This is a genomic window from Halorhodospira abdelmalekii (assembly GCF_016583625.1).
In the GTDB taxonomy this organism is placed as follows: domain Bacteria; phylum Pseudomonadota; class Gammaproteobacteria; order Nitrococcales; family Halorhodospiraceae; genus Halorhodospira; species Halorhodospira abdelmalekii.
Genome location: NZ_NRRN01000022.1, coordinates 1 through 57,263 on the forward strand (window position 1 = coordinate 1; position 57,263 = coordinate 57,263).

General features: G+C 63.8%; 49 protein-coding genes, 1 tRNA gene and 2 pseudogenes (1 of these 52 running past the window's edge). 19 read left to right on the forward strand and 33 right to left on the reverse strand.

Features of this window, described 5'->3' with window-relative positions; translation table 11 throughout:
* The 3 genes and pseudogenes from CKO15_RS06915 to CKO15_RS06925 all read right to left on the reverse strand — a co-directional run.
* Positions 1-253 (reverse strand): annotated as a pseudogene (locus CKO15_RS06915) (molybdate ABC transporter permease subunit); the annotation flags it as partial.
* 24 nt (positions 254-277) lie between these two features.
* Positions 278-1,045, reverse strand: coding sequence for a molybdate ABC transporter substrate-binding protein (gene modA / locus CKO15_RS06920; protein WP_200193908.1), 768 nt, complete (start codon positions 1,043-1,045; stop codon positions 278-280).
* 26 nt (positions 1,046-1,071) lie between these two features.
* A complete protein-coding gene (locus CKO15_RS06925) occupies positions 1,072-1,347 on the reverse strand; it encodes a winged helix-turn-helix domain-containing protein (protein ID WP_338036013.1) in 276 nt (91 codons plus the stop codon).
* A 495-nt stretch (positions 1,348-1,842) separates the two neighbouring features.
* Between CKO15_RS06925 and CKO15_RS14670 the strand changes: the two genes are divergently transcribed.
* From CKO15_RS14670 to CKO15_RS06940, 3 genes are all read left to right on the forward strand, one after another.
* Complete coding sequence (locus CKO15_RS14670) at positions 1,843-2,028, forward strand: type II toxin-antitoxin system RelE family toxin (protein ID WP_420842123.1); 186 nt, start codon at positions 1,843-1,845, stop codon at positions 2,026-2,028.
* Complete coding sequence (locus tag CKO15_RS06935; protein ID WP_200193912.1) at positions 2,028-2,381, forward strand: helix-turn-helix domain-containing protein; 354 nt, start codon at positions 2,028-2,030, stop codon at positions 2,379-2,381. The genes CKO15_RS14670 and CKO15_RS06935 overlap by 1 nt, the downstream gene beginning before the upstream one ends.
* Positions 2,382-2,572: 191 nt before the next feature.
* Positions 2,573-3,292: a sulfite exporter TauE/SafE family protein gene (locus tag CKO15_RS06940; RefSeq protein ID WP_200193914.1), complete on the forward strand. Its 720-nt coding sequence runs from the start codon at positions 2,573-2,575 to the stop codon at positions 3,290-3,292.
* 264 nt (positions 3,293-3,556) lie between these two features.
* On the opposite strand, the gene CKO15_RS06945 is transcribed toward CKO15_RS06940, so the two are convergent.
* From CKO15_RS06945 to CKO15_RS06960, 4 genes are all read right to left on the reverse strand, one after another.
* Positions 3,557-3,632, reverse strand: a tRNA-Ala gene (locus tag CKO15_RS06945).
* Positions 3,633-3,737: 105 nt separating this feature from the next.
* Positions 3,738-4,649 (reverse strand): ornithine carbamoyltransferase, encoded by a 912-nt coding sequence (gene argF, locus CKO15_RS06950; protein WP_200193916.1) that lies wholly within the window; start codon positions 4,647-4,649, stop codon positions 3,738-3,740.
* Between the two features lie 33 nt (positions 4,650-4,682).
* A complete protein-coding gene (locus CKO15_RS06955) occupies positions 4,683-5,933 on the reverse strand; it encodes an aspartate aminotransferase family protein (protein ID WP_200193918.1) in 1,251 nt (416 codons plus the stop codon).
* Positions 5,934-5,948: 15 nt separating this feature from the next.
* Positions 5,949-7,166: an argininosuccinate synthase gene (locus CKO15_RS06960; protein ID WP_200193920.1), complete on the reverse strand. Its 1,218-nt coding sequence runs from the start codon at positions 7,164-7,166 to the stop codon at positions 5,949-5,951.
* Between the two features lie 283 nt (positions 7,167-7,449).
* On the opposite strand from CKO15_RS06960, the gene rnt reads away from it, so the two are divergent.
* A complete protein-coding gene (gene rnt, locus CKO15_RS06965; RefSeq protein WP_200193922.1) occupies positions 7,450-8,160 on the forward strand; it encodes a ribonuclease T in 711 nt (236 codons plus the stop codon).
* Positions 8,161-8,400: 240 nt separating this feature from the next.
* Here rnt and pyrC read toward each other — a convergent pair whose 3' ends face one another.
* The 8 genes and pseudogenes from pyrC to rsxA all read right to left on the reverse strand — a co-directional run.
* The gene (gene pyrC, locus CKO15_RS06970; RefSeq protein WP_200193924.1) at positions 8,401-9,453 is read right to left on the reverse strand and encodes a dihydroorotase; all 1,053 of its coding nucleotides are present in this window, start codon (positions 9,451-9,453) and stop codon (positions 8,401-8,403) included.
* A gap of 18 nt (positions 9,454-9,471) precedes the next feature.
* The gene (gene nth, locus CKO15_RS06975; protein ID WP_200193926.1) at positions 9,472-10,227 is read right to left on the reverse strand and encodes an endonuclease III; all 756 of its coding nucleotides are present in this window, start codon (positions 10,225-10,227) and stop codon (positions 9,472-9,474) included.
* Positions 10,228-10,277: 50 nt separating this feature from the next.
* The gene (locus CKO15_RS06980) at positions 10,278-10,919 is read right to left on the reverse strand and encodes an electron transport complex subunit E (protein WP_200193928.1); all 642 of its coding nucleotides are present in this window, start codon (positions 10,917-10,919) and stop codon (positions 10,278-10,280) included.
* The gene (locus tag CKO15_RS06985; protein ID WP_200193930.1) at positions 10,916-11,575 is read right to left on the reverse strand and encodes an RnfABCDGE type electron transport complex subunit G; all 660 of its coding nucleotides are present in this window, start codon (positions 11,573-11,575) and stop codon (positions 10,916-10,918) included. The genes CKO15_RS06980 and CKO15_RS06985 overlap by 4 nt, the downstream gene beginning before the upstream one ends.
* A gap of 138 nt (positions 11,576-11,713) precedes the next feature.
* Positions 11,714-12,694, reverse strand: a complete 981-nt coding sequence (locus tag CKO15_RS06990; protein ID WP_200193932.1) for an RnfABCDGE type electron transport complex subunit D — start codon at positions 12,692-12,694, stop codon at positions 11,714-11,716.
* 3 nt (positions 12,695-12,697) lie between these two features.
* Positions 12,698-14,719 carry an electron transport complex subunit RsxC gene (rsxC, locus tag CKO15_RS06995; protein ID WP_200193934.1) on the reverse strand — a complete coding sequence of 674 codons (2,022 nt, stop codon included), beginning with the start codon at positions 14,717-14,719 and terminating at the stop codon, positions 12,698-12,700.
* A gap of 49 nt (positions 14,720-14,768) precedes the next feature.
* A complete protein-coding gene (locus tag CKO15_RS14090) occupies positions 14,769-15,293 on the reverse strand; it encodes a bifunctional nuclease family protein (RefSeq protein WP_338036014.1) in 525 nt (174 codons plus the stop codon).
* Positions 15,267-15,833: pseudogene (gene rsxA, locus CKO15_RS14095) on the reverse strand (electron transport complex subunit RsxA); the annotation flags it as partial. The gene CKO15_RS14090 and the pseudogene rsxA, both read right to left, overlap by 27 nt.
* Before the next feature lie 149 nt (positions 15,834-15,982).
* On the opposite strand from rsxA, the gene CKO15_RS07005 reads away from it, so the two are divergent.
* Positions 15,983-17,296: a S1C family serine protease gene (locus tag CKO15_RS07005; RefSeq protein WP_200193938.1), complete on the forward strand. Its 1,314-nt coding sequence runs from the start codon at positions 15,983-15,985 to the stop codon at positions 17,294-17,296.
* Positions 17,297-17,375: 79 nt separating this feature from the next.
* Here CKO15_RS07005 and CKO15_RS07010 read toward each other — a convergent pair whose 3' ends face one another.
* Genes CKO15_RS07010 through metG form a run of 3 tightly spaced genes read right to left on the reverse strand, consistent with a single transcriptional unit; the run spans position 17,376 to position 19,933 of the window.
* Entirely contained in the window at positions 17,376-17,615 is a 240-nt protein-coding gene (locus tag CKO15_RS07010; protein WP_200193940.1) for a DUF2442 domain-containing protein, read from the reverse strand.
* The gene (locus tag CKO15_RS14675; RefSeq protein ID WP_200193942.1) at positions 17,581-17,826 is read right to left on the reverse strand and encodes a DUF4160 domain-containing protein; all 246 of its coding nucleotides are present in this window, start codon (positions 17,824-17,826) and stop codon (positions 17,581-17,583) included. The genes CKO15_RS07010 and CKO15_RS14675 overlap by 35 nt, the downstream gene beginning before the upstream one ends.
* A 1-nt stretch (position 17,827) precedes the next feature.
* A complete protein-coding gene (gene metG / locus CKO15_RS07020) occupies positions 17,828-19,933 on the reverse strand; it encodes a methionine--tRNA ligase (protein WP_200193944.1) in 2,106 nt (701 codons plus the stop codon).
* A 179-nt stretch (positions 19,934-20,112) separates the two neighbouring features.
* On the opposite strand from metG, the gene CKO15_RS07025 reads away from it, so the two are divergent.
* The 5 genes from CKO15_RS07025 (at position 20,113) to dcd (ending at position 24,929) form a co-directional block, all read left to right on the forward strand.
* The gene (locus CKO15_RS07025) at positions 20,113-20,889 is read left to right on the forward strand and encodes a hypothetical protein (protein ID WP_200193946.1); all 777 of its coding nucleotides are present in this window, start codon (positions 20,113-20,115) and stop codon (positions 20,887-20,889) included.
* A gap of 100 nt (positions 20,890-20,989) precedes the next feature.
* On the forward strand, positions 20,990-21,892 hold the full coding sequence (locus CKO15_RS07030; RefSeq protein ID WP_200193948.1) for an undecaprenyl-diphosphate phosphatase: 903 nt from the start codon (positions 20,990-20,992) through the stop codon (positions 21,890-21,892).
* A gap of 11 nt (positions 21,893-21,903) precedes the next feature.
* Positions 21,904-23,253: a magnesium transporter gene (gene mgtE / locus CKO15_RS07035; RefSeq protein ID WP_200193950.1), complete on the forward strand. Its 1,350-nt coding sequence runs from the start codon at positions 21,904-21,906 to the stop codon at positions 23,251-23,253.
* Positions 23,254-23,640: 387 nt separating this feature from the next.
* Positions 23,641-24,342, forward strand: a complete 702-nt coding sequence (locus tag CKO15_RS07040) for a DUF1640 domain-containing protein (RefSeq protein ID WP_200193951.1) — start codon at positions 23,641-23,643, stop codon at positions 24,340-24,342.
* 20 nt (positions 24,343-24,362) lie between these two features.
* Entirely contained in the window at positions 24,363-24,929 is a 567-nt protein-coding gene (dcd, locus tag CKO15_RS07045) for a dCTP deaminase (RefSeq protein ID WP_200193953.1), read from the forward strand.
* A 53-nt stretch (positions 24,930-24,982) separates the two neighbouring features.
* On the opposite strand, the gene CKO15_RS07050 is transcribed toward dcd, so the two are convergent.
* From CKO15_RS07050 to CKO15_RS07070, 5 genes are all read right to left on the reverse strand, one after another.
* Positions 24,983-25,678 (reverse strand): DUF3108 domain-containing protein, encoded by a 696-nt coding sequence (locus CKO15_RS07050; protein WP_200193955.1) that lies wholly within the window; start codon positions 25,676-25,678, stop codon positions 24,983-24,985.
* A 100-nt stretch (positions 25,679-25,778) separates the two neighbouring features.
* Positions 25,779-26,525: a phosphoribosylglycinamide formyltransferase gene (purN, locus tag CKO15_RS07055; RefSeq protein ID WP_420842126.1), complete on the reverse strand. Its 747-nt coding sequence runs from the start codon at positions 26,523-26,525 to the stop codon at positions 25,779-25,781.
* Positions 26,526-26,641: 116 nt separating this feature from the next.
* A complete protein-coding gene (gene purM, locus CKO15_RS07060; RefSeq protein ID WP_200193959.1) occupies positions 26,642-27,742 on the reverse strand; it encodes a phosphoribosylformylglycinamidine cyclo-ligase in 1,101 nt (366 codons plus the stop codon).
* Between the two features lie 143 nt (positions 27,743-27,885).
* Positions 27,886-29,070, reverse strand: a complete 1,185-nt coding sequence (locus tag CKO15_RS07065) for a DUF2066 domain-containing protein (RefSeq protein WP_200193961.1) — start codon at positions 29,068-29,070, stop codon at positions 27,886-27,888.
* Complete coding sequence (locus CKO15_RS07070; RefSeq protein WP_200193963.1) at positions 29,057-29,824, reverse strand: DUF481 domain-containing protein; 768 nt, start codon at positions 29,822-29,824, stop codon at positions 29,057-29,059. The genes CKO15_RS07065 and CKO15_RS07070 overlap by 14 nt, the downstream gene beginning before the upstream one ends.
* Positions 29,825-29,990: 166 nt before the next feature.
* Here CKO15_RS07070 and hda point away from each other — a divergent pair, with 166 nt between their 5' ends.
* Genes hda through CKO15_RS07085 form a run of 3 tightly spaced genes read left to right on the forward strand, consistent with a single transcriptional unit; the run spans position 29,991 to position 32,399 of the window.
* Positions 29,991-30,731, forward strand: a complete 741-nt coding sequence (gene hda / locus CKO15_RS07075; RefSeq protein ID WP_200193965.1) for a DnaA regulatory inactivator Hda — start codon at positions 29,991-29,993, stop codon at positions 30,729-30,731.
* Positions 30,732-30,738: 7 nt separating this feature from the next.
* Positions 30,739-32,118 carry a YihY family inner membrane protein gene (locus CKO15_RS07080; protein ID WP_200193967.1) on the forward strand — a complete coding sequence of 460 codons (1,380 nt, stop codon included), beginning with the start codon at positions 30,739-30,741 and terminating at the stop codon, positions 32,116-32,118.
* A complete protein-coding gene (locus CKO15_RS07085) occupies positions 32,115-32,399 on the forward strand; it encodes an acylphosphatase (protein ID WP_200193969.1) in 285 nt (94 codons plus the stop codon). Before CKO15_RS07080 ends, CKO15_RS07085 begins: the two co-directional genes overlap by 4 nt.
* Here CKO15_RS07085 and CKO15_RS07090 read toward each other — a convergent pair.
* The 6 genes from CKO15_RS07090 to CKO15_RS07115 form a co-directional block, all read right to left on the reverse strand.
* Complete coding sequence (locus CKO15_RS07090) at positions 32,364-33,290, reverse strand: NAD-dependent epimerase/dehydratase family protein (protein WP_420842124.1); 927 nt, start codon at positions 33,288-33,290, stop codon at positions 32,364-32,366. The genes CKO15_RS07085 and CKO15_RS07090 overlap by 36 nt on opposite strands.
* Positions 33,272-34,978, reverse strand: a complete 1,707-nt coding sequence (locus tag CKO15_RS07095; protein WP_200193971.1) for a proline--tRNA ligase — start codon at positions 34,976-34,978, stop codon at positions 33,272-33,274. Before CKO15_RS07095 ends, CKO15_RS07090 begins: the two co-directional genes overlap by 19 nt.
* 448 nt (positions 34,979-35,426) lie before the next feature.
* Positions 35,427-36,173, reverse strand: a complete 747-nt coding sequence (pssA, locus tag CKO15_RS07100; RefSeq protein WP_200193973.1) for a CDP-diacylglycerol--serine O-phosphatidyltransferase — start codon at positions 36,171-36,173, stop codon at positions 35,427-35,429.
* Between the two features lie 372 nt (positions 36,174-36,545).
* Positions 36,546-37,556, reverse strand: coding sequence for a ketol-acid reductoisomerase (gene ilvC / locus CKO15_RS07105; RefSeq protein WP_200193975.1), 1,011 nt, complete (start codon positions 37,554-37,556; stop codon positions 36,546-36,548).
* Between the two features lie 146 nt (positions 37,557-37,702).
* Positions 37,703-38,197, reverse strand: coding sequence for an acetolactate synthase small subunit (gene ilvN, locus CKO15_RS07110; RefSeq protein ID WP_200193977.1), 495 nt, complete (start codon positions 38,195-38,197; stop codon positions 37,703-37,705).
* Positions 38,198-38,299: 102 nt separating this feature from the next.
* Complete coding sequence (locus CKO15_RS07115) at positions 38,300-40,057, reverse strand: hypothetical protein (RefSeq protein WP_200193979.1); 1,758 nt, start codon at positions 40,055-40,057, stop codon at positions 38,300-38,302.
* 486 nt (positions 40,058-40,543) lie between these two features.
* Between CKO15_RS07115 and CKO15_RS07120 the strand changes: the two genes are divergently transcribed.
* The 5 genes from CKO15_RS07120 to CKO15_RS07140 all read left to right on the forward strand — a co-directional run bounded on the left by CKO15_RS07120 (position 40,544) and on the right by CKO15_RS07140 (position 47,247).
* On the forward strand, positions 40,544-42,193 hold the full coding sequence (locus CKO15_RS07120; protein WP_200193981.1) for a type I secretion system permease/ATPase: 1,650 nt from the start codon (positions 40,544-40,546) through the stop codon (positions 42,191-42,193).
* 14 nt (positions 42,194-42,207) lie between these two features.
* Positions 42,208-43,635 carry an HlyD family type I secretion periplasmic adaptor subunit gene (locus tag CKO15_RS07125; RefSeq protein ID WP_200193983.1) on the forward strand — a complete coding sequence of 476 codons (1,428 nt, stop codon included), beginning with the start codon at positions 42,208-42,210 and terminating at the stop codon, positions 43,633-43,635.
* 212 nt (positions 43,636-43,847) lie between these two features.
* Positions 43,848-45,269, forward strand: a complete 1,422-nt coding sequence (locus CKO15_RS07130) for a TolC family outer membrane protein (RefSeq protein WP_200193986.1) — start codon at positions 43,848-43,850, stop codon at positions 45,267-45,269.
* A 64-nt stretch (positions 45,270-45,333) separates the two neighbouring features.
* Positions 45,334-45,591, forward strand: a complete 258-nt coding sequence (locus tag CKO15_RS07135) for a hypothetical protein (RefSeq protein WP_200193988.1) — start codon at positions 45,334-45,336, stop codon at positions 45,589-45,591.
* 159 nt (positions 45,592-45,750) lie between these two features.
* Positions 45,751-47,247, forward strand: coding sequence for a CAP domain-containing protein (locus CKO15_RS07140; protein WP_200193990.1), 1,497 nt, complete (start codon positions 45,751-45,753; stop codon positions 47,245-47,247).
* A gap of 3,492 nt (positions 47,248-50,739) precedes the next feature.
* Here the strand turns inward: CKO15_RS07140 and CKO15_RS07150 are convergent.
* From CKO15_RS07150 to CKO15_RS07165, 4 genes are all read right to left on the reverse strand, one after another.
* Positions 50,740-51,189 (reverse strand): hypothetical protein, encoded by a 450-nt coding sequence (locus CKO15_RS07150; protein WP_200193994.1) that lies wholly within the window; start codon positions 51,187-51,189, stop codon positions 50,740-50,742.
* Positions 51,190-51,368: 179 nt separating this feature from the next.
* Entirely contained in the window at positions 51,369-53,375 is a 2,007-nt protein-coding gene (locus CKO15_RS07155; protein WP_200193996.1) for a glycosyltransferase family 2 protein, read from the reverse strand.
* On the reverse strand, positions 53,372-54,004 hold the full coding sequence (locus tag CKO15_RS07160; protein WP_200193998.1) for a DUF120 domain-containing protein: 633 nt from the start codon (positions 54,002-54,004) through the stop codon (positions 53,372-53,374). Before CKO15_RS07160 ends, CKO15_RS07155 begins: the two co-directional genes overlap by 4 nt.
* A gap of 117 nt (positions 54,005-54,121) precedes the next feature.
* The gene (locus CKO15_RS07165) at positions 54,122-56,092 is read right to left on the reverse strand and encodes an EAL domain-containing protein (RefSeq protein WP_200194000.1); all 1,971 of its coding nucleotides are present in this window, start codon (positions 56,090-56,092) and stop codon (positions 54,122-54,124) included.
* A gap of 950 nt (positions 56,093-57,042) precedes the next feature.
* Between CKO15_RS07165 and CKO15_RS07170 the strand changes: the two genes are divergently transcribed.
* Positions 57,043-57,263, forward strand: the 5' end (the start) of a protein-coding gene (locus tag CKO15_RS07170) for a hypothetical protein (RefSeq protein ID WP_200194002.1). 4,552 nt of this gene lie beyond the right edge of the window; only the first 221 of its 4,773 coding nucleotides appear in the window; it begins with the start codon at positions 57,043-57,045; its stop codon lies off the right edge, out of view.

The window sequence follows — 57,263 nt, forward strand, 5'->3', positions numbered from 1 at the left end:
CGATATTCTCCAGAAAGCCCCCCACGGCGCCCCGCGGCCCCAGCAGAACCAGCAGGTAGAACCCCATCACCGTGGGCGGCAGCACCAGCGGCATGGCCACCAGCGCCTCGATCATCACCTTGCCCCGCCACTGCGTATGGGCCAACCACCAAGCCAGCGGGGCGCACAGCACCATGAGGATACTGGTGCTGATCACCGCCAGCTTGAGAGTGATCCACAGGGCGGTCAGGTCACTGTCGCTGATGCCGAACATGCCGTTGCGCTCCCTCTGGCCGAATCACTGGACCGCGTAGCCGGCGGCTTTGATGATCCGGGCGGCATCCTCGCCCCGCATCCAGGCCATGAAGTCCCGGGCCACCTCCAGATCGCCCACCCGCTTCAGGATGACGGCCTGCTGTTCAATGGGATCGAACAGTTCCGCCGGTGGAATCCAGTGGGAACCGGGGATGTTCCCCGAGGCATCCTTGACCTGCGAAAGCGCTACAAAGCCCAACTCGGCGGCGCCGGATGCGGCCTGCGCATAGGCCTGTGTGATGTTTTGTGCGCGAACCAGGCGGCCCTCCTGGTTCAACCGGCCCCAGACTCCCAGGGACTCCAGGATCTGCTGCGCAGCCACCCCATAAGGTGCATTGCGGGGGTCGGCGGTGGACAGGAAGCGATACGACCCCTCCGTCAGGATGGTCTCAGGGTCTTCCAGCCAACCCTCCCGGCTGGACCACAGCACCGGTACGCCCACCGCATAGGTGAACCGGGAGTCTTCATGGGCCAAGCCATCGCTCACCAGGGTCTCGGCACGTAACCTATCCGCGGAAAAGAACAGATCGAAGGGGGCGCCATTGGTAATTTGCGCATACAGCGCGCCGGATGATCCACTGCTGATGGCAAAGCGATGTCCGGTCTGTTCCTCATAGCGGGCGGTGAGCTCCTGGAGCGTACCCAGGAAGTTGGCCGCCGTGGCAATCCTCATTTCCGTGGCGGTGGCCAGTGGAGGGAGGAAAAGCAGCAGCAGCGCCGTGACAAGAAGGTAGCGAAATCGGGTTTTCATGGTCGTATCCTTTTGAGTGACTGGGATCAGTCAGTGACGGCCAGCAGTACATGGGAGGCTTTGATCAGGGCGCAGGCCTCGGCCCCCTGGGTGAGCCGCCAGCCCTCGTCCGGCTGATCAGATAGGTTGTTCATGGCGTCGATGGCATCCCGGGCCGCCTTGTAGCTCATGCCGATGGCACGCGCGGCCGCCGAGATGGAGCCGGTGGCCGCCACCTGCTCAAGCAGCTGAATCCGGGCGCCGCCCAGAAAGGGCTTGCCTTGCAGCTTGAACCAGAACTGGCCTTCGATTTCCGGTTGCATGGGGGACCTTGTGGGTTGTCGTTATGTCTTTCTGTATATAACGCATGACATGCGGCAATGAATAATGCGTTGCGTGTCGAGTGCTTATAAAGCAGGTTTCGTGCCAAACCAGCGCGGGGAGGTGTGAGACAGGCACTCATGGGTGATGCACCTAGCGGCGGATCGCTGGTGAGGGGGGAGAGGGGGAAGAGCGGGCACTCCTTTGCCCACAGCACGGTTCAGTGGGAAGCAAGCTCGTTGAAGAAGGCTAGGTTGTCCTGGATCGGGGCACGGGGGGCAGGCAGAGGGACAGGCAGGGCGTCTTATTGGGGGGGTGTTGCCTCTCCTTGTTTACTGGAGCCACCGTAAATCGCTCGAAAAACGAGATCTTTTGTTTGCTTACCCCGGCAGCCTGCTTGGCGTTCTCCTTGCTGCTACAATAGTGGGAATGCTTTCGCAGTCAGCCTGGCAGATGCTTTTCTCTGTAATGATCCTGCTGGCAGTGCTGCTGAGTCTTTGCGGCTTCTCTTTCCAGCCCCGGGGCGGGGTTATTTTTTTGGGCAGTTGGGGGTCCGGGCTGATTGCTCCTATCATCCCGGCTACCGGCTACGTATTGGCGATTGGCGCGTGGTCTATACCGTCAGCGACGAAACCGTCACCGTCCATGTCATCCGGATCGCCCCGCGCGGAGGTGCCTACTAATGAGCGTGCAGATCATCGAGAAGGACGGCAGGCCCGAGTGGGCTCTAGTGCCTTATGACGAGTATCTCCGCATGGTCGAGGCCCTGGAGGACCGCAAGGACATCCAGGCCATTGAGGCGGCTCAGGGCGAAGAGACGATTCCGCACACGATCGTCAAGCGGCTGCTCGATGAAAACCCCATCCGCGTTTGGCGCGAGTACCGGGGTTTGACCATGGCTGCCCTGGCCAAGCGCTGCGGCGTGAGCGTGTCCGCCATCTCCCAGATCGAGGGCGGGCAGCGCAAGCCCTCGGTGCGCCTGCTCAAGGCGGTGGCCGAGGCCCTAGAGGTCGATATAGACGACTTGGTGCCGTAGTAGGCAGGCAGAGGGGGCAGGCCAGGGCGCCAGCGGCGCTCTCGCGTCAAACGGCTCAGATCATCGAGCCACTCGGCCAGTGTACGGCGGGTGGTTGGACGGGTGGTTGGCGGTGGTTGGAGACAGGCACTCTTGGATGGAGAAAAGGGCCAGCAGAGCCACGCCCGGGAGATGGCCAGCAATTTCATCTGATGGAGACTGAATTTTTTCTTCTCGCACTTCTGGTGGTACTGATTGGTAGCTTCATCCAAGGAGTTCTTGGATACGGTGTCACACTCTTCAGTGCACCACTGCTGTTCCTGATCAACCCGGTCTGGGTGCCGGTGCCGCTGATCATCATTGGGGGGGTGTTGCCTCTCCTTGTTTACTGGAGCCACCGTAAATCGCTCGAAAAACGAGATCTTTTGTTTGCTTACCCCGGCAGCCTGCTTGGCGTTCTCCTTGCTGCTACAATAGTGGGAATGCTTTCGCAGTCAGCCTGGCAGATGCTTTTCTCTGTAATGATCCTGCTGGCAGTGCTGCTGAGTCTTTGCGGCTTCTCTTTCCAGCCCCGGGGCGGGGTTATTTTTTTGGGCAGTTGGGGGTCCGGGCTGATGGGGACATTAACTAGTGTCGGAGGGCCGCCATTGGGATTGGCATATCAGAATGCACGACCGGACCGAGTGCGTGCCAGCCTCTCGGCCATCTTTATTCCGACCAGTGTGTTCTCCTTGTTGGCCCTCTATGCCGCCGGACGAGTGCGGTTAGATGACTGGTTGCTTGCCATATCACTTTTTCCCGCCGTGATCCTGGGTTTTTACCTTTCCCGCAGGTGGGGCAACAGGGTCTCCCCTGCTCTTTTTCGTCACCTTGTTCTGGGTATGGCAACTTTGTCGGCAGGATATTCGCTGATTTTCAATTTGATCAGGTAGCTGGATGGGGCGTCATGGGTGGCATTCACTCTCGGTGTTGCCCAGGCGCTGGGCAACACCCTGGAATTGCTTGGCGGGGCAGGGCGCGATGCCGAACATGCCGCTGGACTCTTGCGTGTCGTTCACTCCGTATCATTTTTCGCTCGAGCAGGTCAAACAGGCGACTGCCTGGCTCAAGAAAGAGAGTCAAGGCTGCGAGGAGGAGGGGAAAGAGGTTAAGACTTGCCGCGCACCGAGTGTAGTCGGGTGCTTTGGAAGGGGAAATGGTGGAGCCGAGGGGAGTCGAACCCCTGACCTCGACAATGCGAATGTCGCGCTCTCCCAACTGAGCTACGGCCCCTACATGAACTCCCAGGTTACCACGTTCATCGCTCTACGCCAAGAGGGCGCCCGGCAACGGTTGCGTGCTTTTGACCAAGAGCTCGCCCCTCCGGCTGGCCGCCGGTCACCCATCGGCCGCCCCCACCAGCAGCCACTCCAGCAGTGCCTTCTGCGCGTGCAGCCGGTTCTCGGCCTCATCCCAGACCACACTCTGCGGCCCCTCAAAGACCTCCGCGCTGACCTCCTCGCCGCGATGCGCCGGCAGGCAGTGCATAAAGAGGGCATCCGGCGCGGCTGCAGCCATCACCGTTGCATCGACGCAGAAGCCGGTAAAGGCTGCCTCCCGCTGCGCCTGCTCCTCCTCTTGCCCCATGCTCGCCCAGACATCGGTAGTGACCAGATCGGCCCCGGCGGCTGCTTCACGCGGCGTATCGAAGAGCGTGACCCGACCGCGCCCTTGCTCTAATACCGCCTCTGGCGGCCGGTAGCCCGGCGGCGTGGCAATCTGCAGCTCGAAATCGAGCAGCCCAGCCGCCTCGATCCAGCTCGTGCACATATTGTTGCCATCGCCAATCCATGCCACCCGGCGTCCGCTGATCGGACCGCGGTGCTCGATAAAGGTCTGCAGGTCGGCCAGCAGCTGACACGGGTGGTTGTAGTCCGACAGCCCATTGATGACCGGAACCGAGGCGTAGGCAGCGAAGCGCTCCAGCCCGGCGTGGGCGAAGGTGCGGATCATCACCGCATCGACCATGCGCGAGAGCACCCGCGCGGTATCCTCGATCGGCTCGCCGCGGCCGAGCTGCGCGTGCTCCGGGGCGAGAAAGATCGCATGTCCACCGAGCTGCGCCATGCCGCTCTCAAACGAGACGCGGGTGCGCGTCGAGGCCTTCTCGAAGATCATCCCGAGCACCCGCCCGGTCAAGGGTTGATGCAGTTCGCCGCGGCGCTGGATCGCCTTGAGTTCGGCGGCACGGCGGAGCAGGGCATCGATCTCATCGGCGCTACAATCGCACAGCGAGAGGAAGTGGCGCATAGCACGCCCTCCATCGGTTAACGTGTTAGGGAATCAGGCCCGGGGTTTTGCCGAGGAACTGGCTGAGGAGTGGGCCAGGGATGGGTCCGAAGATTGAGACGCCGCCGCAGCCGTCTGCTCAGCGATGAGAGTCGCCACCCCATCGGCCAGGTGCATCCACTCTTGATCGCGGATGGTCAGCGGCGGCAGCAGGCGGACCACCGAGCCGGCGGTGACGTTGATCAGCAGGCCGTGATCCAGTCCGCGCTGGGGCAGGCTGGAGAGATCGCCAGTCAAGGCCGTATCGAGCTCAATGCCGATCATCAGCCCCTGGCCACGGATCTCGCGCACGGCCGGGTGGCCGTCGAGCTGTTCGCGCAGGCACTCGCGCAGCGCCGTACCGGCCTCCGCGGCGTTCGCCACCCAGCCCTCCTGCTCCAGCACATCGAGCACCGCCAGTGCTGCACGCGCCGCGAGCGGGTTGCCGCCGAAGGTCGTGCCGTGGCTCCCCGGCCCAAAGCTCGGGGCGACGGCGGCCGTCGTCAAACAGGCCCCGATCGGCATGCCGTTGCCGAGCGCCTTAGCAATTGTGACCACATCGGGGCGGATCTCAGCGTGCTCGTAGGCAAACATTCGGCCCGTTCGGCCGATCCCGGTCTGGATCTCATCAAGCAGCAGCAGCCAGCCGCGGGCATCGCAGAGTTCGCGTACAGCGGCTAGATAGCCCTCCGGCGGGATACGCACACCGCCTTCCCCTTGGATCGGCTCGAGCAGCACCGCGCAGATACGCTCATCGTCGAGGGCACGCAGTGATTCGATATCGGCGTAGGGGGTGCGCACAAAGCCGCCGGGCAGTGGGGCAAAGCCGTGCTGCGCGCTCGGGTTGCCGGTCGCGGCCAGCGCCCCCAGGGTGCGGCCGTGGAAAGCGCCGTCGGCGACGACGATCTGCGGCTCGTCGATGCCGCGCTCATCATGGGCGTAGCGACGCGCGAGCTTAATCGCCGCTTCGTTCGCCTCAGCGCCGGAGTTGCAGAAGAAGACCGCATCGAGGCCACTGAGTTGGCAGAGGCGTTCGGCGAGCTGCTCCTGCAGCGGGATGCGGTAGAGGTTCGAGGTGTGCATCAGCGTCTGCGCCTGCTCGGCGATGGCCGCGGCGACCCGCGGATGGCTGTGCCCGAGCAGACAGACGGCGATCCCGGCGATGCCGTCGAGGTAGGCTCGCCCCTGCTCATCGAAGAGCCAGCTCCCCTCACCGCGGGTGAAGGCCACCGGGAGACGCTTATAGGTCGGCATCAGCGCACTCATCTTAATCGGCGCCCGCTACTTGCGCCCAGCACCGAGGCGCAGCCGCAGGGCGTTGAGGCGAATAAAGCCCTCGGCGTCCTTTTGGTTGTAGGCGCCGGCATCGTCCTCGAAGGTAGCGACCGAGGCATCAAAGAGACTCTGCGGCGATTGCCGCCCAACGACGGTGACGTTGCCCTTATAGAGCTGCAGCCGCACCGTACCGTTGACGTGGCGCTGAGTGTGGTCGATCAGCGCCTGCAGCGCTTCGCGCTCGGGGCTGAACCAGTAGCCGTTGTAGATCAGCTCGGCGTAGCGCGGCATGAGCTCATCTTTCAAATGCGCCGCGTTGCGATCGAGGGTGATCGACTCGATCGCCCGGTGGGCACGCAGCAGGATCGTCCCGCCGGGGGTCTCGTAGCAGCCGCGCGACTTCATGCCGACGTAGCGATTCTCAACGATATCGATGCGACCGATGCCGTGTTCACCGCCGAGCTCGTTCAGGCGGGCCAGCAGGGCGGCCGGTGAGAGCGCTTCGCCGTCGATGGCGACTGGGTCGCCGCCGGCGAACTCGATATCGATGGTCTGTGGCCGATCCGGCGCCTCCTCGGGGCTGCGGGTCCAGCGCCACATGTGCGCCTCGGCCGGCGTCCAGGTGTCCTCCAGCACGCCGCCTTCGTAGGAGATATGAAGCAGATTGGCGTCCATGGAGTAGGGCGAGCCGCCGTCCGCCGTCTTGCCCTCAATATCGATACCGTGGCGCTCAGCGTACTCCAGCAGCCGCTCACGCGAGTTCAGGTCCCACTCACGCCACGGTGCGATGACGCGGATGCCGGGCTCAAGGCCGTAGTAGCCGAGCTCAAAACGGACCTGGTCGTTGCCCTTGCCGGTGGCGCCGTGAGCGACAGCGTCGGCGCCGGTCTCGCGCGCAATCTCGACCTGCCGCTTGGCGATCAGCGGCCTAGCGATCGAAGTGCCGAGCAGGTACTCGCCTTCGTAGAGGGCGTTGGCGCGGAACATCGGGAAGACGAAATCGCGCGCGAACTCTTCGCGCAGATCGTCGATGTAGATCTCGCGCACGCCGAACGCCTCGGCCTTACGCCGCGCCGGTTCGAGCTCCTCGCCCTGACCGAGATCGGCCGTGAAGGTGACGACCTCGCAGCCGTAGGTCTCTTCGAGCCATTTGAGAATAACCGAAGTATCGAGGCCGCCGGAGTAGGCCAGGACGACTTTCTTGACGTTGCTGAGGTCGGACATGAAGACGCGGCTCCGCTTGTTTGAGAAAATCACTCTGTTCTGTTCTGTTCTGTTCTGTTCTGTTCTGTTCTGTTCTGTTCTGTTCTGTTCTGAATCGGGAAAAGGGGCAGCCCCCATTTTTCTTGCCCACCGTCCGGATCCGAGACTAGAGCAAAGCGCCCAGTATAACAATGTTCCGCAGCGAGGCGGTATGCACCTTCGTAAAATGCCACCCCTGGTGTACAATCGGCCGCACGCAAACAGACCCGGTCTGCGCCGGAAAACCGACGAGCACACTGAAGCGATGGCCGAAGAGCGATCCGACCCCCCCGGCTCCGCGCCGACGACAAACCCTGCCGACCTTCCTGCCGAGGGGCCGCTGATCCGTACCCGGTTTCGCGGCTTTCTGCCCGTTGTCGTGGACGTCGAGACCGGTGGCCTCCAGGCCGAGACCGATGCCTTGCTGCAGATCGCGGCGGTCATCGTCCGCTTCGACCCAGAGAGCGGCCAACTTACACCGACCGAGACCCACACCTGCCACGTCGAGCCCTTCGAGGGGGCGCGCATCGACCCGAAGGCCCTCGAACTCAACGGCATCATCCCCGATCACCCGCTGCGCATGGCGCTGTCAGAACGCGAGGCACTGCGCAAGGTCTTTAACCCAATCCGCGAAGAGCTGCGCCAGACCGGCTGCAACCGGGCCGTCTTAGTCGGGCATAACGCCTTCTTCGATCTTGGCTTTTTGAATGCGGCAGTGGCCCGAACGCAGTTTAAACGCAACCCCTTCCACCCCTTCTCCAGTTTCGATACGGCTACCCTCGGCGGCCTCGCTTTCGGCCAGACCGTCCTAGCCAAAGCGGCCCACGCCGCCGGCATCGGCTGGGACACGCGGGAGGCACACTCAGCCATCTACGACGCTGAGAAGACCGCCGAGCTCTTCTGCGCCATCGTCAACCAGTGGGACAACGCCGTCGGCCGCCCCTCCAGCTTCGCCAAGCAAGTGTCGGGTCGCTAGAGACCGTCTGGTGTTGCCGCAGACGGGGCGGGAGCCCCGCTTAGATAGTGTCTGCAAGCGTGACGAGCCAATGCGTAGGGGCTGACAGCGCCCCCAGGCGAGGTCTCGGCCGCAGGGATGCGGCCGCGAAGCCTCCAGGGATGGATTCACGGCGTCCTCGCATGGGGGGCCTGTCACGCCCCCGCGCTGCAAACTATAGGCACTAACCCCCGAGCCCCGAACTGACAAAACCGAACCAGCCTATTGCCGCGTAACCACCGACCAAGCGACCTCCCCCCCAGCCCGGAGCGGCACGATACACGCATCCCCCGACTCATCCCCCGCACCGTAAAACTCCGGAACCGACTCCACCTGCCGACGCAAAGTCAGCGTCTGCCCACTCACCGGCAACCCGTAAAACTCCGGGCCATTGCGGCTGGCAAACGCCTCAAAATGCCCCAGCGCCCCAACCGAATCGAACGCCTCAGCGTAGAGCGCCAACGCCCAAGGTGCCGAAAAACAGCCCGCACAGCCGCACGCCGACTCCTTCGCCCCACGCGGATGCGGTGCCGAGTCAGTACCGAGAAAGACCCGCGGATGGCCCGAAGTCGCCGCCTCAAGCAGAGCAACCCGATCCGCCTCGCGCTTTAAAATCGGCATACAGTAAAGATGCGGCCGCAGCCCCCCGCTGAGCAGCGCATTGCGATTGTAGAGTAGATGCTGCGGCGTAAAAGTACCGGCCAGGTTCGCCTCGTTGCCCGTGACCAGCCGTGCCCCCTCGGCCGAGGTGACGTGCTCCAGTACCACCTTCAACCGCCGATGCCGCGCCATAGCCGGCAGCAGCGTACGCTCGATAAAGACCTGCTCACGCTCAAAGATATCGAGTTCTGCGGCGTTCTCCTCACCGTGGACCAGCAACGGGAGCCCGAGCTCGGCCATCGCCGCCAGCGTCTCATCACACGCCCGCAGATCGTGCACCCCCGCCTCCGAGTGCGTCGTCGCCCCCGCCGGATAGAGCTTCACCGCCTGAACAAAGCCGCTCGCTGCCGCCTGCTCAATCTCTTGCGGTGTCGTCTGCGCCGTCAAGTAAAGCGTCATCAGCGGCGTAAAATCACTCCCCGGAGGCAGCGCAGCAAGAATCCGCTCCCGATAGGCCGCCGCCTGCTCGACCGTCGTCACCGGCGGGCGCAAGTTCGGCATAATGATCGCGCGACCAAAGTGGGCGGCACTGTAGCCGACGACCGCCTGCAGCAGCGGACCGTCGCGCAAGTGCAGATGCCAGTCGTCGGGGCGCGGAATCGTCAATTCGTCCATTAATGCTCTCCTCGATGATCAGGTTCCACCGTGCTCCCCCGCGTCCCCCGTATGTTGCGCAGTGTGTTGCGCAGTGTTTTTCGCACCGCTGCCGGCTGCACTTGGAGCCGAACCAGCCTCACGCCCAGCGTCGACATGCCCAGAACGCTCAGCACGCGCCCAATCACACAGATCCGCAACGATACAGTCGGCACACCGCGGCTTGCGCGCCGTACAAGTGTAACGCCCATGGAGAATCAGCCAGTGATGGGCATGCAAACGAAAGGGCTCCGGCGTGACCGCCTCCAGCTGCGTCTCGACCGTAAGCACATCGCGCCCCGGCGCCAGCCCACTGCGGTTAGCGACCCGGAAGACGTGCGTATCGACCGCGATGGTCGGCTCCCCAAAGGCGGTGTTCAAGATCACATTCGCCGTCTTGCGCCCGACCCCCGGCAGCGCTTCGAGCTCCGCGCGCGTGCGCGGCACCGCCCCATCGTGTCGCTCCAGCAGTAGCTGCGAGGCGGCCACGATATGGCGCGCCTTGCTGTTGTAGAGTCCAATGGTGCGGATATACGACTTTAACCCGGCCTCGCCGAGAGCCACCATGCGCGCTGGGGTAGCGGCGACGGCGAAGAGCGCCGCTGTGGCGGCATTGACACTGCGATCCGTGCTCTGCGCCGAGAGGATCACGGCGACTAAGAGCTCGAAGGGGGAGCGGTAGTTAAGCTCAGTGCGCGGCTCGGGGAGGGCGGCACAGAGCCGGCGGTAAAACTCGTAGCAGCGATCGGGCTCCATTCACCACTCCCGCACCCCAGGCTGTGCCGCGAAGCCTGTCTCAGCCCCTATTACGAGCGATCATCCAGGCGATTCTTCAGCGCCAGCAGCAAGGCCAGACCGATAAAGGCCCCCGGCGGCAGAATCGCCAACAAGAAGAGATCGCCCTCGACCAGTTCGATCGTCCAGCCGGCAGCCACCGGCCCGAAGAGCTGTTCAGCCCCTGCCAACAGCGTCCCCCGGCCGATCAACTCACGCAGAGCGCCGAGCACCACCAGCACGGCGGCAAAGCCACACCCCATGGCCACGCCATCGATTGCCGCCGGTCCGACCGGATGGCGCGAGGCGAAAGCCTCGGCGCGTCCGAGGATCGCACAGTTGGTGACGATCAGCGGCAGGAAGAGCCCCAGCGTGCGATAGAGATCGTGCAGCCAGGCGGCGACCAGCAGCTCGACGATCGTCACGAACGAGGCGATGACCAAGATAAAGACCGGAATGCGCACATCTTGCGGCACCCAGTTGCGAATCAGCGAGACCACCACACTCGAGGCCGTCAGCACCAGCAGGGTCGCAATCCCCAGCCCCAGACCGGCGACTGCCGTACTCGTCACCGCCAACAGCGGACAGAGGCCGAGCAGCTGAACCAGGGCGGCGTTGTTGCGCCATAGCCCCTCGCGCCAGATCGTCCTGCTCTGCGGTGCCGGTGTCGTCATGCCTCTCCGCTTGCCTCCCCGTTATCCTCACCGCCTGCGGCGGTTTCCGGCGGCTCACCACGAAACGCCTCCGGGTCGGCGGCGACCGCCTCCAGGACCTGACGCACCGCAGCGACGACCGCGCGCGCTGAGACCGTCGCTCCGGTGATGCCGTCGAACGCCCCGCCATCGCCGCGCAGCTTCCACTCTGCTGCCTCCGGATCGCCGAGGGTGCGCCCGGCAAAGGCCTCGATCCAGTCGCTGCGGCTCGCCTCAATGCCATCACCGAGGCCCGGCGTCTCGCGGTGACTGATCACGCGCACGGCGACAACCTGCTGCTCGGCATCGATACCGACCAGCAACCGGATCGGCCCGGCGTAGCCCTCCGGGGTCTCCGCCTCAATGGCCGCGCCGAGATAGCGCTCACCGGCGTAGGCCGGATAGACCCGCGCCGGGGGGCCGCCGGCGATCGGTGATGGGCGCTCGAAGTGGGCATCGGCCGGTTCGTTGTCGTAGCCCGTAGGCAGCACCGCCTCCAGTCGATCGAGCACCACCTGCTGCTCGGCGGCGAGGATCCGATCACGCGTCAGCTCATAGACGCCGGCGACCAAGGTCAGTCCGAGGCCGACGAAGATCGCCAGCACCGTGCCAGAACGCATTGCCGTAGGCCAAGCCATAGTGCGACCGCTCCTTCACTGTCCAAAACTGTTCAGAGCGGGTCGGGCCGCTCGCCGATTACTTCTAACTGCTTATCGCGTATCACCGCTTACCGCTTACCGCTTACCGCTTACCGCTTACCGCTTACCGCTTACCGCTCACGAATCCGCCGTCCCGCGCCACGAGCGGCGAACCCAATAGTCGAGCAGCGGGGCGGTGGCATTCATCATCAGGATAGCAAAGGCAAAGCCGTCGGGATGACCGCCGAGTTCACGAATGACCATCGCCACCACACCGATGCCGGCGGCGTAGAGCCAGCGGGCGCGGCTCTCCACCGGTGCGGTCACCGGGTCGGTGGCGATAAAAAAGGCGACCATCAGGGTCGCGCCGGCTAGCAAGTGGAAGCCGACCGCAGCGCCGTCAGTGACCACCGCGAACAGCGCCGCTGTCGCCGCCGTCCCGATGAGCACCCCGCTCGGCAGCCGCCAATCGATCGTGCGGCGGGCCACCAGACCGATGCCGCCGAGCAAAAAGGCCAGCCCCAACCACGTCCACGCCCCCGTCGCTGCCAGCCCCGGCACCGCCGCCTCATGAGCGAGCAGCGCCGCCAGGCCGTCGGTCGCTAGCCGATCGAGGGGGGTGGCGTGGGTGAGGGCGTCGGCGAGCGGGGTGAGCTCACCGCTAAGAAAGTAGCGCCACGCCTCGCCGTTGCTGATCACCGCGCCGAGGGTCGGATCGGGTGCCGGCCACATCCCGGTCGCTTGCGGAAAGGCCAGCACCACCGCCACATAGCCGACGATCGCCGGGTTAAAGACGTTCTGCCCCAGACCACCGTAGACCTGCTTACCAAGCAGTACCGCCAGCGCCCCGGCCAGCGCCGGAATCCACCACGGCAGCAGCGGCGGTAGACAGAGGCCGATGATCAACGCGGTGACCAGGACGCTGCCATCGCCGAGGGCGGCGCGCACCGAGCCGCCCCGCGCGCGCACCGCTACCGCCTCGACCAACGTGGCCGCCACCAGAACCGTCGCGATGTTGAGCGCAACCCCGACCCCGAAGAGCCAAATCGAGACCGCTGCAGCCGGCGTCAGCGCAAGCAGGACCTCTCCCATGATCCTGGGCGTTGTCAGTGCTGCCAATCCTTAAGCTCCCTTGTTTGCAATCGCCTCGCGCTTGCGTTGCCGTGCCGCCTCCTTCTCGCGCTTACGGCGGGACGCGCGCAGCTGTCGCGCCTCAAAGCGCTCGCGGGCGCGTTCGGCGCGCTCACGCTCACAGAGACGGACGCGGGTGGCATCGCGGGCGTGCCCGAGCACCCCGGCGAGCGGAATCGAGCTCGGGCAGACCAACTCGCAGCTGGCACAACCGGTGCAGCGCAGCGGGTCGAGGTCGATACTCGGGGCCGGCTCACCGACCCCAACCCCAGCGCGGATGCGACTGACCATCTCGTGCGGGCGCAGCCCCTCGGGGCAGACTAGGGTACAGCGGGTGCAGCGAATACACGGCTGCTCCGGCAGCGGCGTCTCGGCAACACTCTCAAGGATGACGCCGCTCATGCCGTGGGTGACCGGCGCCGAGCGATCGCGCAGCGGCAGTCCCATGATGCCGCCGCCGACCAGTATCCGCCCCTGTGGTTCGCCGGCTGCAGCGATCACCGCTGCCAACGGCGTGCCGACCGCCACCCAGTAGTTCCCCGGGTGCTCGGCCGCGCCACCGCTGATGGTCAGCAGCCGCGCCATCGACGGCTCGCCGTGCACCACCGCACGCTCGATCGCGTAGAGGGTCGAGACGTTCTGACAGACCACACCGACCGTCGGCGGCCGCGCCCCCGGCGGGACCACCCGCCCCGTCGCCGGGTAGACGATGTGGCGCTCGTTGCCCGCCGGATAGAGCGCATCGACGGTCACCACGCGAATCCCGCCGCCGGCCGCAGCAATGGCCCGGCGGGCGGCCTCGGCAGCGTAGCGCGATCCGGCCTTCACCGCGACCAAGATCTGCTCCGCGCCGCACGCCCGTGCTGCGATTCGTGCCCCGGCGATCACCTCATCGGCGTGTTGGCAGAGTAGCGTCTCATCGCAGGTCAAATAGGTGTCGCACTCGACGCCGTTGACCACCAGCACATCGACCCCGCACTCGGCGGCATCGGCCAGCTTCAGTGCCGAGGGGAAGGCGCCGCCACCCATGCCACGAATCCCGGCCTGCCGGATGCGTTCCAGCAACACCTGTGGCGGCTGAGCAAGCGGCGGATCGAGCGGCGGCATCGGCAGCACCGCGCTCTGCTCATCGTCGGGGCGGAGGATCAGGCAGCGGACGCGCGCCGCGCTCGGATGGACGATCGGATGGTGCTCAAAGCCTTCCACGACACCGGCAGCCGGGGCGTGCAGCGGGACCGTGGCATCCGGCATCGTCAACGGGGTGCCGCGACGCACCCGCTCCCCCGGTTGCTGTGCCGGCGTCAGTGGGGTGCCGGTGTGATCGAGCAGCGGCAAGATCAGCCGCTCGGGTAGGGCTAAGGTCGTCGGTGTGCTGCCGCGCGAGGTCTGCTTGGCATCGCGGACCCAGACCTCGCCGAGGCGCGGCTCGCTGTGCGGATGGCGCACTGGACCGGGGCGCAGCAGCGGCTCGGCGCGCGTGCTCTGCGGCGTTGGCAGCGGGCGGATGCGGCTGCTCAGCGGTACTTCGACCGCCTCCATGGTGATGCAGTCGACCGGGCAGGTGGCGACACAGAGCTGACAGCCGGTGCACTCACTGCGCAGCACCGTGTGCAGCTGTTTCGGGGCGCCGACGATGGCATCGACCGGACAGGCCGGCAAGCAGCGGGTGCAGCCGATGCACTGCGCCTCATCGATGCGGGCGACGAGCGGGCCGTTCCCCTCCGCCTCATCAATCGGCTCCGGATCGACCTGCAGCAACTCGGCGAGCGCCTGCACCGTAGCGCTGCCGCCGGGGGCGCAGAGATTGATCGGCGCACTGCCAGCAGCAATCGCCTCAGCGTAGGGACGACAGCCGGGATAGCCGCACTGCCCGCACTGGGTCTGCGGCAGCAGGGCATCAATGCGCTCGACGACCGGATCGCGCTGCCCCGCGAGGCGGCGTCCGGCGAGTCCGAGACCGATCCCGCACAGCCCGGCCAGCAGGGTAAGTGTGATGACAGCGTTTAACACCATGCACCTAGTCTCTCACGTCGGTGTCTCAATGCAAATCGTTAGCATTCGGCTAAATTTCGTGTCGCTCCAGTCGCGGCGGCTCCTCAATCCTCTCGAACTCCTCGAACTCAGTCGCCCGCTCCATCACCTCCGGTGAGACGTAGATGCTCGCCTCGGTGCGCAAGGCCAGTGCAATGGCGTCACTGGCCCGGCTGTCGACATAGACGAGCGCCTCGCGTCCAACAACCCGCAGCTCAAGCACGGCGATAAAGGCGCTATCGAGCAGCCCGTCGATGATCACCGCCTGCAGCTCGCTCTCCGTGCTCTCAATCAGAGCGGCGAGCAGGTCGTGGGTCATCGGCCGCGGTGGTCGCAGCCCGTGCAGCGCGCTGTGGATGGCGCGCGCCTCGTTCTCGCCGATAAAGATCGGCACGATTCGCTCCGATTCGAGCTCACGCAGCAGCACCACTGGCACCGGGCCGGCCTGCTCACTGACCGCCAAGGTCGTGACCTCGGCCTCCAGCATCGCCTCGCGCTCACCGATCAATTCGCGCTCGGTCGCGTGCGCCAGTCCGGCAAAGCCCATAAAGCCCATCGCCAAGATCCCAGCGGAGACGAGCGCAATCGGTGCGCCGCGAAACGACTTCGGGATCTGCGCGCTCTCTAAGCGCTCGCGCAGGGCGGCGAAGATCACCAGCACCAGGCCGAAGCCGGCCGCCGCCGCCGCCCCGTAGACGGTCGCTGTGATCAGTTCGTGCTCACTGCGCACACTCAGCAGGGCCACCCCGAGCACCGCGCAGTTGGTGGTGATCAGCGGTAGGTAAAGACCGAGCACCTGCTGGAGCATCGGGCTGGTGAAGCGGACGGCCATCTCGGTCAACTGCACCGCCACTGCGATGATCAGGATAAAGGCCGGTGTGCGCAGGTACTCCGCCCCCAGCGGGACCAGGATGTAGACGAAGGTCAGATGGCTGAGCAGCGAAGCTAACGTCAGCACAAAGGCGGTGGCCATCGCCATCCCAGCGGCCGTCTCAATACGCCGCGAGACCCCAAGAAAGGGGCAGAGGCCGAGAAACTGGGTCAGTACGAAATTATTGACCAGGACCGCCGCTACGGCGAGCAGTAGGAGCTCCATCGTGGTCCTCGTTGACGTCGCAACTCGTGGTTAAATCATTATCGGCGATAATCGCCGAGGTTGAAAGCGGTGCTCACGGCCACCATCTTCCTAGCAGCTTTTTACAAGCCGTTACCATTCCTCCACCAGTGTTAAGGGGGCAGTATCCTATGGCGTATCGCAAGCAGCGCTCGTGGGCTCAGCGGCTCGGTGCCGCCGCCCTGATCCTCGCCGTTCCGGCCTTTGCCGTACCGGTCTTTGCCTTCTCTGCGGTGGTCACCGCCAACGACGAGGAGCCAACGGCCGATCTGAGCCACCTGCAGCCGGATGAGCGCAACACCGTCGAGCTCTTCCAGCGCTTCGGTCCTTCCGTCGTCGCCATCGAGGTCTCGATGCGTGGCCAGCGGGTCGATCCCTTCGAGGGCATCCCCGATGAGATGATCCCGCCGCCCTTCCGTGAGTTTTTCGAGCGCCACCGCCCGCAGCAGCCGCAGCGGCGGGGCGAAGCCCCGCGTCGACAGGGGGCCGGCAGCGGCTTTGTCATCGACGAGCAGGGCCACATCGTCACCAACTACCACGTCGTGCGTCCGGCGCTGCAAGAGGAGGGCACCGAACTGCGCGAGGGGGCGCAACTGAAGATCAGCTTCCCCGGCCAAGAGGCGGTCAAGGCGCGGGTCGTCGGCGCTAACGCCCTCTACGACCTAGCCCTGCTCAAGCCCGAGGAGGGCAGTGCGGTACCGAGTGAGGTCGAGCCGCTGCCGCTCGGCGACTCCGATCGCGTGCTCGTCGGTCAAAAGACGATCGCCATCGGCAACCCCTTCGGCCTCAGCTCGACCGTCACGAGCGGTATCGTCTCCGGGGTCGGCCGCGATCTGCCCGGTGTCGGACAGCTTGAGATCCCCATGATTCAGACCGATGCCGCGATCAACCCCGGCAACTCCGGTGGCCCGCTGCTCAACTCCGCCGGTGAGCTGATCGGCGTCAACACAGCGATCGTCCCTGGGGGAGGGGGCTTCGGCGGCCCGCGCGGCTTCATCGGCGTCGGCTTCGCAGTGCCGAGCAACCTGCTGCGCGAGAGCCTGGATGAACTGCGCGAAGGCGGTTTGACCGACCTCAGTTCACGGGCGCGGCTCGGCGTGACCATCGCCGGACTCGACGGCTACCCCGAGGCGATCCGCGAGCGTCTCAATCTTCCCGACCGGGGCGTGATGATCGTCGATGTCGAAGAGGGCAGTCCGGCCGACGAAGCCGGCCTGCGCGGGGCGAGCTTCGAGGTCAGCGTTCAAGGCCGCGCCATGCCGGCCGACGGTGACATCGTCATCGCCTTCGAGGGCGAGCCGATCAGCGAGCCGCGGCAACTGCAACGCCGCGTCTTCAGCGAGGCCCGCCGCCCCGGCGATCGCGTCACACTGACTATCCTGCGCGACGCCGAAGAGCAGGAGATCGAGGTCGAGCTGCGGCAGGCCGAGCGCCGCGGCGGTTGAGTCTAAAAGGGGACAGACCTAGCCTAAAAGGGGACAGACCTCAGGTCTGTCCCCTTTTAGGCCGGCCTGCCCGGCCGCGTCATGCAACGCGCTGGGCAGGAACTTGCAGCATTGCCTCGATACTCAGGTGGTAGTCGATATCAGGCCACTCGATGCCGGTAGCGTCGCAGATCAAGCGGTAATGACGCAGCGCTTTGACAGAGGCTTGCTCCAGTTCAGGGTACCAGCGCAGCGGCGTCGAGATGCGGCGCCCATCACTCAGCTCGACATGGAGATAGGCGTCATCAAAGTGAACCTCTTTGCCTGCTAAACCAGTCATGCCAAGCCTCCAAGAAGTCCTCTCTGTGCTCCCTCAATAGCTCGAGACATTCTCTGAGCTCCTGTCGTTTCAGTGATGAGGATACGACTTCGACCGTGCTGATCTCGACTTTAGCCCAACGTTCCGCTTTCATCACGTGTACGTGGGCTGGTGGATGTTCGTTCGCATAGAAGAAGAACTTGTAGCCTCGCTCATTGAGCAGCGTAGGCATCTCACTTCACCGCCATCCCCGGTTCAGCCCCGGCCGCCGGGCTGATCACCCACAGCTGATCACCACCCGGGCCGGCGCATAAGACCATCCCCTCCGAGACCCCAAAGCGCATCTTGCGCGGCTTGAGATTGGCCACACAGACCACCAGCAGCCCCTGCACCTGCTCCGGAGTGTACGCCTGGCGGATGCCGGCAAAGACCTGACGGCGCTCGCCGCCGAGATCGAGCTCAAGGCGCAGCAGCTTGTCGGCCCCCTCGACCGTCTCGGCGTGCTCAACACGCGCCACCCGCAGATCGAGCTTGGCAAAGTCGTCGATCGTAATCTGTGCCTGTCTCTTAGCCCCCGCCTGTCCCTGCGTCTCCTGCGTCTCTCCCTCTCCCTTGCCTTCTCCCGTGCCTTCTCCCTTACGCACCGTCTTATCCGTCTCATCACCAGCCAGGCTCGGCGCCATCCCCAAGGTATCGCGTGATGCTTCCACAATCGCCTCCACTTGCGTGCGTTCTACTCGCGTCTTTAACGGCTTAAAGCGCTCAATCGGATGATCGAGCAGCGGCGTCTGGAGATCGGCCCAGCGCTGCTCGGGCAGCTTCATGAAGCGTTCAGCAGCGGCAGCCAGTTCCGGCATCACCGGCTTGATAAAGACGACCAAGATTCGAAAGAGATTCAGCCCGACGGTGCAAATACCCTGCACCTCTTCACGCTGCTGCGGGTCCTTGATCCGCTCCCACGGCCGCTCGGCGTCGATGTACTGATTGGCCTGATCGGCCAGTGCCATGATCTCGCGCATCGCGCGGGCGTAGTCACGCCTCTCGTAGTGCTTAGCGATCCGCTCAGCCTGCGCGGCGAACTCGCGATAGAGCTCCGGCTGCGGCAGCCGCGCGGCCAGTCGCCCGTCGAAGTGCTTAGTGATAAAGCCGGCGCAGCGACTGGCGATATTGACCAGCTTGCCGACGATGTCGGAGTTGACCCGCTGGGTGAAATCGTCGAACGAGAGATCGATATCGTCGACACTGGGGCCGAGCTTCGCCGCGAAGTAGTAGCGCAGATACTCCGGATCGAGGTGTTCAAGATAAGTCCGCGCGGTGATAAACGTCCCCCGCGACTTCGACATCTTCTGTCCGTTGACCGTCAAAAAACCGTGGCAGTAGACGGCGTTCGGCGTGCGAAAACCGGCCCCGTGGAGCATCGCCGGCCAAAAGAGGGTGTGGAAGTAGGCGATATCCTTGCCGATAAAGTGGTAGAGCTCGGTCTGGGCAGCCGCCGCCGGTTCCGCCTCCCAAAAGGCGCCAAAATCGAGCCCCTGCGCTTCGGCCAAGTGGCGAAAGCTGGCGATATAGCCGATCGGCGCATCGAGCCAGACGTAGAAAAACTTCGCCTCGGTACCGGGGATCTGAAACCCGAAGTAGGGGGCATCGCGCGAGATGTCCCAATCGCGCAGCCCGGCCTCGAACCACTCGTTCAGCTTATTGACGATCTCTGCCTGCAAGTGATCGGGGCTCGCCCACTGGCGCAGCATCTCGGTAAAATCGCCGAGTCGAAAGAAGAAGTGCTCACTCTGACGAACCTCCGGGCGCTCCCCGGAGATCGCCGAGACCGGGTCACGCAGCTCGATCGGCGTATAGGTGGCACCGCACGCCTCGCACGAGTCGCCGTACTGATCGGGCGCAGCGCAGCGCGGACACGTCCCCTTGATGTAGCGATCCGGCAAAAACATCTGCTCGCGCGGGTCGAAGAGCTGTTCGATGGTGCGCCGCTCGATATGGCCGCTCTCCGCTAAGCGCGTATAGATCAGCTCAGCGAGGGCGCGGTTCTCGTCCGAGTGGGTCGAGTGGTAGTGGTCGAAGGCGATCAAAAAGTCGGCAAAATCGCGCTGATGGCTCGCCGCCATCTCCTCGATCAGCTGCTCGGGGGGGATGCCGCGCTCCCGCGCCTTGAGCATGACCGGGGTGCCGTGGGCATCGTCGGCGCAAACGTAGTAGCATTCGTGGCCGCGTAAGCGCTGAAAGCGCGCCCAGATATCGGTCTGGATGTACTCGACGAGGTGGCCGAGGTGGATCGGGCCGTTGGCGTAGGGCAGTGCGCTGGTAACAAGAATGCGTCGTGCCATGGGCTCTCTACAGGCTTCTCCGTGCGGTTGTGGTGAGATCGGTTCGGAGCGGTGTGTTGCCGGTCGGCGCGGACGCGCCGCACTTACTATTGGCGGCAATGAGCAAGGCGGGCATTATGCCAGATTCTTCGCCCCTTAGGGGTCCTGTAGGCGAGAGAACGGAGCAGAATGGAGGAGACATGCAGCGTATAGCGGGATGGTGGGTCGCGGTGTGGCTCGGTGCGGCCGGCGCAGCGCTCCTAAGCAGTGGCACGGCAGCGGCCGGTGGGGGCAGTGGCCACCTCGGCGGGTTCGGCGGTGCCGGCTACCCACTGCCGGCCGACGGCTACCGGCTGGTCGAGGCCGAACTCATCGACCGGCGCAGTGGCCGCGTCGAACTGCGCCATCAGCACTTCGATGAACGCGGTGTGGCCGATCGCATCGCCACCCTCGGCACGCTCACCCTGCGGCGCACTGGGGCGTGGCAGAGCAGCATCGGTGTTGGCACCTACGGCGCGGAAGAGACCGATGCCGCCGGTTTTATCAACCTGCACAGCCGGGCGCTGTTGCGCGAGGTCGACCGCGACGGCTATGGCCTCGGCATCGCCGGTGGGGTGCACTACAACGTCAACGACGAGCGGCGCGACGATCACTACCTGGTGATCCCGCTCACCGTCGAGTGGGGTCGACGCACCACGCTACACGCCAACATCGGCGGCATCCACTACCGGCAGGCCGATGAGACGGCCGGCCTGTGGGCGCTGGCACTCGACTGGCAGCTGGCGCGGCGCTGGGAGGTGCTCTTCCAGTTCAGCTCCGACACCTTAAGCGAGAGCAAGGTCCACGGCGTTACCGGGCTGCGCTACACCGTGCTCGATGAACTGGTGCAGATCGATGTCGGCTACGGCCGGGAGCTGACCTCCGGCGGCGGCGATCAGTACCACTTCGGCCTGCAGTTCGACGCCATCCGCTTTTAACAATGGTGTGGCAGGGTGATGACACCATCGCCGCTGCTAGAGCAGGAGCCGCGGCTGAAGTTTTCGAGGCTTCCCCAGCTGCCGAGGAGTGTGTCTCTAAATGGCTTTATGGATCGCCGTCCTGCTCGGTATCGTGCAGGGCATCTTCATGTTCTTGCCGGTCAGCTCGACGGCCCACATGGTGCTTCTGGAGCACTGGCTGATCGGCCAGGGGCAGCCGCTGCCGGCGCCCGAGAGCGCCGAGATGATCCTCTTTAACCTCGTCGTCCACGTCGGCACGCTGATCTCCATCGCCGTCGTCTTCTGGCCGAGTCTGCGCCGCTTCAGCGCCGAGGTCGTGACCCAGGGCTACACCTGGGCACGGGCCGGTGGCCGTGATGGCCGCGATGGCAAAGCCGCCTTCAGCGGGCCGCCGCTCTTCGCCCGGCTCTTTCTCCTCGGCATGCTCTCGGTGTTGCTGACCGGGGTCGTCGGCCTGTCACTCAAGGCGGCCTTCGAACAGATCTTCGCCAACCCGTGGATGATCGGGGTGACGCTGCTGCTCACCGGCGTGCTGCTCTTTTGGACCGATAAACTGCCGCCGCGCCGGCGCAGCCTGCGCCGCACCGGCCTCGGCACGGCGACGCTGATCGGCGTTGCCCAGGGCTTTGCACTGATGCCGGGGCTCTCACGCAGCGCGATGACGATCGTCTTCGGCCTCTTCGCCGGGCTGAAGCGGCGCTGGGCGGCCGAGTACAGCTTCTTTTTGGCGATTCCGACGATCTGTGCGGCGACCCTGCTCCAGGCGATTGATGTCTATCGTCTCGGCGGCCTCGACGGAGTCACCTACAGCGCCCTGTTGGCCGGTTTTATTGTCGCTGCGCTCGTTGGCATCGTCTCGTTAAAATTGGTCATCTACTTTCTCTACCGAGCGCAACTTAAGGTCTTTGCCTTCTACGTCTGGGCGCTCGCCGCCGCGATCTTGACCGGCGTCCTGGATTTGCCGATACACCATCCGCTCTAGGGGGAACTGCCATGGAATACGAAGAGCTCATCGAGGCGCTGCGGCCGTTGCTCGATGGTCGACGCTGGAAAGAGGTGCGCGCGCGCATCGAAGAGTTGCCGGCACAAGACGTCGCCGAACTGATCCTGCGTCTCGATAAATCGCAGCGGATCTTCCTCTTCAAACTGCTGCCGCGTCCGCGCGCCGCCGAGGTCTTCTCCTACCTCTCGGCCGACAACCAGGATGCGCTGCTCCAAGATATGACCGATCACGAGACGCGCGAGCTGATCGCCGGTTTGACCCCCGACGATCGAACCGCGCTCTTCCAGGAGCTGCCGGCCGAGGCAACGCAGCGGCTGCTTGAGCTGCTGCCGCCGGGAGCGCAGCGCGAGGCACGCGAACTGCTCGGTTACCCGCCGGAGAGTGTCGGTCGGTTGATGACGCCCGACTACATCGCCGTGCGCCCCGACTGGAGTGTATCGCGCTGCCTGCAGCATATTCGCAGCCAGCGCGAGAAGGCCGAGACCGTCAACGTCATCTACGTCGTCGACCACCACGGCAAGCTGCTCGATGCGCTGACCATTCGCCGCTTTATCGTCGCCGACCCGGAGACTCCGGTCGCCGACTTGATGGACCGGCATGTCACCTCCATCTCGGCCTTTGAAGATCGTGAGAAGGCCGTCGAGCGAGTACAGCGCTACGATCTGAGTGCGCTGCCGGTTGTCGACACCGAAGGTGTGCTGCTCGGTACTGTCACCCCCGATGACATCATGGACGTTGCCGAGGCCGAGGCGACCGAGGACTTCCAAAAGGTCGGTGGTGTCGGCGTGCTGAACTTCAGCTTGCGCGATGCCAGCATCCGCCTGCTCTACCAGCGCCGTGTTGGTTGGCTCGTGCTGCTGGTCTTTATCAACATGTTCGGCGGGGCGATTATTGCCTCATACGAGGAGACCATCGAAGCCGTCATCGTGTTGGTGACCTTCTTGCCGTTGGTCGTCGATACCGGCGGCAATGCCGGAACCCAGTCAGCAACCCTGATGGTGCGGGCGTTGGCGACCGGTGATGTGCGAGCGCGTGACTGGCTGCGCCTATGGGGTAAGGAGGCGCTGGTTGCAGTCGCCCTGGGGGTGACGGTTGCCGCGGCAGTCTGGCTCCTCGGGCTCTATCGTGGCGGCCTCGATATCGCTTGGGTGGTGGCGCTGGCGATGATGGCGGTCGTCTTTATCGGCAGCATGATCGGAATGCTGCTGCCGTTTGGCTTGGCGCGCCTGAACCTCGATCCGGCGACGGCGAGTGCGCCGTTGATCACGTCGATCGCCGACATCGCCGGCATCTTGATCTTCTTCGCGATCGCTACGGCGCTCTTGGGGCATATGTTGTAGTTATTTTTGTTTTCGGCAGGTTAAGTTGCTGTAGGTTGGTGCTTTAGGTTGTTGTAGGCTGGTGCGGATAGGCACTCTCTCGCTCATTCGCAGTGATCGCCGAGTTTGATCGAGGTTTCGGTGAGCTGCGGCGGGGGAGTGCCGGTTTGATCGAGGTTTCGGTGAGCTGCGGCGGGGGGTGTGCCGGCCCCCCATGCGAGGACGCCGTGAATCCATCCCTGGAGGCTTCGCGGTCGCATCCCTGCGACCGAGACCTCGCCTGGGGGCGCGTCACCCCCCCGCCGCGGTGGCAGCGTGACGGCCTGAGGCGGACTCATTGTCGACCTTGGTGGGCTGCGATGGGTGAGATGCTTGCCCGTCCCCTGTACTTAGGGCTAACATCCTGGCATGACTTCCGTTGTCGAATTCTATGAGAAACTCTCGTCGGCCCCCGACGAGAAGACCCGTGCGCGGCTCATCGCCGAGGCCTTCGAGCGCATGGAGGAGCGCTACCCCGAGGTGCGCGATTTGGCCACCCAGTCGGCCCTGTCGGAGACTGAACTGCGTCTGAAAAAGGAGATCATCGAACTTGAAGGGCGGTTGCGGCTGGAGATTGAGCAACTACGCGGTGATGTCAGTCGTGAGATTGAGCAACTACGCGGTGATGTCAGCCGTGAGATTGAGCAACTACGCGGTGATGTCAGCCGTGAGATTGAGCAACTACGCGGCGATGTCAGCCGTGAGATTGAGCAACTACGCGGCGAGCAGCGCGAATCGGAAGGTCGGCTGACCAAAGAGATCGAACAGCTCCGCGGTGAACTCGGTCGTGAGATTGAGCAACTACGCGGCGAGCAGCGCGAATCGGAAGGCCGGCTGACCAAAGAGATCGAACAGCTTCGCGGTGATGTCAGCCGTGAGATTGAGCAACTACGCGCCGAGCAGCGCGAATCGGAAGGTCGGCTGACCAAAGAGATCGAACAGCTCCGCGGCGAACTCGGTCGTGACATCGAGCAGATGCGTAGCAGTGGCCTGCGATGGGTGGTGGGACTGCTCACTGGTCAGACGTTGGTGATTATTGCCGCTCTCTTCGCCATCGCAGGAGGCCAATGAGTGCGCGAGGGAGCCGTTTCATGACCATAAAATCAGACCGCTGGATCCGCCACATGGCCGAGGCGCACGGCATGATCGAGCCCTTCGAACCCAATCAAGTGCGCACTGTCAATGAGCAGCGGGTGATCTCGTACGGCACTTCAAGTTACGGCTACGACGTTCGTTGTGCTACCGATTTCAAGATCTTCACCAACATCAACTCGGCAGTGGTCGATCCAAAGGCGTTCGATGCTAACAGTTTTGTGGACGTCCACGCCGACGTCTGCATCATTCCGCCGAACTCTTTCGCGCTCGCCTATACCCTGGAGTATTTCCGCATCCCGCGTAACGTCTTGACTGTCTGCGTTGGGAAGTCGACCTACGCCCGCTGTGGCATCATTGTCAACGTCACCCCGCTGGAGCCAGAGTGGGAGGGACACGTTACTCTTGAGTTCTCTAACACCACACCGCTGCCGGCGAAGATCTACGCCAACGAAGGGGTTGCGCAGATGCTCTTCTTCGAGTCCGATGAGTCGTGCGCGACGTCGTACGCTGATCGTGGCGGGAAGTATATGAAGCAGCGCGGGGTGACTCTACCCCGCTCTTAGCCAGTACCCCGTCGGTCACGCCGCCACCGCGGCGGGGGGAGTGCCCCCCTCCGTCACTCCCCAAACCGGACCGACTTCAGCTCCATGATAAATGTCCGCCCCCCCGCCACATGCTCAATCTTTACCGGAAGATTGTACTGCTCCGGATCGACCCAAGCGTTCGACTCACGATCCCCGTTATCGCGCACCCGCTTAATCCGCTCGGCTCGAAACCGCCCCGCATCCACACTGACCCGCTCACGCCCCATCGCCCGAAACGTATAGTCAGAGACCTCCCCACCATCGGCGATAGCGTAGCGCAGCGTCTCACCGATGCGGCCACTTAAGTCTCGCATAATCAACAACTGCGGCAACAGCCGATCGACATACTCAGGGGACCACTCCAGCTCCTCCTCTCCATCAAAACGAACGACTCCCGCCTCCCGGTCAAAAACAATCTCCTCCACCCGCTCATCACGCCCCTCACGCTCATGACGAAAACGCTCCGGCTCCAGCTTGCCCGCCTCCGTAATTCGCCCCTCAGTGATATCGGTATAGTCCGTACCGAGAATCATCCGAGCCAGACCGCTCGGCGAGACAAACATCTCATAACGAAAACGATCCGTCTCCGGGTAGGTAAGCTCTAGCGTACTGTGCCCCAACGTTAAGCGCCCGAGCGTAACTGCATACTCGGCAAAAAAGGGCGGAATGCGGGCTGGCGTCTCCGTCTCCGCGGCTGCTGTGCCAGATCCGGCCGCGACTATTGCCACGATCCCGAATGTACACAGCCGCAGCGTAAACCGAGAAGAGAGTGAAGGTGCAAAGCCGAATAAACGCCACATAGCGCTTCGGCCCCACATCCGCAGCCACTCAGCCACGTCCACCACTCCTGTCGCAGTTGCAGTCGCTACCGCAGTCGCAGTCGCTGCCGCTGTCATTGTCGCGGGCGAGGCAGAAAGCATGCGGATCGGCATCAAACGCCTCCAAATCATCGTCAGGGTAGAGACGCAGCGGCGCGCGTAACAACCGCCCGTCGAGTCGTGGGCCTTCGTCGGTCCACTGCAGCCGGCCACTGCAAAACCAGCGGACCGCCAACGGGTAGACCCGATGCTCCTGCGCATGCACCCGCTGCTGCAAAGAGTCGACCGACTCCCCTGGTTCGACCGGCACGACACCCTGAACGATCCCTGGGCCGGCATCTAACTCCGGAATCACAAAATGGACCGTACAGCCGTGCTCACAGACCCCGGCAGCGAGCGCCCGCTCATGGGTATGCAGCCCCCGAAAGTCCGGCAGCAGCGAAGGGTGGATATTCAGCAAACGACCAGTGAAGCGAGTGACAAACTCCGGCGTCAAGATTCGCATAAAACCGGCCAACACCACCAAATCGACACCGACCGCCTCAAGCTCAGCGACCAGCGCCGCATCAAAATCGGCCCGCTCCGCGTACTTTCGATGATCAACCACCCGCTGCGCCACACCGGCCGCTGCCGCCCGCTGCAACCCGTACGCCTCAGCGCGATTGCTGAGCACGGCGACGACCTCACCATCGCAGTGCCGCCGATCATCCAACAAAGCCTGCAGATTACTGCCGCTGCCAGAGATTAGCACCGCAATCCGGGCCGGAGTACGTCGCCGCTCGGCGACTCCATCCCCACCGACTGCACCGTCACCAACTGCGCCCACAGCCACGCCCACACCCACAGGGCCAGCCGCACCCACCCCCGTTTGACTCATACCGCCCCGCCGTCGATCCGCAGCCGCGCTGCCGCACCTCCCGCGCGAGCCGCAGCATCCACACCCTCAACTTCACCCTCACCCTCATCAGTCGCAGCGACCACAGTCCCGAGTTGCCACGCCGCCTCACCGCGCCCCTGCAGACAGGCCAGCGCTTGCTCAGCCGCAGCAGCCGGAACACAAACGACAAACCCAACCCCACAATTAAAGGTGCGCAACATCTCACCGCGCTCGATCTGCCCAGCGCGCGCCAGCCACTCAAAACCGGCCGGCCACGGCCACCCATTCAACTCCGCAGCACAGCCACTCGGCAAGATACGCGGCAGATTCTCCGGCAGACCGCCGCCGGTGATATGAGCCAGCCCCTTGACCGGCACCTCAGCGATCAGATCGAGCACACTGCCGACGTAGATCCGCGTCGGTCGCAGCAACCACTCTAGCAGCGGCTCCCCCTCCACGTTCTGCTCGGTGAGCGCCTGCGGATGCCGCTCCAAGATCCTGCGAATCAAAGAAAAACCGTTCGCGTGCGGGCCGGAGGAGGGCAGGGCAAGCAGCACATCGCCAGGGGTGATGGTCGTCCCCTCGATCAATGCATCGCGTTCGACGACGCCGACACAGAAACCGGCTAGATCGTAGTCGGCGCCGGCGTAGAGCCCCGGCATCTCCGCCGTCTCACCGCCGAGCAGCGCCGCCCCAGCCTCCCGGCAACCGGCCGCAATGCCCTCAACGATCGCCGCAGCCGTCTCAATATCGAGCTTGCCGGTGGCGTAGTAGTCGAGAAAAAAGAGCGGTTCCGCCCCTTGAACCACCACATCGTTCGCGCACATCGCCACCAGATCGGTGCCGATTGTATCGTGGCGCCCCGTCTCGATGGCCAACCGCAGCTTCGTGCCGACGCCATCGGTGCCGGCGACCAGTACCGGGCGCCGGTAGCCGCTCGGCAGCTCAATCAGGCCTCCGAAGCCACCGATACTCCCGAGCATCTCCGGGCGCCGCGTCCCCTCGACAGCCGGGCGGATGCGACGCACCAATTCGTTGCCGGCATCGATATCGACCCCAGCGTTGCGGTAGGTTAGCGGCCCTTCTTCATTCACCAATGATCCACTCCTGTTGTCTATATCTCATGCGCGCGTATGCTATAGCCCGCCCGTCTTCCCCCCCGTCGCAGTTTACCGAGGCTTCGATCAAAGCGGCGCTACCCAGCTACCCCGGTACCCCGCTACCCGACGCTACCCGACGCCTACCCCCCACGCCAGCGATAACCGCGCATCTCGGCTCGCTCCTTGTGCTCCGTGTGCTCCCCGTACTCATCGGGCAGCTCCGAACGCTCATCAAGCCCCGGTTCCCGAGCGAGATAGACAGAGCGCTCAAGGGCTCCAACCACCCGCTCCGGCGACTGCGCCAACCGCAACTCAACCGTCAGCTCCTCCCCGGCAGCCTGCCGGACCAGCACCCGTTCGACCCCCGCGACCCCCCGCAAATAGCTTATCAGCGTAGCGTAATCGGCGAGCCCTTCAACACCAGCAATCGTCAGCTGCAGCCGTTCCCCGGCGCCCTCACCAGGGACACCGGCAAAACGCTCTACAAAGTAGCTGCCGAGCTGCGCAAAGGCAGCGCCGACCACTGCCTCCAGCGAGCCCGGACCGGTTTGATAGGTGATCTGATCCTCGCCAATGATCGCCTGCCAGCGCCCGCGCCAGGCGCCCGCCGAGGTCTGGCGCAAGCCGGCACCGATCAGCGTCGTCTGCCCGTAGCGGATCGACGCCTCGCGCAGCCGATCGTCAAAGCCACCCCAAATATCGGAGAACCGCACCTGACCTCGATCCTCCAGATCGAGCAGCGGCAAAATCAGCGGTAAGCCGTACTCTCGCGACTGCTCACGCAGCACTGCCGCAGCCTCGGCGACCGCCTGCGGCTGCCCCTCAGCGTGACTGCCTAGCAAGAAACGCTCGCCATCGACCTCGATTCCGGCCCAGAGTAGGAGCGGGCGCCGGCGATGATCCCAAACCGCCACCCCCTGCTCACCGAGGGCTCCGCGCACCGCCGCACCGTCGAAGCGCAGCTCGATTCGCAGCCCCGCATCACCGCTGACGTAGCGATAGCCTTCGATAAAGCGCTCCGCCTCGGCAAAGAGGGCGCGCCCAGGGTGATCCTCCGCAAGACCGGTGTACTCGCCGGTCCACAGCTCAAGCAGCCGTTCCAGAGCGTCGACCGCTGCGCCGCGCCGCGCCTCGGCACTGCGTCCGGCTACGTCGACCTCAACGCTTAGCAGACGTTGCTCGATGGACTCGCTCGCCGCAGCACTGCCGACAGCCATCACCATCCCGCCGAGCAACGCCAACACCGGCAGCAGCCAGCGCAGCGCTCGGCCCCAACCGCACGGCCGTACGGGACGAGCCCGCCGAGTCTGCCTAATGCCAGTCATAGGTCAACGTCAGGAGCGTCGTCGAATCGTAACGATGCTCGGCCGTAGTCTGATTGTCGTAGTCGTAGTTCAACTGCAGGCTCACACTCAGGCTCTCATAGAGCGGCAAACGCAGCCCGGTGCGCGTCGTTGCAAACCAATCGTCGCTGTCATCGGCCGTCATCACCAGCTCGTGGCGGTGGAAGAGGCGCAGCACTCCGTCTAGGATATACTGCCGATAGTCGAGCGCCCAGCGCACCGCCCCCTCATCGGAACTCGCGCGCGTAGCCAGCGCCTTTTCATAAATATAGCTCGGGCCGAACTCCGCCGATAGCCGCAGCCGCTCATCGTCAAAAAACTGATAACCAAGACCAGCACCGAGCGAGTAGCGCCCGTAAAGATCGGCTTCGCGATCCTGCCGCCACGAGACGTTCGTGTTCGCATACCACGGCCCGTGGAAGAACCAGTCGTACTTTGTCCCCGCCCGGGTGTTATTGACATCCTGCACGCCATCGCTCTTGCCGCGGTTGGCCTCAGCATCAAAGACGACCCGATGGACCGCCGAACGTGCCCGATAGTCGAACGTCACGCTGTAGCGCTCCGAATCGGTATTGCCGCGATGGATCGACGCTCCGGCGGTGGCCTCCGCCTCCGTGCGCCGCTCGCTCTCCCCGGCGAGGGCGCTCAGTGGCACTCCCGCACCGAAACAGACTGCTGCCGCCGCGACGAAGAGATGGATTGGCGAGGTTCGCACAGGTTCATTGTACGCAGACATCACACGACCTTCCGATTAGAGTTTAGTATTGAGGACGACAGCGCGCTACCATGGCCGACTCGTCGGTACGATTCAAGGGTCTTCGGAGGCGTTCAAAGACCGCGCTGATTGAAGGCTGTGCTGGGACTATTCGAGAGGCCCGTTTGGGAGTAGAGGAGCGGCAGCGTTGCAACTACCGTTGGCAATCAAATGGAACGAGGCGGCCGACTTCCAGCGCTTTGTCGCGGGCGAGCACGCCGAAGCGGTGCGCTGGGTGCGCGACTGTGCCGAAGGGCGGGCGGCCCACCTCCCGGGCCTCTTTCTCCACGGCGGCCGTGGCAGTGGCAAGAGCCACCTGCTGCAGGCAGCGTGTCGGCGGGCCAGCGAACTCGGGCGCCCGGCCGCCTATCTGCCGCTTGCCCAACTGCTTGAATACGGCTACTACGTCCTGCGCGGCCACGAACAGGTCGGCCTCGTCGCCGTCGACGAACTCGACGTCCTCGAAGGGCGCGAGGATTGGCAGATCGCCCTCTTTCACCTCTTCAACCGTGCCAGCGATCGCCAGGTACCACTGCTCTTCGCCGCCCGCAAGCCGCCGAGTCAGCTGACACTCAAACTCGCCGACCTGCGCTCACGCCTCAGTTGGGGCGGGGTCGTCGCCCTGCAGCCGCCCACCGAGAGCACCTGCCTAGAGATCGTCCGTCAGCGCGCGATCAACCGTGGACTCGATTTGCCCGAGGCGACCCTCCGCTACCTGATCCGCCGCGTTCCGCGCGATCTGCCGCGGCTGCTGACCCTCTTCGACGAACTCGACCGCGCCTCCCTCGCCGCCGGACGGCGCCTGACCGTCCCCTTCGTCCGCCAGATCGTCGACCGTGACCCGCATCCCGACTCGCACCCAGACGGCGAGCCACCACCGAGAGGATAGCTCCGCCATGCAGCTGAATTGGCACAGCGCAGCGGCAAAACTTCGCCAGCACCCCAGAATTGAGCGCCAGTGGCGGCGCTGGCAAGCCCCGGCCTACCAGCTCTTCTACTTCTTCCGCTACCTGGTGCGGCGCATCAGCAGCGACGATTGCTTCAAGAGTGCCGGTATGCTCGCCTACGTCACCCTGCTGGCGATCGTCCCGCTGCTGACCATCGGCTTCTCCGTGCTGACCGCCTTTCCCGTCTTTGCCGATGTCACCGATCGGCTGCGCGAGCTGATGATCGAACACCTCGTGCCGGCAGCCAGCGAGACCGTCGACGAACACCTCGAAAGCTTCATGGGGCGAGCCGCCGAACTGACCGCCGTCGGCATCGTCGGCCTGGCCGTCTCCTCGCTGCTGCTGCTTAACTCCGTCGAGCGTGTCCTCAACGGCCTCTGGGGGGTGCGCCGCCCCCGCCCGACCGTGCAGCGCTTCATGGTCTACTGGACCGTACTGACCGTCGGCCCCCTGCTCATCGGGGCGAGCATCGCTGCGACCTCCGGCATGGGCGCGATTAGCCTCGGCGCCATCGAACCGCCCTCGGTCGTCGTCGCCCAGCTCGTCGCCATCGCCCCCTTCATCGTCCAGGCGGTGGTCTTTACCTTAATCTACGCCATCGTTCCGCACTGCCGCGTGCCCGTCAGCCACGCTGTACTCGGCGGGCTCTGCGCCTCGGCCCTCTTCGAGATCGCCAAGCACGGCTTCGCCGCCTTTGTCACCAGCGCCCCGACCTACGAGATCATCTACGGCGCCTTGGCAGCACTGCCGATCTTCCTGCTCTGGCTCTACATCTCGTGGTGGGTCATCCTCATCGGCGCTGAGATCACCCACGGCCTGAGCAACTACCGCCGCCAGCTTACCGCCAGCACCCTGAGCACCCAGCGCGGCGCACTGCTGCGCGTCACCCGGCTGCTCGGCCACCTCTACAGCGGCCAACGCAGCGGCAGTGGACTCACCTTCGCCGAACTGCTCGAACTCGAACCGCAACTCGAAGCCGTCGTCCTCGCCGAGACCCTCGAACAACTGCGCGAGAGCCACATCGTCGAGCGCAGCGATCAAGGCGAATGGCTGCTCGCGCGGGATGCCGCCTACCTCACCCTGGGCGAGATTCAGCGCCGCCACGCCTACCCGCTGCCGCGCCTGAGCGAGATCGCCGCGCCCGAGAGCGCCGCCGCCGACACCGATCCTGAGCAGCAGGGGCCAGAAGAGGGCAGCCCCCCGGAAGTCATCACCTGGCAGGCCCGCCTCGCCGCGCGCCTCCGCCAGGCCGAACAAGACCTCGACCAGGCCCTGGCCGTTCCCCTCAGTGAACTCTTCGCCCCAACAGAGAGAGGAGGGCAGCGATGAGCCACCAAGAAGAGCGTCGCCGCTGCTTCATCAGCGGCCGTGTCCAGGGGGTGTGTTTTCGTGCCCACACCCGCGACCAAGCGCGCCAGCTCGGGCTCGCCGGCTACGCCCGCAACCTCCCCGACGGCCGCGTCGAAGTCCTACTCTGCGGCCCCCCAGAGGCAGTCGCCACCATGCAGGCGTGGCTGCACCGTGGCCCCCCTGCCGCCCGCGTCGACGACGTCGAGTGCGCCGCGACCGACGCCTCACCGCCGACTGCCGGCGCCTTCACCATCGGCTGATAACAACGCTCGATAGCCCTCGCGGAAGGTCGGATAGCGCAACGCATAGCCAGCGCGCTTGAGCTTCGCGTTGCGCCCGCGCTTGCTGCCGACCCCCATCGCCCGCCGCCCGCTCTCCTCTTCCCCGGCAGGCGCCCGCGGCGGCTGCGGCAGCCCGAGCTGCGCGGCGATAAAGTCCATCACCGCGCACCCAGTTGTCGGCTCATCATCGACCCCAAGAAAGACGGCGAGCTGCCCGCACCCCGGATCGACAAACGATTCCATCTCCTCCAGCAGCCCCAGATGGGCCAACAGCCCGGCAGCGTCGTCGGCGTGAATCCGGTTACTAAACCCCGCATCGCGACACGCCTCCCCGGCGCGCACCTTACGAATAAAGAGATCCCGCCCAGGGCCGTAAATCCCGCCCAAACGGACCGTCACCGTCGGCCACGGCATCGCCTGCAGCAGCCCCTCGGCCTCCAGCAGACGCGCCCCCGAAAAGCGCTCCGGCACCGTCGGACTCGTCTCATCGATCCACTCATCGGCCTGCTGACCGTAGACCGCCGTACTCGAAGCAAAGAGCAGCCGCTGCGGCTGCTGCCCCTGGGTGAGCAGCGCATCACGCAAATTCGCCAGCCCGGCGACAAAGGCTAGGCGATAGCTCTCATCGGTAAAGTCAGCCGGGGTGACAATGTAGTAGACCCGATCGAGCCGCTCCGGTAAGCGCTCCGCCCACTCATCGGGCGGGGCCAAGAGATCGGCTGCCACCGGCGCGATCGCCTCCGGCAGCGCACTCGGATTGCGGCGCAGCCCAAAGACCTCGTGTCCCGCGGCCGCCAACTCCAGCCCGACCGCCTGGCCCAGCCGGCCACAGCCGGCGATCAGCACCCGCATTACCGACTCTTCAGCCACGCCACCACCTCCTCACGCGCCAGCGTAATCGGCGCCTCATCGCAGCGCCCCTTATACTCCACCAACCCCTCCTGCAGCCCGCGCGGGCTGACCACCAGCCGGTGCGGAATCCCGATCAACTCCATATCGGCAAACTTCACCCCAGGGCGCAAATCACGATCGTCGTAGAAGACATCGATCCCGCTCGCCATCAACTCGGCGTAGAGATCCTCTGCTGCCTCATGCACCTCCGGCTGCTCCGCCTTAATCGCCACCAACGCCACCTGGAAGGGCGCCAGCGGCCCAGGCCAGCAGATCCCCTGGGCATCGTGATTCTGCTCAATCGCCGCTGCGACCACGCGCGAGACGCCGATGCCGTAGCAGCCCATCGTCACCGTCCGCTCCTCACCGGCCTCATCGAGCACCTTCGCCGCCATCGCCTCACTGTAGGTCTCACCGAGCTGGAAGATATGGCCCACCTCAATGCCGCGCCGAATCACCAACGGCCCCGCACCATCCGGGCTCGGATCGCCGGCTACGACCTCGCGCAGATCGGCACACTCCGGCTCTGCGATATCACGGCCCCAATTGACCCCACGCAGATGGTAGCCCTCACGATTTGCCCCACAGACAAAATCGCTCAAATGCGCCACCGCATAATCGGCAATCACGACCGCCCCGCGCTCGGCTAACCCCACCGGTCCGAGCGAACCGAAGGGACAGCCCAACACCGCCTCGACTCGCTCGGCACTGGCAAAGGCCAACGGCACCGCAACTGCCGGGTGCTTCTCCGTCTTCACCTCATTGAGGCTGTGATCACCGCGCAGCAGCAGCGCCACCAACCCGCCATCGCGCCCCTCGACCACCAGCGTCTTGATATGCTGCGACGCCTCGACCCCCAAAAAGGCGCTCACCTCAGCGATCGTCCGCTGCTCTGGAGTCGCTACCTCCTCCATCGCCTCCTCCGGCGCTGCTCGCGGCGACTGAGGTGGCAACGACGGCGCCAACTCGACATTCGCCGCATAGCCACTCTCGGCACAGACCGCGACCGCATCCTCGCCCGAATCGGCCAGCACCATAAACTCATGCGAGAGACTGCCGCCGATCGCCCCGGTATCGGCCTCAACCGCCCGAAACGCCAGCCCCGTCCGCTCAAAGATCCGGCAGTACGTGGCGTGCATCAACTCATACTCTCGGGACAGGCACTCTCCATCCAGGTGAAACGAGTAGGCATCCTTCATCAGGAACTCACGCGCTCGCATCACCCCAAAACGCGGCCGAATCTCATCACGGAACTTGGTCTGGATCTGGTAGTAATTCACCGGCAACTGCTTATAGCTGCGGATCTCCCGGCGAAAGAGATCGGTCACCACCTCCTCGTGCGTCGGCCCAAAGCAAAAGGGCCGCGAATGCCGATCCTGCAACCGCAGCAACTCCGGGCCGTACTTCTCCCAGCGCCCCGACTCCTGCCACAATTCGGCCGGTTGCACCGCCGGCATCAACACCTCTAGCGCCCCGGCGCGATTCATCTCCTCGCGCACGATCTGCTCAACCCGCCGCAGCACCCGCAACCCGAGCGGCAACCACGTATAGAGGCCAGAGGCCAAGCGCCGAATCATCCCGGCCCGTAGCATCAACTGATGGCTGATCACCTCGGCATCGGCCGGTGTCTCGCGCAATGTTGACAGAGGAAAGCGTGTTGCTCGCATGAGCAGCTCCGTTATCTAAATTTAATCAATGAGTTGTTGCTAAAATTTGCGAAAGTAAAGTCAGTCGCATGAGCTGGCCTGTGTGCTTACGGCGGTAGGGCGGTAGTTTGCGGAACACGGGGACTCGGCTTCACCTTTGAGAAACTGAGAAACGGTTCGCCCGGCGTTAGGACCTCGTTCGAAGGGTGCAGGAGTCGGGATTGCACGGAGGGCCGAAGTTGCAATGGCTGCCTCCAGGGGCCTCCCTCGCCATGGATGGCGAGTGGGAGCTTCCATGGATGGACTTGCAGCGTCCCCTGGAGGCATGCCATGCAACGGCGGCCCGAGCTTAATCGAGGAAGCAGCATGCCACGCAACGGCGGTTAGCTAACCTGCAACGGCAGGTAGTCAGCGAGCAACGGCGGTCAACTAAAACGGCGGTCAACCAATTCAAAGCGAAGCGTTCAGATCAAGCCCCGCGCCGCCCACGGTGTCTCCGCAACCGCACCCCCGTCAACACCGGCCCCGAAACCAGATAAGCCACAAAGCCCAAAAAAATAGCCGTCGGCGGATGCACCGCAACAAAAATCAAGCCTACCACCAACCCGACGATCGCAGTGAACCGCACCCGATACCGAAAATCCAACTCCTTAAAACTATCGTACCGGATATTGCTCACCATCATCACCGCCGTAGCAATGGTGATGATCGCCGCTGGTACTGCCGCCGAAAACCCCGTCAACCCTAGCGTATCACCGAGCCACACCATACTGACAACGGTGCCCGCCGCCGCCGGACTCGGCAACCCCTGAAAATAACTCTTATCACTGACCCCACTCTGCGTATTGAAACGCGCCAATCGCAGCGCCGTACACGCCACATAGAGAAAGGCCGCAAGCCAGCCGCCGTTCCCCCATAAGGGCCCGACATCATTTTCACCGAGCGCCCACAAAAAGACGATCATCCCCGGCGCCAACCCAAAACTGACCATATCGGCCAGCGAGTCGTACTGCACCCCAAAGTCGCTCTCAGTCCGGGTCAGGCGGGCCACCCGGCCATCCAGTCCATCAAAGAGCATCGCGATAAGCACCGCGATCGCCGCCATGGCAAAGTTGCCCTCGATCGCCAGGATGATGCCCAAGAAGCCAAAGAAGAGACAGCCCGTCGTAAAGAGATTGGGCAACAGAAAGATACCGCGGCGGCGAGGTTTATTCATAAATCTTTCGACGACTCTCCTCGGCCTGCTTCCAAAGACCAACGGACGGAGGCCACCGTCCGCGCTGCGGCTCCGTCCCACAAGCAAAGCCCCAGTCAATTCGCTTCAGAAAAACCAACTGACTGAGGCCTCCGTCCGTTCAGTGGCTCCGCCCCACAAGCAGAGCCCCAGTCAGTTCGCTTCAGAAAAACCAACTGACTGAAGCCTCCGTCCGTTCAGTGGCTCTGCCCTACAAGCAGAGCCCCAGTCAGTTCGCTTCAGAAAAACCAACTGACTGAGGCCTCCGTCCGTTCAGTGGCTTCGCCCTACAAGCAGAGCCCCAGTCAGTTCGCCTTAGAAAAACCAACTGACCGAGGCCTCTACTTCACTCGATCAATCGCGATCGACCAACTTATTGGCGGTGATCCACGGCATCATCCCGCGCAGCCGCTCCCCGACCTCCTCGATCGGATGCTCACGCGCCAGCCGCCGCCGCGCATGCAGCGTCGGCGCTCCAGCCTGGTTTTCCAACACAAACTCACGGGCAAACTCACCATTCTGGATCTCCTCCAGAATCTCCCGCATCGCCTCCCGCGACTCCTCATTGATCACCCGCGGCCCGCGCGTAAAATCGCCGTACTCCGCCGTATTCGAGACCGAATAACGCATATTCGCCAGACCGCCCTCATAGAGCAGATCGACAATCAGCTTCGTCTCGTGCAGGCACTCGAAGTAGGCCATCTCCGGGGCGTAACCGGCCTCCACCAGCGTCTCAAACCCCGCCTCGATCAGCGCCGCGATGCCGCCACAGAGGACCGTCTGCTCACCGAACAGATCGGTCTCGGTCTCCTCACGGAAGGTCGTCTCGATGATCCCCGAGCGCCCACCGCCATTCGCCACCGCATAAGCCAGCGCGATCTCCTTCGCCTGCCCGCTGGCATCCTGCTCAATCGCGATCAGCGACGGCACCCCGCCGCCAGCGACGTAAGTCGCCCGCACCGTATGGCCCGGTCCCTTCGGCGCAATCATGATGACATCACAGTGGGCCGGCGGCTTGATCTGGCCGTAGTGGATGTTAAACCCGTGCGCGAAGGCGACCGCTGCCCCCTCCTTGAGATTCGGCTCGACCTGCTGCGAGTAGATGGCCGGGGCGCTCTCATCGGGGACCAGCAGCATCACCACATCGGCGCCGCGCGTCGCCTCCTCGACACTCGCGACCTCCAGCCCGGCTGCCTCCGCCTTCGCCGCCGAGCTCGAACCGGCGCGCAGACCGACGACGACGGTCACCCCCGACTCCTTCAGGTTGTTGGCGTGGGCGTGCCCCTGCGAGCCGTAGCCGATGATGGCGACCCGGCGGCGGGTGATCTGCGAAAGGTCAGCGTCTTTGTCGTAGTAGACTTTCATAGTGGCAGTTACTCTTTAAATGAATTCTTTTTGAATGAATTGTCCGAAATGAATTTTCGGTCTGTTGCAGCGTCGAGCTGCGCTGCATCGCCGAGTTCGCTCGATCCAGCCAGCCAGAGACAGGCCGCGCGCCTAACCAAGCCAGCCTAAACCTTCAGGTGGCGCTCACCGCGGCTGATCCCGATGACCCCAGAGCGCACCACCTCCAAGATGTTGCTCCCGCCGAGGGCATCGACGAAGGCATCGAGCTTATCGCTGGTGCCGGTCAGCTCGATCGTGTAGATCTTCTCCGTCACATCGAGGATACGACCGCGGAAGATATCGGTCAGGCGCTTGAACTCGTCGCGCTGTTCCAGGGCGCCGGCGGCGACCTTTACGAGCATCATCTCACGCTCGATATGACGCCCCTCGGTCATGTCAACGACCTTCACCACATCGAGCAACTTGTTGAGCTGCTTGATGATCTGCTCAATGATTTGATCGTCACCGATGGTGACCAAAGTCAGGCGGGAGATGCTCGGATCGTCGGTCGGGGCGACCGTCAGACACTCAATGTTGTAGCCGCGGGCGGTAAACATGCCCGCGATGCGCGAAAGCGCGCCAGACTCGTTCTCGACGAGCATAGAGATGATATGTCGCATGGACCGAAGCTCCCGCTGTCGCCGCTAAGCCAAATAAACGGTGAAATCTAATGTCTCACCGCAACCAGGTCAAGCTAAGGGCCGCGCCGACCCACTCCGGGCCTACCCCGCCGTTTGATCGTACCGCACAATGCGCGTTGCAATCCGCAGCGCTCGCTTATAGGCACGCGCCTCCAGCATCTCCTCCAAGGCACGGCACCACCGTGCTAAGCGCACATCGTCAGCGAGCGGCGGCTGCTCGACATCGTCACGCCAGCGCGGCAACTCCGGCAGCAGGGCGCGAACGTGCCCCTCCAAGTGCCGATCCGTCAACGTCCCGCCCAGCGGCTCAAGACGCCACCGGCCCCAACTGACCACCTGCAACTCGCCACTTGCATCCATCACCGCCAGCTCACGATTCATGCCGGGCGGGTAGAGGTAGAGTGGCAGCCTGCGCAGCCGGCCGGTTAACACTGGCAGTGCGGCCATCAGGCGTTCCAAGGTCTGTTGTTCGACAGGCGTATCGACAGCCACCTGCAGCACCGCTAGGCGTTCAGGGGTCAAACGCTCGTAGAGCAGCCGGTGCGCCCCGCGATAGGCGCGCAGCAGCGCCGGTGGCGGTGCAATCGCCATCCGTTCGCGCAGCAGCACCGGCTCCCAGCGCTGCCACTCCGCAACACTCGGCGGGCGGCCGTTGCCGTACTCGCAGATCCGGCACAGGAAGGGGCCTTCGGTAAAGCGCGCGATCTCGGCTGTGCCGCGCAGCCGCTCGCGGCCGACGTGCTGATAGAGCAGTGCTTCATCGTCGAGTAGCTGAACGAGGCGGTGGGTGTAGATCTGCTGCTGATAGCAGCGCCCCTGCTGCTGCGACGAGTCGCGTGGACGTGCGATTAGCCCCTGAAACCGGCCGGCATAGGGTGGATCTTCCCACGTCACCTCAAAGGCCGCGGTCGTGCTCAGTGCCTGCTGCAAGACCCGCTCGCTCCGCTGCTGCCGCTGCGGTTTGGCGAAGAGTTGGCGCAGCGCTCGCACGTAAGATGACTCCCGGCGTGTGCGCTGCTTCTCGGGGAAGACCAGCGGATCGATCGCCCCGCGCCCGCGGGCTAGGCGGGTGGCGTTGCGGATACCGCTGCTTAACGCCCGCAGCAGCTGCCGCAGCAGCAAGAAGCTGAGCAAAATGGCGAAAAAGTGCGCCGCACCGCCCCAGAGAAAGACCGCGAGCAGCACCAGGAAGCCGGCGAAGTAGTTGACTGCAAAGTAAAACTGTAGCAGCCCCTTGGGGTCGTCGAGGATCTGCCGCTGCAGCCGCCCCCAGCGATCGCCCGCCGCCTCGCTGTACTCATCGCCGCTGAGCAGCCACGTCGTTAGCCAGTATTGCAGATAGAGCAGGGCGAAGAGGGTCAAGAAGAGTGGTTCGCTGAGCAGCAGCAGAGCGAGCAGCGCCAGCAAGGCGAAGAGCAAACTCGCCGCCGTCTCACCGATCTCGCTGTAGTAGCGCTGGGCGCGAGTATCCTGGCTACCGATCACCGACAGCTGAATCGCCCGGTCAAGAACCGCGCGACTGCCGCGCTCGGCGAGCTGTTGCGTCCACCGCCCGAGGGCGAGCGTGAGCAGATAGGCGGCAACCGCAGCGGCGGCAAAGGCGGTGATCCAGTGGAGCTGATCGTCGGGGCTGATAAACGGCATGTAGTGCGGGACGTGATCGGCCCCGGCGAGGATCAGCACCTTAAGTGGCAGGAAGAAGGCGAGCAAGTGAGCGATGCTGCCGAGTACACTCGCTCCGATCAGTGCCCCGGTCGTCCACGGGGCGACGCCAAAAAAGGCCCGCAGCACCTCAAGCAGCCAGCGGCCGAAGTGCTCGGTCTGGACCGGTAGATTCACCGTGTATGCCCCTTTTGTCTAAGCCGACTGCGCAGCGCCCCTGCCAAGCGTCGCACCCCCACTCCTCCCGCGCGGCGCGCGGAGATAGACGCGCGGAGATGCGGAGATGGAGATGCGGAGATAGAGCGGCCCATGTGGGGACGCCGGCGGTTGAATCCCAACGCGTTGCGTAGCGTAGCACACCGCTTGCTGTTGGCGAGCCGGAGTGTTGGCGCACGCAGCCGAGACACTTGGCCTCTGAGATGCCCTGTGTCGCGGAGGGACATTTGGTTTGCCCTTGAAACCCTGCTACCATCCCCCAACTTATTGGCCTGGAGTCGACCCGGGCCGCCCGGACGCTTGGGCTGCTCCCGACTATCCCGGGCCATCTTGGGCTATTTCCAACCGTTTCACGACCCGCTGAGTGACCGCATGACCACTGCGAATGCCAAATCCGCCGCTTCTGGCTCCGCCAGAGCCTCCGCGCCGAGTGAACTGCGTCAGTGCATGGGCGAGTTCAAGCAGGCCATCGCCACGGTGGCGCTGTTTAGCTTCTTCATCAACATCCTCATGCTGGTGCCGCCGATCTTCATGTTGCAGATGTTCGATCGGGTGCTCTCCAGCGGCAGCGTACCGACCCTCGTCATGCTGCTGGTGGTCGCTATCGGCCTGTTGATCGTCCTCGGTCTGCTCGAGTGGTCGCGCAACCGGGTGCTGGTGCGTGTCGGCGGACGCTTCGATCAGATGCTCAACCGCCGTCTCTTCGACGCCACCTTCTTCCGCGCGCTGCGCCGCCCCGAGGGCGCGACCACGCAGCCGCTGCAGGATATGACCACGCTGCGTCAGTTCATGACTGGGCAGGGGGTCTTTGCCTTCTTCGATGCGCCGTGGACGCCGCTCTTTCTGGCGGTGATCTGGCTCTTCCACCCGCTGCTCGGGGCGCTTGCCACCATCGCCGCGGTGATCCTCTTCGCCATGGCATACACCAACGAGGTCATCACCCGCAAGCCGCTCAGTGCGGCCAACGCCCGCTACAACCAAGAGAGTGACTTCACCAGCGCCAACCTGCGCAACGCCGAGGTGCTTGAGGCGATGGGCATGACCGGGCGGCTGCGTCAGCGCTGGCAAGGGATGCACAACGAGGTGCTGAATTTGCAGGCGGTCGCCAGTGACCGTTCGGCCAACCTCACCTCAGCCTCGAAGTCGCTGCGCCTGATCGCCCAGGTCGGCATCCTCGCTTGCGGTGCCTGGTTGGCGGTCGAGCAGGTGATCACCCCGGGTGTCATGATCGCCGCCTCGATCATCATGGCGCGTGCGCTGGCCCCAATCGATCAGGCGATGGGCGTCTGGCGCGGCTTTATCGGTGCCCGCAACGCTTGGAGCCGTCTTAACGATGTGCTCGCTGGCACCCCGGAGCGCACCGAGCACATGGAGCTGCCGCAGCCGCGCGGGCAGGTCAGTGTCGAGAACTTGGTCGTCGTCCCGCCGGGGGCGCGCACTCCGGCGCTGCGCGGGGTCGACTTTGAGTTGGAGCCGGGCAGTGCGCTCGGTGTGGTCGGCCCGAGTGCCGCCGGCAAGTCGACTTTGGCGCGTGCCATGGTCGGGGTCTGGCCGAGCTACGCCGGCAGTGTGCGCATCGACGGTGCTGAAGTGCAGCACTGGAACCGCGAGCAGATCGGCGCCCACACCGGCTATCTACCGCAAGATGTCGAGCTCTTCGACGGCACCATCGCGGAGAACATTGCCCGCTTCGGTGAGGTCGAGCCGCGATTGGTCGTCGAGGCGGCGCGCAAGGCCGGTCTGCACGAGATGATCTTGCGTCTGCCGGAGGGCTACGACACCCGCATCGGCATCCAGAGCGGGGCGCTCTCGGCCGGGCAGCGGCAGCGAGTCGCCCTGGCCCGTGCTGTTTACGGCAGCCCCCGTCTGGTGGTGCTTGATGAGCCGAACTCGAATCTCGATCAGGCCGGTGAAGAGGCCTTGACCGATACCGTTCGCCGTCTGCGCGAGGAGGGCTGCACCGTGGTGCTGATCGCCCACCGCCCGGCGGTGCTCAGTGCGGTGGAGCAGATTTTGGTCTTGCGCGACGGTAAGGTCGCGACTCTCGGTCCGCGTCAAGAGGTCTTGAACCGTCTGACGCGCGCCAGCAACGCTTGAGGTCAGCAGCGAAGATGAGTAATCGCAATATCCGCGACGATGCAGAGCAGGGTAGCGACGGTGACCGACCCGTGACTCCGGTTGGCGGCGAGGCCCGTTCCGGGGAGCTGATTACGGCCGGCGGCGGCGGTGGATCGAACGGTGGTACGCCGCCACCGACCAGTGATCGCTTTCCGCGGCTCTTTGGTATTGGCGTCATTTTGGTCGCCTTTGTCGGTGTCGGCGGCTGGGCCAGCTTCGCGCAGATCGACGCCGCTGTGGTCGCCCAGGGTACCGTGACGGTCGACTCGTACCGGCAGACGGTGCAACACCTGGAGGGCGGCATCGTCGAGCGGATCCACGTCCGCAACGGTGATACCGTCGAGCGCGGTGAGCTGCTGATCCAGCTCGATGAGACGCAGGCGCGCGCAGAGTATCTGCGCAGTTGGACGCGCTATATCTCGAGTTTGGCCCGCCAGGCTCGCCTTGAGGCCGAGTTGTTAGGGGAGGCGGAGATCGCCTTTCCGGACGATGTGGTGCAGAGCGCCGAGCGCAGCGAGCGCACTGAGCGGGTGATGGAGCGGCAGCAGCGGGAGTTCGACACCCGCCGTGAGGCGCTTGATGGTGAGACGTCGATCTTGCGCCAGCGCATCGATGAGCTCGGTGAGCGGATCTTGGGAATGGAGTCGCAGCGCACGGCGAAGCAGCGTTCGATGGAGTCGGTCGCTGAGGAGTTGGAGACGAAGCGGCGTTTGGTCGAACGGGAGGCGATTCCGGCGGCAGAGTTGCGGCCGTTGGAGCGTGAGCACGCGGAGTTGGAGGGTGCGGTTGGTGAGCTGCGCGCTTCGATTGCGGCTGCGCGCATTGAGATCGGTGAGGCGGAGCAGCAGATTATCCAGTTGCAGCGTGAGTTTCGGCGTGAGGCGGCGGGTGAGTTGCGCGATGTCGCCAATCAGGTCGATGAGTTGGAGGAGGAGTTGGCCGCTCTGGAGGATCGGTTGGCGCGTAAGCAGATTCGCGCTCCCGTCGCCGGTGAGGTGGTCAATCTCGATGTGCACGCTGAGCGCGCGGTGATTCAAGCCGGTGCGCCGATTCTCGATTTGGTCCCTGAGGGGGAGCCGCTGGTCCTTGAGGCGGAGGTGCGCCCGCAGGATATCGATAATGTCCATCCGGGGTTGTTCGCCGATATTCGGTTTACGGCGTTTAGTTTCCGGACGACGCCGGTGGTTGAGGGTGAGGTGATTTGGGTTTCGGCCGATCGGATTGAGCCGGAGAATCAGGAGCCGTTCTATAAGGCGCGGTTGGTGGTGACCGATGAGGAGTTGGCTAAACTCGGTCCGGAGGTCAATCTGCGACCGGGGATGCCGGCTGATGTGATGATTAAGACGGGGCGGCGGACGCCGGTACAGTATTTGGCGCAGCCGATTACGGATGCGATCGCTCGTTCGTTCCGGGAGGATTGATGGGTACGGACGTGAGGCGGTTTGCTGGGTTGGCGCAACTTGTTCAGCCTGTTCAACTAACTCGGTTGGCTCGGTTGGCTCGGTTGGCTCGGTTGGCTCGGTTGGCTCGGCCAACTCGGCCAACTCGGCCAGCTCAGCTTACTCAACTCGCTCAGTTTGGTAGGGTTTCTAAGTTTGCTCAACGGGTTGGGGTCTCTCTTTGCTTGGGTGTGGTGTCTGCTGCCGCGGTTGGGGTGACTGCCGGGGTGATTGCCGGGGTGACTGCCGGGGTTGCGCAGGCTGAAGCTGGGGTGAGTGCGGGTGTTCAGTCCGAGGCTAGGGTTGCGCAGGCTGAGGGGCTGCTTGATGTCTATCGGCTGGCGGAGCGTGCCGATCCGCAGTTGCGGGGGTACGCTTATGAGGTGGACGCTCTGCGGGCAGAGCGGCGTGAGGCGTTGGCGGGGTTGTTGCCGAGTCTGGTGCTGAGTGGTGAAATCCGGCGGACGAGTCGTGAGGAAGAGCGGGCCATTGATCCGCCGGACGAAGCTGAGGGTCGCGATCGTACCTTTACGCAGGAGCAGTATCAGTTATTCCTCTCGCAGCCGCTCTTTGATTTGCCGGTTTGGCACCGTTGGCAGGGGTCTCGGCACAACATTACGGCCGGTGAGGCGGAGTTGGAGGCGCGCCGGCAAGAGCTGATTCATCGGGTTGCTGAGGCTTACCTTGGGGTTTTGGGGGCGCAGGCAGAATTAACCTTGCAGGAGCGGGAGTTGGAGTCGGTCGCGGGGGCGTTGCGGCAGGCTGAGGCGCTTTTTGATGAGGCGCAGGTTTCGCGCAGTCAGTTGGAGCAGGCGCGGGCGCGTCACGATACGGTTCGGGCGGATAAAATCCGGGCTGAGGGTGAGTTGGAGGTTGCCCGCGAGCGGTTGTCGGAGTTAACTGACCGGCGTCATGGGATGTTGGCGGAGTTGTCGGCGGAGGCGGAGTTGCCGCCGCTTGAGCCTTTTGATTTAGATGTATGGTTGGAGCACGCTTACGCGGGCAATCCGCGGATTGTGGCGGCGCGGGCGCAGTTGGATGGTGCCGGTCGGCAGGTACAATCTGCGCGTGCGGAGCGTTATCCGGCGGTCGATTTGGTCGGTGGGTATACGCGGTTTGATGATATGAGTGACGTTGATTCGGATGTGCCTTCTCCGGCGGAGGAGACGGCGCGCAAGTTGGATGATTGGTACATTGGGGTGCGGGTCCAGGTGCCGCTTTATGAGGGTGGGGCGGTTGGTGCGCGGACGCGCAGTGCGGAGAGTCGGCGGGATCGGCAGCGTGAGGAGGTGGAGCGGGTTCGTCGTGAGGTGCGGGCGGATGCGCGGGGTGCTTTTCAGGGGCTCGTGAGTGGGCGCAGTGCGGTTGAGGCGTATGCGGTTGCGGTACGGTCGAATGCGCGGACGGTGGCGGCGATGCAGGATGAGGTCGAGTTAGGGACGCGCGATGTAACGGATCTGCTGGAGGCGCAGCGCGATTACTATGAGTCGCGGCGGAATTTGGCGCAGGCGCGGTATCAGTATTTGGTGGATACTTTGAAGTTGCGGCGGGCGTCGGGGCACCTTGGGATTGATGATGTGGTGCAGTTGAACGCGCTGTTTGTCGCTGCACCCTGAGTTGTGCCCTGAGTTGAGCATTGAGCCCTGAGTGGCGGTGGCGCCCTAAAGGGGTAGTGAAGAGATGTCTGTTTACGAGAAGTTACGGTCCATTGATGGCGGTGTTGCGGAGGCTCTTTTGGCGCTGACGGCAGCAGAGCATCCGCCCGACACGGCGTTGGATGAGGAGGCAAGAGCGAACTTTATTGCGGCGGTTGCCTTGCTCAGCGAGTTCGATGAGGAGGTGACGGACAGCGACATTGAGCGTGCGTGTTCGGTTCGGACGTATGGGGAGGCGAATGAGTTTCTCGCGGCGGTCACTGGTACTGGTCTGGCGCCCTAGCACTCGCCTACTAGCACTCGCCTACTAGCACTCGCCTACTAGCGCTCGCCTCGCCTGGGAGCGCCGGCGTCCTCGCCGGCATTCTTCTCCTGCTTCTCTTCTACTCCTCTTCTGGGGGTGTTGATCATGACTCTTCTCCTGTCACCCTATGAGCAGTACATGTTGGAGCTGATCAATCGAGCTCGTGAGAATCCGCTGGCGGAGGCGCAGCGCTACGATATCGATCTTAACGAGGACCTGGATCCGGGAACGATCTCTGCGTCTGCTAAGCAGCCGCTCTTCATGAATCTTACGCTGGTCGAGGCCGCCCGCGCTCATAGCGATTGGATGTTGGATACTGACACTTTTAGTCACACTGGGGTTGATGGTTCTAGCCCTGGTGATCGGATAGCAGCTGCTGGGTACGATCTTGTTGCACCTTGGGGGTGGGGTGAAAATGTCTCTTGGAGGGGGACCACGGGGAGTTTGGATGATCATGTGAAGCCAAATTTGGCCTCCTATATTGATGAGCAACATGGGAGCTTATTTTTAAGCTCTGGGCATCGTAAAAATATCATGGCGGAGGGGTTTCGGGAGATTGGGGTCGGTCAATCTTTAGGGAAGTTTACCTCTGGCGACAGTACGATTTATTCAGCTTCAATGATTACCCAGAAGTTTGCTTTTTCTGGGGACGATATTTTTTTGGGTGGGGTGGCGTACAAAGATTCGGATGGGGACAATTTTTACTCTCTTGGGGAGGGGTTGGAGGGGATAAAATTCTCTTTGCCGGATCTTGGTTTGGAGGTCGAAACTCTGAACACTGGTGGGTATCAGTTGGCTGTGCCTTCTGGTACACACCAGGTTGTGGTTTCGGGGGAGGGGCTGCAAAATTCTTACAGTAAGGAAGTCACTCTTTCTGATAAAAATAAGAAGTTGGATTTGGTGCTCGATGTAGATGGTACAGTTAGTGGGGGGTGGGAAGTTTACGGTGACGCTGTACCGGACGATGGTGACGATGGTGTACCGAGTGACGATGAGCCGGATGACGGCGCACCGGACGACGGCGCACCGGACGACGGTGAGCCGGATGATGATGTGCCGGACGACGATGTGCCGGATGATGATGTGCCGGATGATGGTAAGGTGCCTGTTGGTGAGGCGGCTCCTGTTTACGCCGGTCTCTTTTTGAAAGAGATGGTGGGCAATGATTCATTAGAGGGGGGGTTGTTTGATGTTTTTGTGCGTGTGCTTGGTCGGCAGTTAGAGGAGAATGCTGAGGGCCATTTAGAGCCTTCTCCCGCTTTTGATATCCTCGCCTCGGTCTTTTCTTTTGTTCTTTCGGACCCTGATGATCGGCCACCGAGTCCTTTAGTCTACAGTAGTGATAAAATTGCGGATGCTCATGCCTTTGCGCATGCGCAAGTTTTTTCTGATGTTTTGTCTTACGATAATGTTGTAGAAGATGGTGCTGTTTCGGATGGTGCGGGTTTTGAGCGGGATTTAGAGCAGGGTCTGGAGCGGGAGTTGGGGGCGGGGGTAGAGTCTGAGTCGGATTTGTGGGCGGAGTTGGATTCGTGGGCGGAGTCGAATTTGGTCTCGGAGTCGGATCATAATGTTGTTCAGATCTGCTGTAGCGGCACTGGGGACATGGTTTACTACGATCCCGATTGGGGTTGAGGGTTGGTAACAGGTAACAGGTAACAGGTAACAGGTAACAGGTAACAGGTAACAGGTAACAGGTAACAGGTAACAGGTAACAGGTAACAGGTAATAGGTAGCAGGTAACAGGTAACAGGTAATAGGTAGCAGAGGCTCGTTTTTATCTCGCGCTCCCTCGACCCCGGCCGAGTTGGCGAAACGCTTCGCGGCAGGTCCAGCGCCGGGGGTCGACTGAGCGTACAATCCTTGTACGCCAGTCGACCGCGCGCATCCATGCGCGCGCCCTCCGGGCTCTTTCCCGGCGCTGGCCGGCCGCTTTCGCTGACTTCGCCAATCTCGGCGCGGGGTTTCGGTCGCGCTCCATCCGGAGCCGGTGATCAACAGCCGACCGGCACCCTGGCCGACCGGCACCCTGTCGACTGGTGGTGTGGTGGTGTAGGCCTTGATCATTCCTTGGTCCACTAGCCAGCTATATTGTAGAGGGCAGCGGTCGCCGGCTGGGAGTGCTGTTTCCTGGGAACGCCGGCGTCCCCGCCGGTATTCTTGATCAAAGTGGACCAGACTATGATCGCCGCTGTAGTGTAGCCAGCCGACACTGTTGTGGCTGTCGCTCCTGTTGCTTGCGTTTGGGTAAAAAAGTGGTTAGCCTCCGCAAGCCGGTCTGAAGGAGAGGGCCGGCCAGGTTCTGCCCCCGGGGCGCTTGGGTGATCTGGGAAGGTAGGTAGGACTTGCTTGTGGGTTGCGAGGGGAGTGCCGCAGGAAACGGCACTCGCGCCGCCCGGTCGTGTGTCCATGGATGGAGGTATAGGAATGAACCCCCGTGATAAGGATGTTGAGTGGGATTTTGATCTCTTCAATGATTTCTTTAAGCCGCTGTTTCTTGTCTACGTCGATCAACACGAGGAGGTGTTTTTCGACGCCCCCCTTGAGGCCGTGGTTGTGGCCGCTTACACCGGTCTGCGCGGCTACGTCCTAATTGATCCTGATGGTCCATATGTAGCCGCGAACCTCGATCTGTATAAGGCCGAGGAGCGAGTCGAGTATTGGGTTCAGCGCATGGAAAATGGCTTGGACCCGGCAGCTCTCGGCGCGCAGATGATGTTTGAGGTGGCAACGGGAGATGGTGGTGGCATCATCGCGGACAACCCTGATGAGGTCGCCCGCCGGCAGGTGGTGGAGGAGGCGGTTCGGACGCTGATCGATCAGGCGCTCCTTGATTCCGATGCCAAAGTCTATATAGATGATGATGATGATAATAATGATGATGTTGATGCCGCTGGTAGTGGCGGTGGCCACGCTGGCGATGTCGCCGATAGCGGTGATGTCGGCAGTGGTGGGGTAGCATCCGAAGGATTGGATTGGCTGGTTCTCTCTCCAGCGGTGACCGCCGAAGCGTTGCGTGCCCGCGAGGCGTTTGACCGGAGTTTAGCCGAGGGTAAAACCGGGTCAGAGGATTCCAGTAACGAACCCCAGGGTGAGGACGGGTACTACGACGAGGACGGACCCCATGGTGGTGGAGGAGAGGGCTCTGAGCACCCGGAGTTGGAGCTAGGAGAAGGTTCTGAGCCCGTGCCGGAACCAGAGCCGGACCCGGCCCCGGATCCAGAGCCAAAACCGGAGCCGGAGCCAGAGCCGAAGCCTGAGCCGGAGCCAAAACCGGGGCCAGACCCGGAACCGGAGCCGGAGCCAGATCCGGAGCCAGATCCGGAGCCAGACCCGGAGCCAGATCCGGAACCCGAGCCGGAGCCAGACCCGGAGCCAGATCCGGAACCCGAGCCGGAGCCGGAACCCGAGCNNCCAGAGCCAGAGCCAGAGCCTAAGCCGGAACCCGAGCCGGAGCCAGAGCCAGAACCGAAGCCGGAGCCGGAACCCGAGCCAGAGCCAGAGCCGGAGCCGGACCCCGAGCCGGAACCAGAACCAGAACCCTGGGAAGGAATGGTCGAGGGCGATCGGCTGATGATTGAGGCCGGCAACGAGTTCGACCTTGCAGCGTTGGAAAACCTGCCCGCGGGGGTAAGCTATCTGGAGGTGGGAGCCGGCGCCGTTGTCCGGGTCACTGCTGAACAGCTTGCGGCTCTTGAACCTCATGCTGACAGTGCAGAGGGGACGATTGTTTTGGTCGGCCCCGACTTCGGGGAAGACGGTGAGGCCTCTTTTGATGTGCCAGCCGCTTGGGGCAGCGCGGCTTTTGGCTGGCTGCGCCTCGAAAATGTAGCGACCGCCCCAGATTATTCTCTTGATGTCGAGGGGTTAGATCATGGCGATGTAGGTCTGCAAATTGTCGACCCTGATTTGAGGCTGCTTGAGATGCGCGGTGCGGCGATTGATAGCCGTGCGGTGCGTTTGGATGCAGTAGCTGAAGATTTTTCTTTTGTGCTGCGTGATCATCAGGCCAAGCGGCTGGTTTTGGAGGTTGCGGAGGACCTTAGTCTCGGCGCTATTGGCGGGGATTTTCTAGAGGCGGTAGAGGTCGTGTTGTGTGCTAGCGGGGACTTTTCCCTGGATGAGCTGTCTTTTTTCGGTGACGTAGAGGATGCGGTGTTCCTGCGTTTGGATGCAGGGCGGATTGGTGTTGGGGAAGTGCTTTTTAACGGCGATTTTACAGGCGTAACACATCGCTATGTCTTTGATGTTGGAGAGGGTCTTCTGGAGGTAGAGAATCTTGGCCAGATAGCGAGGGAAGATGCTTTTGAGTTGGATGTCTTAGGTGAGGGGTTCGCAAAAATCGGTTATGGGGCTCAGCAGCACGGACATTTTGACTTCGCGCTCGATCTTGGCAGTGGCGGATATGGGTTCTTGAACCTAAACCATTTTTTAGGTGGTATTGAGGCTTGGTTGTACGTCAGTGAAATGCGGGGCACCGTTCGGCTTGGGGAAAGCGAGGAACAAGTTCTTTGGCTTGACCGTGAGCCGGGCCATGGATTTGCCGTGGAGGTTTTCGATTTTAAAGGCTTTTCCGAAATCCACGGTTTTTCTACTGCTTTGGATCGATTCGTGCTGAAAGACGACTTAGAGGGTGGGTGGTGGAGCAATGGAGCACCTGTTTCGGATGGGATGCTAATGTCTGATCAAGCGCTCCTTCTCCCCACCCCCGCACACGACGCCGCCGATATGCTCGAACAACTAGAGCAGCGGATCGACTTTTCGTTGTTGTCCGAGGGTGATGAGTTGCCCGCTCTCTGGAGTGTGGAGGACGACGTGGAGCTCGGGATCGTAACCGTCTCCGAGGGTGGGGCCGTCGACGGGGCGTTTTACGGCGATGAGGTTTACGAGCCGGTGATCCGTCTGGTCGGTGTGGAGATTGCGGCCGTCGCTGAGGCGGGGGCGAATCTGTTCTGGTGATGCGGTTGTTTTGAGGAGGTTTGCGGCCGCTAGCCGGGGCGGGGTGTGACGGCTCCGGCTAGCGGTCGAGGGGGATTAGCCGCGGTTTGCGGCTACGAGGGTGCTGCCAGTCTGTTGAGCACGTCGATCCCCCTTTTCCTTCGCCTGCTAACCCCTCAATGGAACCCTCTACACCTCTTCGAGTTCTTCTTCGGTCTCTTCCCCCACCTCGGCGTCGGTTTCGGCGCAGCGAATCAGCATGGCGCGGTTCATGTCTTCGAGCACTTCGGCGGCGCCGGTCGGTTTGTGCCAGCGATCGGTCAGGGTGGTGGCTTTGACGTCGTAGCCGCCGGGGCAGACTTCGTTGGCTTTGATGATGCAGTCGCTCATCGCCAGGCGTCCGCGCCAAGTCCAGCCTGAGCACTCGACGACTTGTCCTTGCTCTTTGCCGCCATCGAGGCTGATCGGGGTGGCGTTCGGGGTGGCGCAGCCGCTGAGTAGGGTCACGAGGAGGCCACCGCCGAGTAGGGCGAGGCCGCGGCGTAGGCCGCTGCGGGGCTCGGTGGTGTTGCGCCGGAGCCCGTGCGGGTTGGAGGCGCGTTGTAAGGTTTCTGCACTCTTTGTTAGTTGCTTCGACATGGAGGACTACACCTTGTGCGTTAAATGGTTACGTGTTCGCCAAGTAGGTCGGCGCACATGCTAACACAGCTCGCGGTCGGGGCGGGTGGGGTTCCGTTGCGCGAGGGCTCGATTTTCTCAAGGGCTGAGCCTATCTCTGGGCGTTGCGAGGAGTCCTGGGAGTTCCCCCAGTGCGAGGGCTACAGCGGTTCGTAGAGTCGATACCCGGGGGTGTGGTCGGTGCCTTGGATGGCGCGGGGCACCCAGTAGGTGCGTTGGGTTGCGGTCGCCGGCCCGGTGGATCTGCCGTGTGAGGCGTTTTGGTGCCCGTTTTTGAGCAGTTGCAGGTGGAGGAGGCGCAGCGAGTTGTGCTCGAAGGCGTCGGTGGCGAGGGGGCCGCGCTTGGTCATGGTCAGGGAGTCGGCGCGGTCGCGGGCGATCAGCAGGCAGTGGTCGCGCAGTTGTCGGAGGGCGGTTGGCCCCCAGTGGGCGAGGAGGCGCTCTTTGAAGTCGACGTCGCCGCCGGCCGCTGGGGTGACCGGGTCGAAGCCGCCGAGTTCGTGGTAGGCGCGGCGGGTGAAGAGGAGTGAGGAGTGGTCCCAGCCGTTGACGCTGCCGCCAGCATTTAGGCGCAGGCAGCCGTGGTCGCTGAGGCGCACCAGGGAGCCCATGGCGGCGATGACGCCTGGTGGGCCGGTGGTGACGGCGTGCAGCAGGCGTTCGATGCGCTGTGGGTGGGCCCAGTCATCGGCGTCGAGGGTGGTAATGCAGTCGCCGCGGGTGTGTCGTAGGGCGATGTTGCGGGTGGTGAAGACGCCGGCGTTCTCTGCCATGGCGATGATGCGGATGCGCGGGTCGCGTTGTTGCCAAGTTAGGGCTCTCTCTAGGGTGGCGTCGTGGCTGCCGTCGTCGATGATCAGCAGTTCGAGTCGTCGGTGGCTCTGGGCGAGGGCCGAGGCGATGGCGGTGTCGAGGTAGGGGGCGGCGTTGTAGGCCGACATGATGACGCTGACTAGGCTCTCGTCGGGGTCGGGCGGTACGGGGTCGGCGGTGGTCAGGTTGTCGGGCGATAGCGGGGCGCCGGGGTCGCGGCGGGTGAGGGGGGCGAGGCCGGCGGTGCTCAGTTCGCGGTTGAGGGCGGCGAGTGCGGGCTCGGGGTCGCCGCAGTGGCTCGCGAGGGCAGCTTCGAGGAAGCCGCTCTGTGGGGGGGGATTCACGGTTTCGCTGCGGGCGCTCAGGGCCGTTTGCCAGTCGCGATAGTGGGCGCGCAGTGTCTCGGCCTGGGCCTCTTGTTGGGGGGTGCGGCTGCCGCTCAGGTGGTGGCCGTAGGCGGTGTAGTATTCGGCGTAGAGCAGTTGGCCGAGGTATTGGCTCTGGTGCCGAGGTGTGGCGTGGGTGACGGCGCGCTCGGCGTAGGCCAAGGCCGTTTGCGGGGCATGTTTGAGAAGGGCGCGCGCCACTTCGGCGTTGATCTTGGGGTGGCGGGCCAGCTGCGGGGGGAGTGTGGCGTAGGCGCGCTCGATCTCGTCGCTAAGGTTCAGCCGCGCCAGGCTGGCGAAGTAGGCGGTGGCGGCGCGGCGCAGGTCGCGGTCGGCGGCGTCGGCTAGCAGCCAGGGGCTGTGGGCGTGCCAGAGGCGGCGGACGGCGGCGATGCGGCGCTGTTGCCAGAGGGCCTGCAGGTAGGCGGCCAGGAGGGCGGCGCCGCGGCGGTTGTGCGGTAGCTGGCTGTGGTGGAGGAGGCCGGCTACTTGTTCGATGATCAGCGGCCACTCTTTGTGCTGGCGTGCGGTGCGCACGGTGCGCAGTACAGTGCGCAGCGGGAGGGCGCGGTGCAGGGCGCGGCGGCGCAGTGTGGTCGGGCGGGTGGTGGTGAGGACGATCCAGCGGCGGCTTTGTCGCTGCGGTTGGGCGCCGAGGTCGAGCAGAAAGCGGTGGCGGAGCGGTTGCGTTAATGGGTCGAGCAGGCCGATCAGGGTGCCGCGGGGCAGGCGCTTGGTTAGGGCGCGGCATTCACGCAGGACGGCGGTGGCGGTCTCCGGCTCCGGTGGGTAGAGGATGACGGTGGCGTTGCGGTTGCCGCGGTGCTCTTGTTCGGCCGCAAGGTGGTGGTGCAGTGAGGTCAGGTCGCCTGGGGTGGCCCGGGTGGCCCGGGTGGCCGGGGCGGCCGCGGCGGCTCGGGTGGCACGGCGGCTGGGGGCGCGGCTCATGGCGCCCGTCCAGCCGTCTTGGCCGGTGCCGTCGAGCCGCGCCAGCGGGCGCGCAGCAGTGCCCGCAGGCTGTGGTTCTGCGTCACCCAGCGCCCCGGTTCGCGCACCAGCCAGCTTGCGACGTAGTCGTCGTGGCTGTAGTACCACGCCCCGCGGCGCCCTCCCCAGATCGCGGCGTGGAGTAGGCGCTCCTCCGGTGCGACCGGGCTGAGGCAGCGGCGCTTCAGGTGGATCTGTAGCCGGTCGCCGTCGTGCAGGTCGAAGCGTGTGCGCAGCCGCTCGGTCGCCAGCACTTCGATGATGTGCAGCGGGGCATCGCACCAGCGCAGCAGCCACACCGGGTAGGTGTGGTGCGGCTCGGTTGCGGCGTCGGGCGCGCTCAGCCAACCGGGCCAGATGTAGAGCCCGTGAGCGAAGCGTTTGCGGCGGCGGCGTGCTAAGCGCACGGGTTCTGACAAAATCAGGTTCAGCGAGCCGGGGTAGAGTGCAACGCCGGTGAGTCGCCGCAGCCTCTCTTGGTGGGTGGTGACTTGGCCGCCCGCGATGCCGCGGCCGCTGGCCACGCAGCCGCTGAACATCCGGGTATTCGGCGGCAGCGGGGTGGGTTCGAGGCGGTCGTCTGTGGTCACATCGCTATCCGGTGCCGCGACTCAAAATCTGATCTTGCGGTAACCTGAAAAAAATTCAGCGGCAGCTCCTGCTATCCGGTGCCGCGACTCTGAAACTCCAAAAAAATCATAAAAAACTTATGAGACTGGGTTCATGGCCTCGGCGAGTAGGGCGCCGGTCTCTTCGGCGCTGAGCATAGCACGGAAGTGCGGCCCCTGGGCCTCCTGGAAGCCGAGTTTGTGCAGCCGCTCGGCGGTCTCTCGATCTTCGACCCCTTCGGCGTTGAGGCGCAGGCGAAAGCGCGAAGCGAGGTCGGCGACGGTCCCGGTCAGTGCTTGATAGTCCGATTCGCTGCCGGCATCGCGTGCCAGTGTCGAGGTCAGCTTGATGGCGTCGGCCGGGATTCGCGGCAAGGTCAGCAGCGAGGCGAAACCGGCCCCGAAGTGGTCGATCGAGATGCTCAGTCCGCGCGCCCGCAGTTGGCTCATGCGCTGCATTACCGGCGATTCGGGGTCGCCGAGTTCACGCTCGGAGAGCTCCAGCTCCAGTTTGCCGGCGGCGAGCTTATGGGCGACCGCCTGGTTGCTCAGCAGTTCGGGTGCGAAGGTCTCTTCACGCAGGCTCGCCGCTGAGACGTCGATCGTCAGCCGCGGTACCGGCAGCCCTTGCTGTCGCCACGTCCCGGCATCGCTCAGCGCCCGGTCGATCAGCCACTCCTCCAGCGCCGTTTGGACTCCGCCTTCGGCTGCGGCAGTCCGCAAGGCGTCGTGTTCGATGCAGCCGAGTGTTGTGCTGTGCCAGCGCAGGCGTGCCTCGAGCCCGGTCAACTCACCGCTGCCGAGCTGGTAGATCGGCTCGTAGCGCAGTTCGACGGTCTCGGCGGCGAGGGCCGTGCGCAGTTCCTGGAGCAGGGTCACGCGCTCGCTATGGCCGCGCGTCAGCGCCGTATCGACGAGGCGCACTGCCTCGGCGCCGTGGCGCTGTGCGTCGGTCAGGGCGCTGCGGGCAAGGCGCAGCAGGGTCTCGGCATCCTCGCTGTGGTCGGGGTAGATCGCCACCCCCATCGGGGCGGCCAGATTGAGGGTCAGGGCACCGGCGCTGACCGGCTCGCGGATCAGCTGCTGGGCGCGCTGGGCTAGTTGCTGTCCGCGCTCGGCGGCGTCGATCCCGGGCAGCAGCAGGGCGAAGGTGGTCGTGCTCAGCTGCGCCAGTCGATCGGTGCGGCGCAGGTGGGTGCTGAGTCGGCGCATCAACGCCGACTGCACCTGTTCGATCACCTCGCCGCCAAGCCGCTCGTGCGCAGCATCGATGCCTTCGAGCTCGAAGACGATGAGCCCCATCCGTGCGTTCAACCACGCCGAGAAGCGCATCATCTGCTCGAGCAGATCGGGCAGTGAGTCGGGGTGGGTAATGCCGGTCGCCGAGGTGTGCTGCAGCGCGCCGGTGCCGATCGGTGCCGGCAGCGCTTGCTGCGCCTGTGCCTCCGGCGCCGGCTGCAGCAGTAAGACGACCAAGCTTTGATCGGCCAGCGGCACTTCGAGCACCCGGGCGCTGAAGGTCAGCGGCTCGCCGTCGCCGCGGTGGCTGATGATGCGCAGCTGCCCGCGGGCGCGTTCGGCCGGTGGGGCGATCTGCTCGCTCATTAGTGAGGAGTGATCGGCGATGCGGGCGATGGCGTGCTGCGGCAGCAGGGTCTCGGCGGGCTGGCCGCGCACCTCTTCGGCGGGGCGCTGGAAGAGCGTCTCGGCGGCGGCGTTGTAGAGGGTGATGCGGTGCTGCCCGTCGAGGCCGATGAGCGCTTCGCCGCTCTGTTCGAAGAGCACTCGTGTCAGATGGGCGCGATCGCGCATGTAGCGGACATCGAGCACGGCGTTGGCCGGTGGGTCGTCGCTCGGTGCCTCGGCAAAGTAGAGCTCAAGCAGGCGCAGCGGGTGGAGTTCGAAGACGGTCGCCAGTTCGACCACGGTGCTGAGGTTGGGCAAGCTCTGGCGGCGCCAGAACTCATAGAGTGACTGGCGCGACATCCCGGCGCGGCGGGCGACCTCGGTGAGGGTGAGGCCGTGTTCCTGGGTCTTGCGGCGGATGAAGATCTCAAGTTCGGATGTCATGGGTGAAGCGCTCCCCCGTCGCTGGTGACTGCCTTGGGCTCTGACTGCGTTGGGCTCTGACTGCCTTGTGCCTTGGACTCTGTCAGGCCCCTTTTCGCTGCGCGGGCCCATTTGTTAGGGTCGTCGGTCCGCTGACAGCTGACAGCCGTCAGCTTGATGCGCTAGGCGTAATGGCTTGATTGCCGATTATACGCGATAACTGGGATCGCGGCGGTTGTTGGCGTGCTTTCGCGCGCTGTTGCGGCCGAAATACGTCGACTAAAAGGTCTCAATGCCAAGGGTGCTGTCAAGAGAAATGGACGTTGTCAGCAGTGCCGAAATGGCTGAGTCGCTTGCCCTGCTGGCGCTGCGGCGCGGCGGTGCTCCGATTTTTGACAGGTGTGTGAATCTTCCTTTCAAGAATAAGGAGTTGGCGCGGTGCGGGAGCTGTGGTGCGAGCTTTGCGACGGGGCGGGGTGGGCGGTGCAGGACTGTCATGCGTGGCAGACAAGTCGAATAAATGTTGTCACGGCGTGGGCAACGGAGTTGTGTAACTTCACTGGTAGCATACATCCCAAAGCTGTGAGCAGGCCCGCGGCGGCCCGGTGTGAGTGCAGGGGTTCGCCGTGGTTATGCCGAGGTTTTGTTGGGCTGTGGTTGGCCTTTAGGGTGGCTTTGTAGGTTTATTTTGTAGGTTTATAGAGTGGACTTAATTAGGCGTGGAAGTTTGGGGGGTTCAGATTGGTCTCTCGGGCAGTGATGGGCAGCAGACAGGCCAACAAACAAGCGGGCAGGCAAGCCAGCGGGCGGGCAATCGAACATGCGGTCTGCAGTCGCAACAGTCGGTGATCGGCTTTTAGGCGGGCTGCGAGGCCGGGCGCGCGCGTTGCTTAGAAGGGGCGCCGGGCTGCATACGGAAAACCACAACCACTATCAATCGTTTGATCAGCACCTCATAAGGGGAATGTGCTATGAGCCGCGAAGCTAAATTTCAAGAGTTCTGGAACGACTTTTTCAACGTTGCGAGCCCGCAGCAGTTGGTGCAGTGGGCAGGGACGCAGAGCCCGGCCGGGCTGAGCGACACCGATCAGGTGTTTCTGGCCTACCATCTGCGCGGTGAGCTGACCCTGGAGCAGGCTCAGGATCACGACTACAGCGCCATGCACGAGGGTGTGCGCCGGGTCGAGTACTG

Excerpts from the sequence above, each read along its gene's own strand:
- modA (WP_200193908.1), bottom strand. The coding sequence starts at position 1,045 with ATGAAAACCCGATTTCGCTACCTTCTTGTCACGGCGCTGCTGCTGCTT.
- CKO15_RS06925 (WP_338036013.1), bottom strand. The coding sequence starts at position 1,347 with ATGCAACCGGAAATCGAAGGCCAGTTCTGGTTCAAGCTGCAAGGCAAG.
- CKO15_RS06935 (WP_200193912.1), top strand. The coding sequence starts at position 2,028 with ATGAGCGTGCAGATCATCGAGAAGGACGGCAGGCCCGAGTGGGCTCTA.
- CKO15_RS06940 (WP_200193914.1), top strand. The coding sequence starts at position 2,573 with ATGGAGACTGAATTTTTTCTTCTCGCACTTCTGGTGGTACTGATTGGT.
- argF (WP_200193916.1), bottom strand. The coding sequence starts at position 4,649 with ATGCGCCACTTCCTCTCGCTGTGCGATTGTAGCGCCGATGAGATCGAT.
- CKO15_RS06955 (WP_200193918.1), bottom strand. The coding sequence starts at position 5,933 with ATGAGTGCGCTGATGCCGACCTATAAGCGTCTCCCGGTGGCCTTCACC.
- CKO15_RS06960 (WP_200193920.1), bottom strand. The coding sequence starts at position 7,166 with ATGTCCGACCTCAGCAACGTCAAGAAAGTCGTCCTGGCCTACTCCGGC.
- rnt (WP_200193922.1), top strand. The coding sequence starts at position 7,450 with ATGGCCGAAGAGCGATCCGACCCCCCCGGCTCCGCGCCGACGACAAAC.
- pyrC (WP_200193924.1), bottom strand. The coding sequence starts at position 9,453 with ATGGACGAATTGACGATTCCGCGCCCCGACGACTGGCATCTGCACTTG.
- nth (WP_200193926.1), bottom strand. The coding sequence starts at position 10,227 with ATGGAGCCCGATCGCTGCTACGAGTTTTACCGCCGGCTCTGTGCCGCC.
- CKO15_RS06980 (WP_200193928.1), bottom strand. The coding sequence starts at position 10,919 with ATGACGACACCGGCACCGCAGAGCAGGACGATCTGGCGCGAGGGGCTA.
- CKO15_RS06985 (WP_200193930.1), bottom strand. The coding sequence starts at position 11,575 with ATGGCTTGGCCTACGGCAATGCGTTCTGGCACGGTGCTGGCGATCTTC.
- rsxC (WP_200193934.1), bottom strand. The coding sequence starts at position 14,719 with ATGGTGTTAAACGCTGTCATCACACTTACCCTGCTGGCCGGGCTGTGC.
- CKO15_RS14090 (WP_338036014.1), bottom strand. The coding sequence starts at position 15,293 with ATGGGCTTTATGGGCTTTGCCGGACTGGCGCACGCGACCGAGCGCGAA.
- CKO15_RS07005 (WP_200193938.1), top strand. The coding sequence starts at position 15,983 with ATGGCGTATCGCAAGCAGCGCTCGTGGGCTCAGCGGCTCGGTGCCGCC.
- CKO15_RS07010 (WP_200193940.1), bottom strand. The coding sequence starts at position 17,615 with ATGACTGGTTTAGCAGGCAAAGAGGTTCACTTTGATGACGCCTATCTC.
- CKO15_RS14675 (WP_200193942.1), bottom strand. The coding sequence starts at position 17,826 with ATGCCTACGCTGCTCAATGAGCGAGGCTACAAGTTCTTCTTCTATGCG.
- metG (WP_200193944.1), bottom strand. The coding sequence starts at position 19,933 with ATGGCACGACGCATTCTTGTTACCAGCGCACTGCCCTACGCCAACGGC.
- CKO15_RS07025 (WP_200193946.1), top strand. The coding sequence starts at position 20,113 with ATGCAGCGTATAGCGGGATGGTGGGTCGCGGTGTGGCTCGGTGCGGCC.
- CKO15_RS07030 (WP_200193948.1), top strand. The coding sequence starts at position 20,990 with ATGGCTTTATGGATCGCCGTCCTGCTCGGTATCGTGCAGGGCATCTTC.
- mgtE (WP_200193950.1), top strand. The coding sequence starts at position 21,904 with ATGGAATACGAAGAGCTCATCGAGGCGCTGCGGCCGTTGCTCGATGGT.
- CKO15_RS07040 (WP_200193951.1), top strand. The coding sequence starts at position 23,641 with ATGACTTCCGTTGTCGAATTCTATGAGAAACTCTCGTCGGCCCCCGAC.
- dcd (WP_200193953.1), top strand. The coding sequence starts at position 24,363 with ATGACCATAAAATCAGACCGCTGGATCCGCCACATGGCCGAGGCGCAC.
- CKO15_RS07065 (WP_200193961.1), bottom strand. The coding sequence starts at position 29,070 with ATGACTGGCATTAGGCAGACTCGGCGGGCTCGTCCCGTACGGCCGTGC.
- CKO15_RS07070 (WP_200193963.1), bottom strand. The coding sequence starts at position 29,824 with ATGTCTGCGTACAATGAACCTGTGCGAACCTCGCCAATCCATCTCTTC.
- CKO15_RS07080 (WP_200193967.1), top strand. The coding sequence starts at position 30,739 with ATGCAGCTGAATTGGCACAGCGCAGCGGCAAAACTTCGCCAGCACCCC.
- CKO15_RS07085 (WP_200193969.1), top strand. The coding sequence starts at position 32,115 with ATGAGCCACCAAGAAGAGCGTCGCCGCTGCTTCATCAGCGGCCGTGTC.
- CKO15_RS07095 (WP_200193971.1), bottom strand. The coding sequence starts at position 34,978 with ATGCGAGCAACACGCTTTCCTCTGTCAACATTGCGCGAGACACCGGCC.
- pssA (WP_200193973.1), bottom strand. The coding sequence starts at position 36,173 with ATGAATAAACCTCGCCGCCGCGGTATCTTTCTGTTGCCCAATCTCTTT.
- ilvC (WP_200193975.1), bottom strand. The coding sequence starts at position 37,556 with ATGAAAGTCTACTACGACAAAGACGCTGACCTTTCGCAGATCACCCGC.
- ilvN (WP_200193977.1), bottom strand. The coding sequence starts at position 38,197 with ATGCGACATATCATCTCTATGCTCGTCGAGAACGAGTCTGGCGCGCTT.
- CKO15_RS07120 (WP_200193981.1), top strand. The coding sequence starts at position 40,544 with ATGGGCGAGTTCAAGCAGGCCATCGCCACGGTGGCGCTGTTTAGCTTC.
- CKO15_RS07125 (WP_200193983.1), top strand. The coding sequence starts at position 42,208 with ATGAGTAATCGCAATATCCGCGACGATGCAGAGCAGGGTAGCGACGGT.
- CKO15_RS07135 (WP_200193988.1), top strand. The coding sequence starts at position 45,334 with ATGTCTGTTTACGAGAAGTTACGGTCCATTGATGGCGGTGTTGCGGAG.
- CKO15_RS07140 (WP_200193990.1), top strand. The coding sequence starts at position 45,751 with ATGTTGGAGCTGATCAATCGAGCTCGTGAGAATCCGCTGGCGGAGGCG.
- CKO15_RS07150 (WP_200193994.1), bottom strand. The coding sequence starts at position 51,189 with ATGTCGAAGCAACTAACAAAGAGTGCAGAAACCTTACAACGCGCCTCC.
- CKO15_RS07155 (WP_200193996.1), bottom strand. The coding sequence starts at position 53,375 with ATGAGCCGCGCCCCCAGCCGCCGTGCCACCCGAGCCGCCGCGGCCGCC.
- CKO15_RS07165 (WP_200194000.1), bottom strand. The coding sequence starts at position 56,092 with ATGACATCCGAACTTGAGATCTTCATCCGCCGCAAGACCCAGGAACAC.